The 57,671-nt window shown below is 65.1% G+C and carries 40 protein-coding genes, 1 tRNA gene and 11 pseudogenes (1 of these 52 running past the window's edge); 27 read left to right on the top strand and 25 right to left on the bottom strand.

Translation table 11 applies throughout. From position 1 onward, the window contains the following. Both glgB and G6N41_RS00245 read right to left on the bottom strand, forming a co-directional pair. On the bottom strand, positions 1–1,693 hold the 5' portion of the coding sequence (gene glgB, locus G6N41_RS00250) for a 1,4-alpha-glucan branching protein GlgB (protein ID WP_198966261.1). It extends 503 nt beyond the left edge of the window; only the first 1,693 of its 2,196 coding nucleotides appear in the window; the start codon lies at positions 1,691–1,693; the stop codon falls past the left edge of the window. Between the two features lie 6 nt (positions 1,694–1,699). Then, complete coding sequence (locus G6N41_RS00245) at positions 1,700–3,787, bottom strand: alpha-1,4-glucan--maltose-1-phosphate maltosyltransferase (protein ID WP_198966260.1); 2,088 nt, start codon at positions 3,785–3,787, stop codon at positions 1,700–1,702. A gap of 189 nt (positions 3,788–3,976) precedes the next feature. Between G6N41_RS00245 and G6N41_RS00240 the strand changes: the two genes are divergently transcribed. Next, positions 3,977–6,568: a glycosyltransferase family 1 protein gene (locus tag G6N41_RS00240; protein WP_198967658.1), complete on the top strand. Its 2,592-nt coding sequence runs from the start codon at positions 3,977–3,979 to the stop codon at positions 6,566–6,568. Here G6N41_RS00240 and G6N41_RS00235 read toward each other — a convergent pair. From G6N41_RS00235 to G6N41_RS00220, 4 genes and pseudogenes are all read right to left on the bottom strand, one after another. Then, entirely contained in the window at positions 6,565–8,586 is a 2,022-nt protein-coding gene (locus G6N41_RS00235; protein ID WP_198966259.1) for an ATP-dependent DNA helicase, read from the bottom strand. The genes G6N41_RS00240 and G6N41_RS00235 overlap by 4 nt on opposite strands. A 35-nt stretch (positions 8,587–8,621) precedes the next feature. After that, positions 8,622–9,974: pseudogene (locus G6N41_RS00230) on the bottom strand (nicotinate phosphoribosyltransferase). 86 nt (positions 9,975–10,060) lie between these two features. Next, on the bottom strand, positions 10,061–10,405 hold the full coding sequence (locus G6N41_RS00225; RefSeq protein ID WP_231608741.1) for a transposase: 345 nt from the start codon (positions 10,403–10,405) through the stop codon (positions 10,061–10,063). A gap of 208 nt (positions 10,406–10,613) precedes the next feature. Then, on the bottom strand, positions 10,614–10,991 hold the full coding sequence (locus G6N41_RS00220) for a hypothetical protein (RefSeq protein ID WP_198966258.1): 378 nt from the start codon (positions 10,989–10,991) through the stop codon (positions 10,614–10,616). 67 nt (positions 10,992–11,058) lie between these two features. On the opposite strand from G6N41_RS00220, the pseudogene G6N41_RS00215 reads away from it, so the two are divergent. Then, positions 11,059–11,930, top strand: a pseudogene (locus G6N41_RS00215) (IS5 family transposase). A 107-nt stretch (positions 11,931–12,037) separates the two neighbouring features. Here G6N41_RS00215 and G6N41_RS00210 read toward each other — a convergent pair. Beyond that, complete coding sequence (locus G6N41_RS00210; protein ID WP_198968062.1) at positions 12,038–12,253, bottom strand: hypothetical protein; 216 nt, start codon at positions 12,251–12,253, stop codon at positions 12,038–12,040. Between the two features lie 123 nt (positions 12,254–12,376). Between G6N41_RS00210 and clpS the strand changes: the two genes are divergently transcribed. From clpS to murI, 7 genes are all read left to right on the top strand, one after another. Next, positions 12,377–12,682, top strand: a complete 306-nt coding sequence (gene clpS / locus G6N41_RS00205; RefSeq protein ID WP_198966257.1) for an ATP-dependent Clp protease adapter ClpS — start codon at positions 12,377–12,379, stop codon at positions 12,680–12,682. Positions 12,683–12,706: 24 nt separating this feature from the next. After that, the gene (aosR, locus tag G6N41_RS00200) at positions 12,707–13,294 is read left to right on the top strand and encodes an oxidative stress transcriptional regulator AosR (protein WP_036456212.1); all 588 of its coding nucleotides are present in this window, start codon (positions 12,707–12,709) and stop codon (positions 13,292–13,294) included. Then, a complete protein-coding gene (locus G6N41_RS00195; protein ID WP_198966256.1) occupies positions 13,291–14,379 on the top strand; it encodes a P1 family peptidase in 1,089 nt (362 codons plus the stop codon). Before aosR ends, G6N41_RS00195 begins: the two co-directional genes overlap by 4 nt. Further along, positions 14,333–14,794, top strand: coding sequence for a Mov34/MPN/PAD-1 family protein (locus G6N41_RS00190; protein ID WP_099052658.1), 462 nt, complete (start codon positions 14,333–14,335; stop codon positions 14,792–14,794). The genes G6N41_RS00195 and G6N41_RS00190 overlap by 47 nt, the downstream gene beginning before the upstream one ends. Positions 14,795–14,815: 21 nt before the next feature. Next, positions 14,816–15,088 carry a MoaD/ThiS family protein gene (locus tag G6N41_RS00185; RefSeq protein ID WP_198966255.1) on the top strand — a complete coding sequence of 91 codons (273 nt, stop codon included), beginning with the start codon at positions 14,816–14,818 and terminating at the stop codon, positions 15,086–15,088. A gap of 138 nt (positions 15,089–15,226) precedes the next feature. Next, positions 15,227–15,937, top strand: coding sequence for a rhomboid family intramembrane serine protease (locus G6N41_RS00180; protein ID WP_198966254.1), 711 nt, complete (start codon positions 15,227–15,229; stop codon positions 15,935–15,937). After that, complete coding sequence (gene murI / locus G6N41_RS00175) at positions 15,934–16,749, top strand: glutamate racemase (RefSeq protein ID WP_011741600.1); 816 nt, start codon at positions 15,934–15,936, stop codon at positions 16,747–16,749. The genes G6N41_RS00180 and murI overlap by 4 nt, the downstream gene beginning before the upstream one ends. A gap of 42 nt (positions 16,750–16,791) precedes the next feature. On the opposite strand, the gene G6N41_RS00170 is transcribed toward murI, so the two are convergent. The 9 genes and pseudogenes from G6N41_RS00170 to G6N41_RS00130 all read right to left on the bottom strand — a co-directional run bounded on the left by G6N41_RS00170 (position 16,792) and on the right by G6N41_RS00130 (position 26,962). Then, positions 16,792–17,535 (bottom strand): Mce protein, encoded by a 744-nt coding sequence (locus G6N41_RS00170; protein ID WP_198966253.1) that lies wholly within the window; start codon positions 17,533–17,535, stop codon positions 16,792–16,794. Further along, on the bottom strand, positions 17,502–18,983 hold the full coding sequence (locus G6N41_RS00165; protein WP_198966252.1) for an MCE family protein: 1,482 nt from the start codon (positions 18,981–18,983) through the stop codon (positions 17,502–17,504). Before G6N41_RS00165 ends, G6N41_RS00170 begins: the two co-directional genes overlap by 34 nt. A gap of 1 nt (position 18,984) precedes the next feature. Continuing rightward, positions 18,985–20,130, bottom strand: a complete 1,146-nt coding sequence (locus G6N41_RS00160; protein WP_198966251.1) for an MCE family protein — start codon at positions 20,128–20,130, stop codon at positions 18,985–18,987. Continuing rightward, on the bottom strand, positions 20,127–21,458 hold the full coding sequence (locus G6N41_RS00155) for an MCE family protein (protein ID WP_198966250.1): 1,332 nt from the start codon (positions 21,456–21,458) through the stop codon (positions 20,127–20,129). Before G6N41_RS00155 ends, G6N41_RS00160 begins: the two co-directional genes overlap by 4 nt. Then, complete coding sequence (locus G6N41_RS00150; RefSeq protein ID WP_198966249.1) at positions 21,455–22,771, bottom strand: MCE family protein; 1,317 nt, start codon at positions 22,769–22,771, stop codon at positions 21,455–21,457. Before G6N41_RS00150 ends, G6N41_RS00155 begins: the two co-directional genes overlap by 4 nt. Further along, positions 22,768–23,799: pseudogene (locus G6N41_RS00145) on the bottom strand (MCE family protein). Before G6N41_RS00145 ends, G6N41_RS00150 begins: the two are co-directional and overlap by 4 nt. A 79-nt stretch (positions 23,800–23,878) precedes the next feature. Next, entirely contained in the window at positions 23,879–25,339 is a 1,461-nt protein-coding gene (locus tag G6N41_RS00140; protein ID WP_198966248.1) for an MCE family protein, read from the bottom strand. Between the two features lie 4 nt (positions 25,340–25,343). Beyond that, positions 25,344–26,162: pseudogene (locus G6N41_RS00135) on the bottom strand (ABC transporter permease). Between the two features lie 32 nt (positions 26,163–26,194). After that, entirely contained in the window at positions 26,195–26,962 is a 768-nt protein-coding gene (locus G6N41_RS00130; protein ID WP_012395639.1) for an MlaE family ABC transporter permease, read from the bottom strand. Positions 26,963–27,285: 323 nt separating this feature from the next. Between G6N41_RS00130 and G6N41_RS00125 the strand changes: the two genes are divergently transcribed. Beyond that, entirely contained in the window at positions 27,286–27,693 is a 408-nt protein-coding gene (locus tag G6N41_RS00125) for a toluene tolerance protein (protein WP_198966247.1), read from the top strand. A 28-nt stretch (positions 27,694–27,721) separates the two neighbouring features. Here G6N41_RS00125 and G6N41_RS00120 read toward each other — a convergent pair whose 3' ends face one another. Both G6N41_RS00120 and G6N41_RS00115 read right to left on the bottom strand, forming a co-directional pair. Then, on the bottom strand, positions 27,722–28,195 hold the full coding sequence (locus tag G6N41_RS00120) for a CAP domain-containing protein (RefSeq protein ID WP_407663855.1): 474 nt from the start codon (positions 28,193–28,195) through the stop codon (positions 27,722–27,724). A 391-nt stretch (positions 28,196–28,586) separates the two neighbouring features. Continuing rightward, positions 28,587–29,075, bottom strand: coding sequence for an Lrp/AsnC family transcriptional regulator (locus G6N41_RS00115; protein WP_012395638.1), 489 nt, complete (start codon positions 29,073–29,075; stop codon positions 28,587–28,589). A gap of 138 nt (positions 29,076–29,213) precedes the next feature. Here G6N41_RS00115 and G6N41_RS00110 point away from each other — a divergent pair, with 138 nt between their 5' ends. Next, positions 29,214–31,541, top strand: a complete 2,328-nt coding sequence (locus tag G6N41_RS00110) for a transketolase-like TK C-terminal-containing protein (RefSeq protein ID WP_198966245.1) — start codon at positions 29,214–29,216, stop codon at positions 31,539–31,541. A 311-nt stretch (positions 31,542–31,852) separates the two neighbouring features. Here the strand turns inward: G6N41_RS00110 and G6N41_RS00105 are convergent, their stop codons facing one another. Further along, positions 31,853–32,578 (bottom strand): hypothetical protein, encoded by a 726-nt coding sequence (locus tag G6N41_RS00105; protein ID WP_198966244.1) that lies wholly within the window; start codon positions 32,576–32,578, stop codon positions 31,853–31,855. A 377-nt stretch (positions 32,579–32,955) separates the two neighbouring features. Here G6N41_RS00105 and G6N41_RS00100 point away from each other — a divergent pair, with 377 nt between their 5' ends. The 4 genes from G6N41_RS00100 to rdgB all read left to right on the top strand — a co-directional run bounded on the left by G6N41_RS00100 (position 32,956) and on the right by rdgB (position 36,200). Next, the gene (locus tag G6N41_RS00100) at positions 32,956–33,729 is read left to right on the top strand and encodes a cyclic nucleotide-degrading phosphodiesterase (RefSeq protein WP_198966243.1); all 774 of its coding nucleotides are present in this window, start codon (positions 32,956–32,958) and stop codon (positions 33,727–33,729) included. A gap of 101 nt (positions 33,730–33,830) precedes the next feature. Further along, positions 33,831–34,610, top strand: a complete 780-nt coding sequence (rph, locus tag G6N41_RS00095) for a ribonuclease PH (protein ID WP_198966242.1) — start codon at positions 33,831–33,833, stop codon at positions 34,608–34,610. A gap of 280 nt (positions 34,611–34,890) precedes the next feature. Then, positions 34,891–35,433: a DUF4395 domain-containing protein gene (locus G6N41_RS00090; protein ID WP_198966241.1), complete on the top strand. Its 543-nt coding sequence runs from the start codon at positions 34,891–34,893 to the stop codon at positions 35,431–35,433. A 152-nt stretch (positions 35,434–35,585) separates the two neighbouring features. After that, positions 35,586–36,200, top strand: coding sequence for an RdgB/HAM1 family non-canonical purine NTP pyrophosphatase (gene rdgB, locus G6N41_RS00085; protein WP_198966240.1), 615 nt, complete (start codon positions 35,586–35,588; stop codon positions 36,198–36,200). A gap of 21 nt (positions 36,201–36,221) precedes the next feature. On the opposite strand, the gene G6N41_RS00080 is transcribed toward rdgB, so the two are convergent. Together G6N41_RS00080 and G6N41_RS00075 are read right to left on the bottom strand one after the other, a co-directional pair. After that, entirely contained in the window at positions 36,222–36,584 is a 363-nt protein-coding gene (locus tag G6N41_RS00080; RefSeq protein ID WP_020730080.1) for a DUF3817 domain-containing protein, read from the bottom strand. Continuing rightward, on the bottom strand, positions 36,581–36,973 hold the full coding sequence (locus G6N41_RS00075) for a lipoprotein (protein ID WP_020730081.1): 393 nt from the start codon (positions 36,971–36,973) through the stop codon (positions 36,581–36,583). The genes G6N41_RS00080 and G6N41_RS00075 overlap by 4 nt, the downstream gene beginning before the upstream one ends. Before the next feature lie 149 nt (positions 36,974–37,122). On the opposite strand from G6N41_RS00075, the gene G6N41_RS00070 reads away from it, so the two are divergent. From G6N41_RS00070 to G6N41_RS00055, 4 genes and pseudogenes are all read left to right on the top strand, one after another. Further along, a tRNA-Leu gene (locus G6N41_RS00070) sits at positions 37,123–37,206 on the top strand. A gap of 503 nt (positions 37,207–37,709) precedes the next feature. Beyond that, complete coding sequence (locus tag G6N41_RS00065; RefSeq protein ID WP_198966239.1) at positions 37,710–40,334, top strand: ABC transporter ATP-binding protein/permease; 2,625 nt, start codon at positions 37,710–37,712, stop codon at positions 40,332–40,334. Continuing rightward, positions 40,331–42,068: pseudogene (locus tag G6N41_RS00060) on the top strand (ABC transporter ATP-binding protein). The gene G6N41_RS00065 and the pseudogene G6N41_RS00060 overlap by 4 nt, the downstream one beginning before the upstream one ends. Positions 42,069–42,121: 53 nt before the next feature. Next, positions 42,122–43,187: pseudogene (locus G6N41_RS00055) on the top strand (phosphotransferase family protein). 2 nt (positions 43,188–43,189) lie between these two features. On the opposite strand, the gene G6N41_RS00050 reads toward G6N41_RS00055, so the two are convergent. Beyond that, on the bottom strand, positions 43,190–44,353 hold the full coding sequence (locus tag G6N41_RS00050; protein ID WP_198966237.1) for an acyl-CoA dehydrogenase family protein: 1,164 nt from the start codon (positions 44,351–44,353) through the stop codon (positions 43,190–43,192). A 116-nt stretch (positions 44,354–44,469) separates the two neighbouring features. On the opposite strand from G6N41_RS00050, the pseudogene fabG reads away from it, so the two are divergent. The 5 genes and pseudogenes from fabG (at position 44,470) to G6N41_RS00025 (ending at position 49,577) form a co-directional block, all read left to right on the top strand. Further along, positions 44,470–45,215: pseudogene (gene fabG, locus G6N41_RS00045) on the top strand (3-oxoacyl-ACP reductase FabG). Further along, a complete protein-coding gene (locus G6N41_RS00040; protein WP_198966236.1) occupies positions 45,212–46,435 on the top strand; it encodes an acetyl-CoA C-acetyltransferase in 1,224 nt (407 codons plus the stop codon). The pseudogene fabG and the gene G6N41_RS00040 overlap by 4 nt, the downstream one beginning before the upstream one ends. 78 nt (positions 46,436–46,513) lie before the next feature. After that, positions 46,514–47,664: pseudogene (locus G6N41_RS00035) on the top strand (CoA transferase). Then, positions 47,661–48,856, top strand: a pseudogene (locus tag G6N41_RS00030) (acyl-CoA dehydrogenase family protein). The pseudogenes G6N41_RS00035 and G6N41_RS00030 overlap by 4 nt, the downstream one beginning before the upstream one ends. 7 nt (positions 48,857–48,863) lie before the next feature. Further along, positions 48,864–49,577: a GntR family transcriptional regulator gene (locus G6N41_RS00025; protein WP_198966234.1), complete on the top strand. Its 714-nt coding sequence runs from the start codon at positions 48,864–48,866 to the stop codon at positions 49,575–49,577. A 201-nt stretch (positions 49,578–49,778) separates the two neighbouring features. Here the strand turns inward: G6N41_RS00025 and G6N41_RS00020 are convergent, their stop codons facing one another. From G6N41_RS00020 to G6N41_RS29370, 3 genes are all read right to left on the bottom strand, one after another. Beyond that, complete coding sequence (locus G6N41_RS00020; protein WP_231608476.1) at positions 49,779–50,327, bottom strand: hypothetical protein; 549 nt, start codon at positions 50,325–50,327, stop codon at positions 49,779–49,781. Positions 50,328–50,348: 21 nt separating this feature from the next. Further along, entirely contained in the window at positions 50,349–50,750 is a 402-nt protein-coding gene (locus G6N41_RS00015) for a hypothetical protein (RefSeq protein ID WP_198966238.1), read from the bottom strand. A 72-nt stretch (positions 50,751–50,822) separates the two neighbouring features. Continuing rightward, positions 50,823–50,951: a hypothetical protein gene (locus G6N41_RS29370; RefSeq protein ID WP_259594201.1), complete on the bottom strand. Its 129-nt coding sequence runs from the start codon at positions 50,949–50,951 to the stop codon at positions 50,823–50,825. A 360-nt stretch (positions 50,952–51,311) separates the two neighbouring features. Here G6N41_RS29370 and G6N41_RS29365 point away from each other — a divergent pair. The 3 genes and pseudogenes from G6N41_RS29365 to G6N41_RS00005 all read left to right on the top strand — a co-directional run. After that, positions 51,312–51,745, top strand: a pseudogene (locus tag G6N41_RS29365) (DUF1906 domain-containing protein); the annotation flags it as partial. A 40-nt stretch (positions 51,746–51,785) separates the two neighbouring features. After that, positions 51,786–52,181 carry a glycoside hydrolase domain-containing protein gene (locus G6N41_RS29355; protein WP_407663854.1) on the top strand — a complete coding sequence of 132 codons (396 nt, stop codon included), beginning with the start codon at positions 51,786–51,788 and terminating at the stop codon, positions 52,179–52,181. A 357-nt stretch (positions 52,182–52,538) separates the two neighbouring features. Next, positions 52,539–57,671: pseudogene (locus tag G6N41_RS00005) on the top strand (fatty acid synthase subunit beta domain-containing protein); the annotation flags it as partial.

The following is a 57,671-nucleotide window of genomic DNA, read 5'->3' as shown; positions in this document are numbered from 1 at the left end:
CCCATTGGTAGGCGAGCAGGCTCCGCAAGCCGGCGGCCTTGGTGTGATTGCTACCCGGCATCCGGCCCCATAACGTGCCTTTGCCGTGGACCACCTCATCGTGACTCAGCGGCAGCACGTAGTTCTCGCTGAACGCGTACAGCATCGAGAACGTCATCTCGTGATGGTGGTAGCTGCGATAGATGGGATCGCGGCTGACGTAGTCGAGCGTGTCGTGCATCCAGCCCATGTTCCATTTCATGGAGAAGCCCAGGCCGCCAATGCTGGTTGGTCGAGTCACCCCGGGCCACGAGGTGGACTCCTCGGCAATGGTGACGATGCCCGGCGCTGCCTTGTGCGCTGTGGCATTCATTTCCTGCAGGAACTGCACCGCCTCCAGGTTCTCTCGCCCGCCGTAGATGTTCGGTGTCCAGCCGTCCTGCGGGCGGGAGTAGTCCAGATACAGCATCGACGCCACCGCGTCCACTCGCAGGCCATCGATGTGGAACTGCTCGATCCAGTACAACGCGTTGGCCACCAGGAAGTTGCGCACCTCAGGCCGGCCGAAGTCGAAAACGTAAGTTCCCCAGTCTAGTTGCTCACCCCTTTTGGGGTCCGAGTGTTCGTAGAGCGGTGTCCCGTCGAACCGCCCTAGGGCCCATGCATCCTTGGGGAAGTGCGCGGGCACCCAGTCCACGATGACCCCGATGCCCGCTTGGTGCAGTGCATCGACCAGGGCCCGGAAGTCGTCGGGGGTGCCGAACCGGGATGTCGGCGCGTAGTAGGACGTGACCTGGTATCCCCACGACCCGGCGAACGGATGTTCTGCAACGGGGAGTAGCTCTACGTGAGTGAACTTATGTGCCACAACGTAATCCGTCAGCTCCGTGGCGAGCTGGCGATAGCTGAGGCCGGGTCGCCACGAACCTAGGTGGACCTCGTAGGTGCTCATCGGCTCGAATACCGGATTGCGTTGTGCACGCTCGTTCATCCAGACGCCGTCACCCCAGCTGTAGTCGCTTACGGTTACCCGCGATGCCGTCTGGGGCGGTACTTCGGTGCCGAAGGCGAACGGGTCGGCCCGCTCCGAGACCACACCGTCGGCTCCGTGTACCCGGAACTTGTAGAGCCCGTCGGCGGGGAAGTCGGGCCAGAATAATTCCCACACCCCCGAGGAACCCAACACCCGCATGGGAGCTTCACTGCCGCTCCATCCGTTGAAGTCGCCGATCAGGCTGACACCCTCGGCGTTGGGAGCCCACACGGCGAAGGACACCCCGTGGACCACGCCGTCGGCCGTGGTGAACAAGCGGGGGTGGGCGCCGAGCGCCTCCCAGAGTCGCTCATGGCGGCCTTCGGCGAACAGGTGCAGGTCCACCTCGCCCAGGGTGGGCAGGAAGCGGTACGCGTCGGCAACCGCGAACGGCTCCGAGTTCTCATAGCTGACTTGCAGTCGGTAGTCGATGAGGTCGACAAAGGGCAGCGCGACTGCGAACAAGCCAGACTCGATGTGCTGCATCGGAAACCGGTGGTCACCGACTATGGCGATCACTTCTGCCGCGTGCGGCCGAAACGCACGGATGACTGTGTGGTCGCCGTACTCGTGGGCGCCCAGGACGCCATGCGGATTGTGGTGTGAACCGGCGACTAGGCGCGCCAAGTCGTTGGGTTCGGGCGCCAGGTGCGTCCCGGCGAGTTGGTCGGTTCTGCTCACTGCCCCTCACCTCCTGCTTAGCAATGTGATTCGAGATTGTTCCGGTATAAGTGGCATGTTGATGATGTGGGCAACCGCTCGGCCCGGATCGATGCGAATGTAATTCGTTTGCCCCCACTGATATTCCTCGCCGGTTACTTCGTCACGTACCCAGAACCGGTCGTAGGGCTCCATCCCCAATGCGTGCATGTCCAACGACAGTGTGGCCACCTCGGGCGTGAAGGCATTCAGCGTCACGACCACCAGAACGCAGTCGCCGGTGGCCGGGTCGAACTTGCTGTAGGCCAGCAACGCGTCATTGTCGACATGGTGGAAGTAGATCGTGCGCAACTGCTGCAGTGCCGGATGCAGTCGCCGAATCGCGTTGAGCTGTGTGATGAACGGTTCCAGCGATCTGCCCTCGGCGAGAGCACCCGCGAAGTCACGAGGACGCAGTTCATACTTCTCCGAGTCCAGGTACTCCTCGCTGCCCTCGCGCACGGCGCGGTGCTCGAACAACTCATAGCCCGAGTACACGCCCCAAGCGGGACCCATGGTGGCGGCCAGCACCGCGCGGATGGTGAACATGCCTGGGCCATGGTGCTGCAGCACGGCGTGCAGGATGTCGGGGGTGTTGACGAAGAGGTTGGGCCGTCGGAAGTCGGCGAGCTTGGCTATGTCGTTGCCGAATTCGGTGAGCTCCCACTTGGCGGTCCGCCAGGTGAAATAGCTGTAGGACTGGGTGAAGCCGAGCTTGGCCAGTCCGTACTGACGGGCCGGCGGCGTGAACGCCTCGGACAGGAACAGGACGTCGGGGTCGACAGCCTTGATCTGGCCGATCAGCCAAGCCCAGAAATTGGGCGGCTTGGTGTGCGGGTTGTCAACTCGAAAGAACTTGACCCCATGGTCGATCCAATATTGCACCACCCGCAAGACTTCGGCGTAGAGCCCGGCAGGGTCGTTGTCGAAGTTGAGCGGATAGATGTCCTGGTACTTCTTCGGCGGATTCTCCGCGTAGGCGATGGTGCCGTCCGGCAACTCCGTGAACCAGTTGCGGTGTTCACGCGACCATGGGTGATCCGGAGCGCACTGCAGCGCGAGATCAAGGGCGACCTCCATGCCCAGATCGCGCGCCGTTGCCACGAACTCATCAAAGTCGTCGATGGTGCCCAGGTCCGGATGGACCGCGTCGTGACCACCCTCGTCGCTGCCGATCGCCCACGGAGATCCGACATCCCCGGGTACGGCGGTGGGGTTGTTATTGGGGCCCTTGCGGTGCACCTTGCCGATCGGGTGAATCGGCGGAAGGTAGACCACGTCGAATCCCATGCCCGCGATGCGGGGGAGTTGTGCCGTCGCGGTGGCGAAGGTCCCGTGCACCGGCTTGCCCTCGTCGTCCCAACCACCGGTCGAGCGGGGGAACATCTCATACCAGGCCCCGAAGCGCGCCACGGGCCGATCGACCCAGACTCCGAGCTGCTCGCCGCGGGTGACCAGATCCCGCAGCGGATACAGCTCGAGCACTTCGTCGATCTCGGGCGTCAGCGCCAGGGCCGAGCGAGTCACCGGATCGCCCGGGGCCCGCAATGCTGCCGCGGCCTCCATCAGCGGCCAGCGTTGTGCGCGCGGCACCCCGGTCGCGGCGCGCTCCAGCAGCGCCGCGCCGGCCAGCAGGTCGTTGGACAGCTCGCTCTCGCCCTGCCCGGCGTCGAGTTTGGCCACCAGCCCGTGCCGCCAGCTGTGAATCGGGTCACCCCAGCCGTCGACGCGAAACGTCCACAGCCCGACGCTGTCGGGGGTGAACTGACCGTGGAAGACGAAGGGCTCTTCGCCCATGGTCATCGGAAACAGCAACGGCTTGACCCGCTGCTGTTCGGCTGGCCTGGTGCTCAGCTCCGCTTCCGCGGCCGCAGCCGCCTGGATCCTTCGTACATCCGCGACTTGCGGATAGCGCGCTCCCAAATAGCGCACCACCAGCGTCGCGGCCACCGCCTCGTGACCTTCCCGCCATACCGACGCGCTGACCGGAATCACCTCACCGATCACCGCTTTGGCGGGGTATGTGCCACATGAGACGACGGGCTGGACGTTATCGATCTCGACACGACCGGGCACCGATCACTCCGTTCCTGGATCACCACCCCGGACGATTACCAGCAGATGTCGCCGGGGTTTCTTCGTGTGTCGCTGTCTGCTCGTCTCCTAGCGCCCCATACCCACCCTAGTGTCAGACCACACCGGAGGGGCCCAAGCAGTCGATCTCTAGCCGTGCGCACCTAGAAATCCTCAGTAATGTTTATTCGCGTGAAAGCCCTTCGCCGCTTTACCGTCCGCACGCATCTGCCCGACCGTCTGGCCGCGCTCTACCAGCTTTCGAAGAACCTGCGGTGGTCGTGGGAAAAGCCAACGCAAGACCTGTTCGCGAGCATCGATCCGGCGCTGTGGACCAGCTGTGGCCACGACCCGGTGGCGGTGCTGGGCGCGGTCAAGCCCGCGCGGCTCGATGAACTGGCGCTCGACGAAGAGTTCCTGGGGCGACTCGACGCGCTTGCCGCCGATCTCAACGACTATCTCAACCGTCCGCTGTGGTACCAGCAGCAGGAGGCCGACGGCGTTGCGATGCCCACCGGCATCGCCTACTTCTCGATGGAATTCGGCGTCGCCGAGGTGTTGCCCAACTACTCCGGCGGACTGGGGATTCTGGCTGGTGACCACCTCAAGGCCGCCTCCGATCTGGGGTTGCCGCTGATCGCGGTCGGTCTGTATTACCGTTCCGGCTACTTTCGGCAGTCGCTGACCGCAGACGGCTGGCAGCAGGAAACCTATCCATCGCTGGACCCGCAAGGCCTGCCGTTGCGCCTGCTCACCAACGCCAACGGTGACCCAGTGCTGGTCGAGCTGTCGTTGCCGGATTCGGCTCGGCTGCGGGCCCGGATCTGGGTGGCGCAGGTCGGTCGGGTTCCGCTGCTGCTGCTCGACTCCGATGTTCCAGAAAACGAACACGACCTACGCAGCGTCACCGACCGGCTCTACGGTGGCGATCAGGAACACCGCATCAAGCAGGAGATCCTGGCCGGCATCGGCGGGAATCGGGCCATTCGGGCATTCACCGCAATCCAGGGCCTGCCCGCCCCCGAGGTGTTCCACATGAACGAGGGGCACGCCGGATTCCTCGGCGCCGAGCGGATCCGTGAGCTGATCACCGACGCGGGACTGGACTTCGACACCGCGTTGACGGTGGTGCGCTCCAGCACGGTGTTCACCACGCACACGCCCGTACCCGCCGGTATCGACCGGTTCCCGGTGGAGATGGTGCATCGCTATTTCGCCGATGACGAGCCCACGTTGCTGCCCGGGGTGCCCACCGAGCGCATCCTTGCCCTGGGCGCAGAAGACGATCCCACCAAGTTCAACATGGCCCACATGGGCCTGCGCCTAGCGCAGCGCGCCAATGGCGTCTCGCTGTTGCACGGCAGGGTGAGCCGGGCCATGTTCAACGAGTTGTGGCCGGGATTCGATCATGACGACGTGCCGATCGGATCGATCACCAACGGTGTGCACGCGCGCACCTGGGCGGCCCCCCAGTGGCTGGAACTCGGTCGCGAACTGGCCGGCTCAGACTCGTTCAGCATGCCCGCCGTGTGGCTACGACTGAATCAGGTGGACCCCGGCCATCTGTGGTGGATCCGTTCCCAACTGCGATCGTTGCTGGTGCAGGACGTGCGGGCGCGGCTGCGGCAGTCCTGGCTGGAGCGAGGTGCATCCGAGGCCGAACTGGGTTGGATACCAACGGCATTCGATCCTGATGTGTTGACCGTAGGTTTTGCCCGCCGAGTCCCGACGTATAAGCGTCTGACGTTGATGTTGCGTGATTCGGATCGGTTGGAAAAGCTCTTGCTGGATCCGCAACGGCCGATACAGCTGATTGTTGCCGGAAAATCGCATCCGGCCGATGACGGCGGCAAGGCGCTGATCCAGCAAGTGGTGCGTTTTGCCGACCGGCCCGAGGTGCGGCACCGCATCGCTTTCCTGCCCAACTACGACATGTCGATGGCCCGATTCCTGTACTGGGGTTGCGACATTTGGCTGAACAATCCGCTGCGACCGCTGGAAGCCTGTGGCACTTCAGGAATGAAGAGTACGCTCAACGGTGGGCTGAATCTGTCCATTCGCGACGGCTGGTGGGACGAATGGTACGACGGCGAAAACGGTTGGGAAATACCGTCTGCGGATGGGGTGGCCGATCCGGAACGACGCGACGACCTGGAGGCCAGCGCACTCTACGACCTGCTGGAGCATTCGGTGGCGCCAAAGTTCTACGAGCGCGACGAACGGGGGGTGCCGCCGCGCTGGATCGATATGGTGCGCCACACCTTGCAGACACTTGGCCCGAAGGTGCTGGCGTCGCGGATGGTGCGCGACTACACGGAGCGGTATTACGCACCAGCGGCACAATCGCGGCGCAAGACCATCGCCACCGCCGAGGACGGCACCGAGTACCAGGCGGCCCGCGAGTTGGCCGCCTACCGCCGACGTGTGGAAGCGGCCTGGCCCAGCATCGAGATCACCGACGTCGACAGCACGGGGCTGCCCGACACCCCATTGCTGGGATCGAAGCTGACTCTTACCGCGATCGTGCAACTGGCCGGGCTGGCGCCCGATGAAGTGACGGTGCAAGCGGTGCTGGGCAGAGTCGACGCCGGCGATGTTCTGGTTGACCCGGTCACCGTCGAGATGTCTTATGCCGGTCACGCCGACGCGGGCAATCAGGTCTTCTCAACGACGACCCCACTGCCGATGGCGGGGGCGCTGGGATACACGGTGCGCGTGCTTCCGCGCCATCCGATGCTGGCCGCCAGCAACGAACTCGGGCTGGTCACCCTCGCTACCCGCTAGGTCTCGTCGAGTTCGGCCAATCGCTGCAGTGCCTGGCGAACCTGGGCGCCATTGGTGGTCTGCCAGAACGGGGGTAGCGAGTCGCGCAGATAGCTCCCATACCGGGCGGTCGCCATCCGCGAGTCCAGAACTGCGACCACGCCCCGGTCGGTGACGCGGCGTAACAGCCGTCCCGCCCCCTGCGCCAGCAGCAGCGCCGCGTGGTTGGCCGCCACGGCCATGAAACCATTGCCGCCCCGGGCCGCCACCGCCCGTTGCCGGGCACTGAGCAACGGGTCGTCCGGGCGCGGAAACGGGATGCGGTCGATCAGCACCAGGGACAACGATGGTCCGGGCACGTCGACGCCCTGCCACAGCGACAACGTGCCGAACAACGAGGTGGCGGCGTCGTCGGCGAACTGCTCGACTAGTGCGGAGGTGCTGTCGTCGCCCTGGCACAGCACCGGTGTCGAGAGCCGCTCCCGCATGGCTTCCGCTGCGGCGCGGGCCGCCCGCATCGAGGAGAACAGGCCCAGGGTGCGCCCACCGGCCGCGGTGATGAGCTTGGCGATTTCGGTCAGCTGCTCGGCCGCAGCCGCTCCCTCCCGGCCGGGCGGTGGGAGGTGGTCGGCCACATAGAGGATTCCTGACTTGGCGTGGTGGAACGGTGATCCGACGTCGAGGCCACGCCACGGCGTGCGTTGTTCGGCCGCTTCGCTTTTGGGGTCGGTCCCAGGTCCGGTCAGGCCCCAGGCCGTGGCCATGGCATCGAAGCTTCCGCCCACCGTCAGCGTTGCCGAGGTCAACACCGTCGTCGATCGGGAGAACACCGTGGCGGCCAGCAGCCCGGCCACCGACAGCGGTGCTACCCGCAGTACGGCCCGCGGCGAACCCCGGTTTTCCTCGTGTTCGAGCCAGACCACATCGGTGCGGTCGGGGATGGGCGGCGTGAATGAGGTCAGGATTCGTGACGCGGTATCGGAGATGTCGGCCAACGCCGCGGCTGATTCGGCGCGCGCTGATGCGGCCGCGGCGTCGCTGGTGCCGGAGATCGCCGAGCGGGCCGCGCCGGCGGCGTCGCGCAGCGCGGTCAGGTAGGTCGCCAACTCATCGTCGAGGTGGTCGATGCGGCCGGGCGTCCCGTCGTGGATGGCCGAGGCGAAGGTGGTCGATGCCGCATCCAACCGCTGGGTCAGCTCCGGACTCACCAGACGCGCGATGCGCCGCGCCGCCGCGCTGAGGGCGGCTGAGGTCAGTTCCGCGGTGGCCACCGAGGTCACCCGGTCGGTCAACTCGTGCGCCTCGTCGACGACCAGTAGTGAATGTTCCGGCAGCACTGTCGATTCCGCGACGGCATCGATGGCCAGCAACGCGTGGTTGGTGACGACGATGTCGGCGCCACCGGCGCGGCTGCGCGCACGTTCCGAGAAGCACTCGGATCCGTAGGGACAGCGGGCCACGCCGATGCATTCCCGCGCCGAGACGCTGACCTGGGACCAGGACCGTTCAGCGACCCCAGGCTTGAGGTCGTCGCGGTCACCGGTGTCGGTGGTGGACGCCCATTCGGTCAGTCGTGCCACGTCGCGGCCCAGTGCGGTGGCGGCCATCGGGTTGAAGAGTTCCTCTTGCGGCTGATCGTCGGCTTCCGGATCGCCGTTCGAGCCATCGCTGTGGATCTTGTTCAGACATAGATAGTTTCGTCGCCCCTTGAGCAGCGCGAACCGCGGTTGGCGGGGGAGTGCATCGGCGAGTGCGTCGGCCAGCCGGGGTAGGTCGCGATCGACGAGCTGGCGCTGCAGCGCAATTGTTGCGGTAGACACCACCACGGGTGCGTTGTCGTCGAGCGCGCGCACAATCGCCGGAATCAGGTACGCCAGCGATTTGCCGGTGCCGGTGCCGGCCTGAACAACCAAGTGCTCGCCGGACTGGAATGACCGCGCAACAGCGTCGGCCATCTCCACCTGGCCGGGACGTTCGCTGCCACCCACTGTGGCCACGGCAATCGCCAGCAGCTCGGGAACGGACGCAGACTCGGGCACGGGACGTGGTTGCTCCCTCGTGGTCAAGCCGGCTCTCAGGCCGAGATGGTCTGGGTCGGGATGGCGGGTTCGCCGGGTGCCAATTTCAGTCCCTCCCAAGGCAAGCTGCGTAGCCCAGACGCCACCAGCTTTCGGGCTGCGGCGAGAGTATCTGGATCGGTGGTGACCATCGGCTTTCCGTTGCGAACCAGCGGTGTCGTCAACACCCGGTGTAGCCCAGTGTTGGCCGGCGGTCGACCGGCCGGGTGCACGATCTCCTCGGTGACGGTTCCCGTCGGTCGCGCCAGCCGCAGCGCCTACTTGCGGCCACCGTGGGATTCCTTCTGGCTGCTGCGCTTCTGCACCGGAATGCCTTCGACCTCAACAAGTTTGTAAACCATGCTCGCCGTTGGTGCGCCCGAGCCGGTGACCAGCGAGGTGCCGACGCCGTAGCGATCGACCGGCTCCGCGCGCAGCGCGGCGATGGAAAACTCGTCCAGATCGCCCGAGACCATGATTTGGGTTTCGGTGGCCCCCAGGGCGTCGAGTTGCTGGCGCGCCTGCCGGGCGAGTACACCCAGCTCGCCGGAGTCGATGCGGACCGCGCCCAGAGCCGTACCCGCGGCGGCCACGGCGTTGACCACCCCGGTCGTCACGTCATAGGTATCGACGAGCAGCGTGGTGTCCGGCCCGAGCGCGTCGATCTGGGCCCGGAACGCGGCCAGCTCGGCCAAGGCCGGTGTGCGGTCCTGGTTGATATGCACCATGGTGAACGCGTGCGCGGCGGTGCCCTCGGCGGGGACGCCGTAGAGTTGCCGGGCTTCCAGATTGGAGGAGCCGGTGCACCCGGCAATGTATGCGGCTCGGGCGGCAGCGACCGCGGCGCACTCATGGGTGCGCCGCGAACCCATTTCGATCAAGGGGCGATCGCCGGCGGCACTGACCATCCGGGCCGCGGCCGAGGCGATCGCTGAGTCGTGATTCAAGATCGACAGCACCAGAGTCTCCAGCAGCACGCATTCGGCGAAGCTGCCGTGTACCGAGAGCACGGGGGACCCGGGGAAGTAAAGCTCGCCTTCGGCATAGCCGTCGATGTCGCCGCTGAACCGGAAGTCGCGCAGGTAAGCCACGGTGTCTGGATCCAGGAATTGGGCCAGCAACTCGCATGCTTGGTCGTCGAAGCCGAACCGGGGCAAGAGTTCCAGGAGGCGGCCGGTCCCGGCCACCACCCCATATCTGCGGCCGGCGGGCAGCCGACGGGCGAAGACCTCCCATGACGTCCGGCGCTCGGCGGTGCCGTCGCGCAGCGCGGCCGCCAGCATGGTCATCTCGTACTTGTCGGTCAGCAGCCCAGCCAGGACCGAGTGGTTCACACCGCCACCGTATCGGTTCGGTTGGGGAGTCGGTATCCACGGGAGGGGCCGTGATGCATCAAGTCAAGATGCCTGCGAAACCTGGTTCATGCATCAGGTAAGGAATGCCCGCGAAATCGGGGTCAGGTGGTGGTCTTGCTTTTGATGCGGATGCCGGCTTTGAGGGCGGGTAGAGCGGCGGGTATGGCGGTGAGGTAGAGCTGTTCGGTCTTGTCTTTGGCGAGTCTGAGCAGGGCGGCTTGCAGGTCGGCGATCTGGTGGGCGATCGCGGCGGGGTTGAGGCTGTTGCGGTAGGTGAGCAGCTCTGTTTGTTGGGCCGCTGAGAGGACTCCGGCGGCCAGCAGCCGGTCCAGGGGGGTCTGGGGCTTGTCGTAGAGCCGGCGGCGGTGACCGTCGCGGCTGCAGCCGTAGCTGATGGGTTTGATGGTGGGGTCAGGTAGTTGAGCCGGTCGTTGACCAGGTGCCACAGCCGGTTGAGCATGGCGCGTTCTTCGTCGGTGTCGTAGCGGTAGTAGAACCCGTAGCGACGCACGAGGTGGTTGTTTTTGGACTCGATGGTGGCCTGGTCGTTCTTCTTGTAGGGTCGTGAGCGGGTGAAGAAGATCTCCATGTCCGCGGCCCACTTGATGACCGCCTTATTGAGGAATTCGGTGCCGTTGTCGAAGTCCAAACCCGTTACCTTATAGGGATTTTAGTAATTCCGGTTTTGAGGGCGCCCAGGATGTGGGGGTGGGCGTTGTTGCGCACCGTGCGGGTGAACACCCAGCCGATGTGCATGTCGGTGAGGTTGACCGTGCGGGCGAACTCACCTTTCAGTGTCGGGCCGCAGTGCGCCACGGTGTCGCCTTCGAAGAACCCCGGAGATTCTTCGGCCTCATCGCCTGCTTTGCAGATGGTGATCGAGGACCGCAGCAGCGGGGAGGGTTTCGTCGTCGACACACCCGAGATCTGGTCGCGGGCCTTGGCGCCGCGCAGGTAGCGGTCGATCGTGGCGCTGCTCATCGCCAACAGCTCGGCACGCACCGCCGGGCCGTAACGGTCACGGCCGTCCACCAGTTCGCCGTGGCGTTCTAGGGCGTGTCTGCTTAATGTGAATGGTGTTTTGGCTGATGCTGTTTGGGTGATGCGGACGCATGCGATTTCTGATGATTTGTGGTCGCTGATCGTGGCGGTGTTGCCTGCGGGGCGGCGGCGTGGCCGGCCGTGGAACGATCATCGACGTACTCTGGAGGGCATTATCTGGCGTTACCGTACGGGATCTCCGTGGTGTGACCTGCCCGAGCACTTCGGTCCCTGGCAATCGGTGGCCGAGAGGCATCTACGCTGGTCGGTCGATGGCATCTACGCGCGGATCTTCGCGGCGATCGCCTCTGACCTCGACGCCGAGGACGCCGACCTGGGCGCACTGTTGTCGGTCGATTCGACCAGTGTGCGCGCCCACCGACACGCAGCCGGAGCGCGCCCGGGCGCCGCACAGGGGATCTGTCGAATTACAAGAAATATCTCGATGAGCCCGATGACCACGCCATTGGGCGTTCCCGCGGCGGGCTGACTACCAAGATCCACGCCTTGACCGACCAGCTGTGCAGTCCGGTCACCCTGGCACTGTCGGCCGGTCAAGCCGGTGATAATCCGATGCTTTGGCCATTGCTGGCCGCCCGGTGCAGCAACTCATACGCCCCGTTTCGCCTGCTGGCGGACAAGGCGTACTCCCATGACTCGACGCGGGCACAGCTGCGCCGGCTCAAGATCGCCCATACCATCCCCGAGCGCAGCGACCAGATCACCCGCCGCAAAGCTAAAGGCCGCAACAGAGGACGGCCTCCGGGGTTCTCAGGCCGAATCTACAAGCACCGCAACACCGTCGAGCGAAGCTTCAACCGGCACAAACACTGGCGCGCGGTCGCCACCCGCTACGACAAATACGCCCTGACCTACCTCGGCGGTGTCACCCTGGCCGCCATCATCACCTACCACCGCGTCCGCAATTAGCAGACAGGACCTAGAGCATCCAACTGAAGTGCCATGGAAGCGGCCAGGTACCGGCCGCACTGCCCGCCTGAGGCCGCCCACACCTTCTGCAACACCTTGAGCGCATCCTAGGAGTACTTCGGATTGCGTTGCCGGCGAGTCCGTTTGGCGACCTGCCGACCCGCTCCCGGCGGCGCGGCCGCCGCCCTCAACCGCCGCCGGGCGTTGTCACGCGACCAGCCGGTGACCGCCACCACCTGATCCAGAATCTGCCCCTTGTCCGCCTTCGGCGCCCCCACATACGCCCTGGCGAACTTCGCGGTGATCTCGGCCCGAGACGACATCGACAGCCCACTTCCCATGCCTGCCGAGGATCGACCGTTTCGCGGGCATTTTTACGTGATGCACCGAGGGCGCTTCACGGGCATTTCTCGTGATGCTTGCCGGGGTCTCGCTATCCTAGGGCTATGGTTGTAGCCTCAGCTCCTGCTAAGCCCGGCTCGGTCGGGCAGCAGGAGTCCGCGTCGAGAGAAGCCACGGCTAGCCCGTGGGTGACGATCGTGTGGGACGATCCGGTCAACCTGATGACATATGTGACCTATGTGTTCCAAAAGTTGTTCGGTTACAGCGAACCGCATGCCACCAAATTGATGTTGCAGGTACACAACGAAGGTAGGGCTGTGGTGTCAGCGGGTAGCCGAGAGGCCATGGAAGTCGACGTGTCCAAACTGCACGCCGCCGGTTTGTGGGCGACGATGCAGCAGGACCGGTGAGATTCGAGGGTATCCGGATCCACTGTGCGCAAATGGAAGCGCGTTGAAACCCGCAACGGTCCTCGGTTTCGGTCGTCCTTAGCTCCGCACGAAGCGACCCTGCTCAAAAACTTGGTCGGCGCGATGATCGGCTTGTTGGATGAGCGTGAATCCACCGCGCCGTCGGATGAACTCGAGGAGATCACCGGCATCCGGACCGGCCATGCGCAGCGCCCGGGCGATCCGACGCTGCGCCGGCTGCTGCCGGATTTCTACAAACCCGGCGAGACCGACCCAATGACCCTCGACAGCTCCGAGACACTCAATGCCGCGTTGCGCAGCTTGCATGAGCCCGACATCATCGACGCCAAACGCGCTACCGCGCAGCAGCTGTTGGACACGGTTCCGGAGAAGGGGGGCCGCTTCGAGCTGACGGAAGACGGCGCCAATGCCTGGGTCGCCGCGGTCAACGACCTGCGCTTGACGCTGGGAGTCCTGCTTGAAGTTGGCCCCCGCGGACCCGAGCGCTTGCCCGCCGACCATCCGCTGGTCGCCCACTACGACGTCTATCAGTGGCTGACCGTTTTGCAGGAATATCTGGTGCTGGTCCTGATGGGGAAGTCGGCTGGATGAGCTCCATCACCGACATCGGGGGCATCCGCGTCGGGCATTACCAAAGGCTGGATCCGGACGCGTCCCTCGGCGCCGGTTGGGCATCGGGTGTCACGGTGGTGCTGGCGCCGCCCGGCACTGTCGGTGCGGTCGACTGTCGCGGTGGCGCGCCCGGAACCCGTGAGACCGATCTACTGGACCCGGTCAACAGCGTGCGCTTCGTGGACGCGGTGCTATTGGCAGGTGGCAGCGCCTACGGTCTGGCGGCCGCTGACGGTGTCATGCGCTGGCTGGAGGAACATCAGCGCGGTGTGGCGATGGGCACCGGTGTGGTGCCGATCGTTCCGGGCGCAGTAATTTTCGATCTGCCCGTCGGCGGGTGGGGGCAACGTCCCACCGCCGAATTCGGCTACTTGGCCTGTGCCGCTGCGGTCAGCGATCAGGACCCGGGCGCCACTGCGTCGCTGGCGGTCGGGACAGTTGGCGCGGGCGTGGGGGCGCGCGCCGGCGTCCTCAAAGGTGGCGTGGGGACCGCGTCGGTCAAGCTGCCCTCCGGTGTGACAGTCGGTGCCGTGGTGGTGGTGAACTCCGTCGGCAATGTCGTGGATCCGGCCACCGGCCTGCCGTGGATGGCGGAACTTTCCGGCGAGTTCGGTCTCACCCGGCCACCGGCCGATCAGCTCGATGAGCTCGCCCGGCTGCCTTCTCCGCTGGATCCGCAAAACGCGCCCCAAGATCGGCCGCTGAACACCACCATTGCGGTGGTCGCCACGGATGCCGCGCTGAGTCCGGCGGGTTGCCAGCGGGTGGCGATCGCCGCCCAGGACGGGTTGGCCCGCACGATTCGTCCCGCGCACACACCGTTGGACGGGGACACCGTTTTCGCGCTGGCCACCTGTGCGGTGCAGGTACCCCATGATCCCGCCATTCCCGCCGCGTTGTCTCCCGAGACCGGGCTTCTCACCGCGGTGGGGGCCGCCGCGGCTGATTGCCTGGCCCAGGCGGTGCTGGTCGGTGTGATTGCCGCGGAGTCCGTTGCCGGAATACCGAGCTACCGCGATGTGTTGCCCGGAGCGTTGCAAACATCGGGAACAGAAAGCCGCTGAGGTGTTGGTGGTCCGTGCCGACCTGGTAGATGCGATCCTCGCCCATGCGCGCCGCGATCATCCCGACGAGGCGTGCGGAGTGCTGGCCGGGCCGCAGGGATCCGACCGTCCCCACCGGCACATTCCGATGACCAACGCCGAGCGCTCGCCGACCTTCTACCGTTTCGACTCGGGCGAACAGCTTGCGGTGTGGCAAGAGATGGAAGGCGCCGGCGAGGTGCCGGTTGTGATCTACCACTCGCATACGGCCACCGACGCCTACCCGAGCCGCACTGATATCGATCTGGCCGCCGAGCCGGAGGCGCATTATGTTCTGGTCTGCACGCGCGATCCCGACCGCGATGAATTGCGCAGCTATCGGATCATCGCTGGTGCTGTGACCGAAGAACCCGTCAATGTCGTCGAGCGGTACTGAACTGTCCCTGGAGAGGCCGTCATGAGCGTCACCGTGTCCATCCCGACCATCCTGCGACCGCAGACCGGTGGCCAAAAGCGCGTCACGGCCAGCGGTGACACCCTGGGGGCGGTCATCGACGACCTCGAAGCGAACTACTCGGGTATCGCTGAGCGGCTGATCGACAACGGCAAGTTGCACCGGTTCGTGAACATCTACGTCAATGACGAGGACGTGCGGTTCTCCGGCGGCTTGGGCACCGCGATCGCCGACGGTGACACGGTCACCATCCTGCCGGCCGTGGCAGGTGGATGAATCGCAGACCACGGTGCGATACGACTCGCTGCTGCTTCGCGGGCCTCGCCACCGGCGCGGTGCTGCAGGCGGCGCTCCGACGGTGGGTGGGAGTATCTGTCCACCTGGGTCTACGCAGGTAGCCTGGATGAGGCCGGAATGCTCTGCAAGGGCACTAAGCGACGAGGAGGAGCGGCGCGTATGGCTAGACATCCGCGCACGCCAGCGACGCAGCCCGAGGAGCGGCCGCGCTGGGTGACCGGCGGAGCGACAATTCTGACCTTTGTCGCACTGCTGTATCTCGTTGAATTGATCGACCAGCTGACTCGGCATTCCCTGGACCTCAACGGCATCAGACCGCTGCAAACCGATGGCCTCTGGGGGATCATCCTCGCGCCGCTGCTGCACGCCAACTGGGCGCACCTGATGGCCAACACGGTTCCGCTGCTGGTGCTGGGTTTTCTGATGACGCTGGCCGGGTTGGCCCGGTTCGTCTGGGCCACCGCGATCGTGTGGATCCTCGGCGGGTTTGGCACTTGGCTGATCGGCAACGTCGGCAGCAGCTGCGGGCCCACCGATCACATCGGTGCCTCGGGTCTGATCTTCGGCTGGCTGGCTTTTCTGTTGGTCTTCGGATTGTTCGTCCGCAAGGTGTGGGACATCATCATCGGTCTGGCGGTGTTGTTCTTCTACGGCGGCATCCTGCTCGGCGCGTTGCCGCGGCTGGGAGTGTGCGGTGCCGTCTCCTGGCAGGGCCATCTGTGCGGTGCGCTCGCCGGCGTCGTGGCGGTGTATTTCTTGTCCGCTCCGGAACGCAAGCCTCGGGAGCTGAAAAAGGCCGGTGAACGGCCGTCAAGCCCGAAAACATGAGCTCGCCGCTGGCGCCCGTCGGAATCTTTGATTCCGGCGTCGGCGGACTGACGGTCGCGCGGGCCATCATCGACCAACTGCCCGACGAAGACATCGTCTACGTGGGCGATACCGGCAACGGCCCGTACGGTCCGCTGACCATCCCCGAGGTTCGCGCACATGCGCTGGCCATCGGTGACGACCTGGTCGGCCGGGGCGTCAAGGCGCTGGTGATTGCCTGTAACACGGCATCGGCAGCGTGTCTGCGCGATGCCCGGGAGCGATACGACGTGCCCGTCGTCGAAGTGATCCTGCCGGCGGTACGCCGCGCAGTGGCCACCACCCGCAACGGTCGCATCGGGGTGATCGGCACCCGCGCGACCATCACCTCGCACGCCTACCAGGATGCGTTTGCCGCCGCGCGCGACACCGAGATCACGGCGGTGGCTTGCCCACGGTTCGTCGATTTCGTCGAGCGGGGCGTGACGAGCGGTCGTCAGGTGCTGGGGTTGGCGGAGGGCTATCTGGAGCCGCTACAGCGTTCCGGGGTCGACACCCTGGTACTCGGCTGCACGCACTATCCGTTGCTGTCCGGGTTGATACAACTGGTGATGGGGGACAACGTCACGCTGGTCTCCAGCGCCGAGGAGACCGCCAAGGAGGTCCTGCGGGTGCTGACCGAGCGGGACATACTGCGCCCGCACGATGCGCCGCCGGCCACTCGATTGTTCGAAGCCACCGGCGATCCGGAGGCGTTCATGGCGTTGGCGGCGCGCTTCCTCGGGCCGGCGCTAACCGGGGTGCAGCCGGTTCGCCCCTCGGGCATGCACTAGCTTCGCGGCATCACCCTGACGGAGCCGCACCCGTTGAGCGGGCTACGGCACGAACTCCACATTGGCCACCTTGGCCTCGTCGCCGACCTGCTGCACGGTAATGCGCATGCGCCACGCACGAGGCCGTTGTTCGGGCGCTGCGGTCGTCGTCGTCTTGACGCTCACCGCCACCAGGACCTGTGCCGCGTCGTCGGACTCCGACTCCAGTGCGGCGGCGGTGATCGTTCCCACGGATTTCGACTGGAAATGTTGAACGACCTGGATGAACGGCTTGGATCGGCGTTGGAAGTCGTCGTAGAAAGTGCCGGTGGCCGAGTTGAGGATGCGCTCGATATCGGCGTCGACATGCTCCCAGTCGATGGTGGTGAGGTTGATCGCGCCCTGTCTGGCGACCTGAACATAGAGCTTGCGCTGTTGGTCGGCCTGATGCGATCGGTAGGCGTGGAACCCGAACCAACTCGCCAACGCCGCCATGGCCACCACCGCGGCCAGCCCCACCACGATCGCCAGCCGAACCTTTGAAGGCGCTGGCTTGGGCGACTCCTGCTCGCCGTCGCTGGCTTGCGCGTCGTCTTCGCCCGCCTCGGGATCCGCGTCGGCGTCTTCCTGGTTCTCGTCCGCGGTCTCGTCCGCGGTCTCGTCTTGGTCTTCGTCGCGCGGCTGGGCCTCGGGCACGCCTGCTTGGCCGGATTCGCCTTCGGGCTCAACGACCTCGGTAGGCTCCGGTTGCTCCTCGAGAGTCGTGGAATCACTCACTTCTTCGGGGGCAGCAACATCGTCTGCCATGTTTGCTCCTCTGGGACGGTCTGGCCCAGATTAGCTTGCGTGTACAGGTGTCCGTCGGGGCCCATATAGGTGCCGGTTGTCGGGTCGTACTCGGCGGCGGCAATCGGGGCTGGCGGTGCCGGACCCGGCGGGGCGCTCTGTTCGAGCGGTGGCTCCGGGGGCAGTTGCGGAATCGGTTGCCCGGACAGCGTGGAGTTCGGATCCCCCTTCCAGTTGTAGCCGTCGTTGAGCGGCACGTAGACCTCGTTGCTCTCGCACAGCTTCGCCGTCGGCGCGCGCTTTCCTGGCACGGTCACGCAAGGCAGATTTCGTGCGCCGCGGACGTTGAAAGGCGCATCCTGTGGCACTCGGCAGTACAGGTCACCCGGCGCACGGTTCGGGTAGTCCTCGAAGGTGGGTACCCGCTGCTGCTGGGCCGGCAGGAAGCCGGTGGTGCACGGCGGCGGCAGGTTCAGGTTCAGGTTCAGGTTCAGGTTCAGGTTCAGGTTGAAGACCAGATAGTCGCCCTTGTAGTCCTGGATGGTGTTGCGCTTGGCGACGCCGACGGCCTGCGTTACGGCAGTTCCCTGAGGAAACAGCACCAGCAGTTGCTCGAGACTCGGGTGGTAGGCGACGGCAACCTCACCGACGCTGACCAGGTTGGCCAGCACGATCGGCAGTGTGGGGCGTAGTCGGTTGAACAGCGCGCGCACCTCATCGGCTGCCCCGGGACCCTGATCCAGCAACCCGGCCAACGACGAGTCCTGGCGCTGCAGCTGGTCGGTGATGCTGGCCAGATTCGACGCCCACGAGCGGATGGCGCCCGCGGTGTCGGTCTGGGTGTCCAACACCGGCTTGGACTGGTCGATCAACAGGGTCAGCTCGTCCAGGTTCGCGCGGGCGTAAATGGCCAGCTTGCTGCTCCCGGTGATCAACCGCCGAAGCTCGGGCCCCAGTCCGCCGACGGCGACGGCCGCCTCGTCGACAACCGTCTTCAGGTTCTCGCGGGGGATTGCCTGCAGGCCGCGGTTGGTTTCGTCCAGGATCGTGTTGATATCGGTTGGAACGCGGGTGCGGCTACGCGGGATCACGTCGCCGTCCTTCAACGACGGACCTTGGCCGCTACGCGGAAGCAGCTGAACGTACTGCTCGCCGACCGAGGACACGCTGTGCACCTCGGCCTCCACATCGGCGGGAATCTTGACATCGGAGTTCAGCGACAGGACCGCGGCCACACCCGTGTTGGTCAAGTGGACGCTCTTGACGGTGCCGACCTCGACGCCGCGATAGGTGACGTTGCCGCGCGGGTAGAGGCCGCCTGCCTCGGGCAGCTCGACGGTCACGCGGTACTGCCCGATGCCGACCATGGCCGGCACTCGCATGTACCCGAAGACCATGATCAACAGCGCGGTGGTGGCCACGATGGCGAAGATCGCCATCTGGATGAAGATCTGCCGAGTCAGACGCATGTCACGGCCCCTGGTCCCATCGGTACGGAACGATCAACGGGTTACCCACGGTGTAGGGGCTGGGCATCTGCCCGATGGTGCGGCCCCACTGCAGCTCGAGCTCGGTCAAGTCGCCTTCCCATCGCGTTCCGGTGAAGAATCCGGCGTCGATACGGCTCAACGTCATATCGATGATGAGGGTCAGGTTGGCGTAGTCGCCGCGCATCCAGTTGGTCAGCGTCTCCTTGGGAAATGGGTAGGTGGGTAGGAAGCTCAGCGCGCGCGTTAGCGCCGGACCCGCGTTGGCCAGTGACTCCAGCGTCGGCCCAAGATCTTTGAGCTCTTGCACAAGCGCGTCCTTGGTCTGGTTGACCGAGTCGGCGGCCAGCGCGCTGAACCTGCCCAGCTGGGTGAGTGCATCGGCCAGGTTCTCGCGCTCGTTCTTGAGCACGGCGAGTGCATCCGGAATCGTTCGCAACGCCTTGTCCAGTACCGGCCTTTGTGCGGCGAGCTGAGCCATCAGGTTGTTCAGGCTCTCGGCAGCGGCGATGATGTCGCCTTTTTGGTCGTCGAGGTGTCCGATGGCCTCGTCGAGCTGCTCGATCAGGCTGCGCAAGTCGTTCTCGCGTCCGGTGAAGGCGGTGCTCAGGGCTTCGGTGATGCCGTAGATGTCTCCGATCCCGCCGCCATTGAGCAGCATCGCCGTTGCGGCGAGTGCCTGTTCGGTGCTCGGATATGCCTTCGATGAGGACAACGGGATCAACGAGCCCTCGCGTAGGTTGCTCTCAGGCGGCACGTCGGTGGGCGGTGCCAGCTCGATATGCAGCGACCCCAGCAAGCTGGTCTGACCGAGTGTGGCGGTGGCATTTGCCGGCAGCTCGACATTGCCGTTGAGTTTCATTGTGACCAGCGCATGCCAGCCCTGGCGCTCGATCTTGGTGACGGTACCGACATTGACGTCACCCACCCGGACGCGCGAATTCGGCTCGATGTTGTCGACGTCGGGCATCTGAGCCTGGATGGTGAACGAGCCGGGTCCGCCGCCCTGAACACCTGGCAGCGGAAGCGAGTTCAGGCCGCGCCAGCCACTGCAGCCCGATAAGGCTACCGCTAGGGCGGCGATTCCCGCCGCGATGCGTATCCGCGTGGTCCACCTGGCCCACATCATGAGCCCACCCCTTGGGGCACCATGATCCCGCGAAGGCCGGCAGCCGGATCGGGTGTGGCGGGCGCTTCGGCCGGCAGCGGGGGGCCCACGGCGGCCGGCGGTGCTTGCGCCGGAGGCGCCGCGGCCGGCGGTGCTTGCTGCGGCGGAATGGCTTGCGGTGGAATGTAATCCGGACGTAGCCAGTCATCGCTGTAGGTCAGCTCATTGGGTCGCGCACTGGCGCCGACGAAGAGGTTCTGGCCAAAGGGCAGGAAGTTGTACTGACGGTTCTTGATTATCGGTGCCAGGTATTGCACGCATAGCTTCGCGGACTGTTCATAGCCCAGTCGCGATGCGGCCTGAATGGCGCCGCACAGGAAGGAAATCGGATTGGCGAAGTTGTTGAGCATCGGCACGGCACTCACCGCGCCCTGGGCCGGCTGCCAGATGTTCACATAGTTCTGCAAGGTGTTGGGCGCCACGTGCAGGAACTGTTTGACGTCGTCGAGGCTATCGTTCAAAGCCTGGCTGACCCCCGCCAGCTTGTCCGATGTGGTGCCCAGGGCTTCGCGATTGTCGGCCACAAATCGCTGCACCTCACCGACCGTGTCGCCCAGGTTGCGCACGGCGTTGGCGACCTCGTTCGGGTCGTTGGCCAGCAGGCCGGTCACCGTCGCCAGGTTCTGGTTCAGCTGGCGCATCAAGTTGGTGCTGTCCTGCAGCGCCGACACCAGAATCGCGAGATTCTTCACGGTAGAGAAGATGTCCGTGCTGTGGTCGCCGAGGGCCGAAAAGGCCTGAGACAACTTGATCACGGTGTCGCGGATGTTGGCGCCCTCGCCGCGGAGGTTGTCTGCCGCGGTATTGATCACCGACCCGAGGGGGCTGACGCCGCCGGGCTCGGTCGGCTGCAACTCCTTGGTCAGCTTCGCCAATTGCGCACGGACGTCGTCCCACTCGACCGGAACGGTGGTGCGCTGCCGTGGAATGACCGCGTTGTCGGCCATCGCGGGCCCGCCGGTGTAGGCGGGGGTGAGCTGAATCGCCCGTGAGGTCACCAGGGTCGGCGACAGGATCGCGGCTTTCGCGTCCGCCGGCACTTTGTACTTGCTGTCGTACCAGAATGAGACCTTGACCGACTCGGGCTGCGGTTCGATCGAGGTGATCTTGCCGACGGGCACACCAAGGATGCGAACTTCGTCCCCGGTGAAGACGCCGTTGCTGTTCTCGAAGTACGCGACGACATTGGTGCGATTCACCACTTCGGTGGTTCGCAGCAGCACCACCACTCCAGCGGCCAATAGTCCGACCAACAGCACGGCCAGCCAGGTCTTGGTGCGCCGGATCATCGTCCGGCCCCCGCGGTCTGGGGTGCTGAGACCTCGCCCGGCGCGGGCACCAATACCGATGACGGCGTTGGCTGCGGGATGGAAGCCAACTCGGGAGGCGCCGGCGCGGGCGGCCCCGGTGGTGGCCCGCCCGGGGGTGGGGCGGGCAGCGGCTCGCGGTAGGAATACCGCGGGTCATCGGGGTTGCCGGTGATCGCGTCGGGAAGCTTCAGATGTGGTTCGCCGCCTTGGCCCGTCCGCGGGAAGGGCAACGGCAGCGGCGGTGTGCCCGGCTGGCCGATCGGCGGGTCGGTGCGTTGCGACGGGAGCAGCACATTGGGATCCAGGCCGAGGTCGGAGAATGCCGCGTCGATGAATGGCTGCACGAATTGTCCCGGCGCCAGGTTGGCGACGTAGGTCTTGAAGAACGGACCGGAGGACACCGATTCACCCAGCGACATCGTGTAGTCGTCGAGCAGCTTGATCGCCTTCTGCAGCCGTTCCTTGCGGTTGTCCAGGATGGTCAGTACGCCGTTGAGTTTGTCGAGCGCGGGTCGCATCGTGGCCTCGTTCTCTGCGATCAACCCATGCAGTTGTTCACCGAGTGCGGCGATGTTGCCGGAGATGTGATCCAGGGCGGCGCGTTGGGTTGTCAGCTCGGCCAGCAGCGCGTTGGTGTTGGCGATCAGGCTGACGACTTGGTTGCTGCGCTCGGCCAGCACGGTCGTGGCCTTGTTGGCGTTGGTGAGCAGACCGCGCAGCTGCGCGTCGCGCTCGTCGAGGGTCTGCGAGAAGCGTGCCACTCCCTCGATCGCGACGCGTAGTTGTGGCGGGGTGTCGGAAAAGGTGTCCGCCAGTACCCGCAGCGAGTCCGATAGCTGGTTGGTGTTCAGGCCGCTGATCGTGGTGGTCAGGTCACCCAGCGCGTCGGGTAGTTGGTACGGCGACCGGGTGCGGTCGAGCGGAATCGTGCCCTGCAGCTGGCCGTCCCCGCGGGAGATGACCTCGAGCATCTTCGTGCCCAGCAGGCCCCGCGTCTTGATCGCCGCCTCGGTATGGTCGCCGAGGCGGATGTGCTTGTCGACAGTGAACTTGACCAGCACCCGCGGTCCGTCCAACTCGATGGACGAGACCTCACCCACCCGGAATCCCGAAACTTGCACGCGCACGCCGGTTGTCAGCCCACCCGCATCAGCGAAGTAGGCGGAGTACTGCTTGCCGGATTGGAAGAACGGCAGTTTATCGTACTGCAGCGATCCGACCACGATGCCGATGGTGATCGCCAATCCCACTGCACCGACGACGATCTGGTTGCGTTCAGCGAAGGATTTCACCGCGGTGCGCACCTCCCGGTGGGCTGACCGGCGACCTTGACGTACACCGGCTGGCCACCCCTGCCGTTGAGCTTGAGCACGACATCGCAGAGATAGAAACTGAAGAAGTCACCGTAGATGCCTTGGCGCGACAGCGCTTGATAGGCATCTGGCAGCGTGTTGATCAGATTGTCGAAGTATTCGTGGTCTGTCAAGACAATTGCCGATGCGCGATCCGTCTCCTGGACGGTCTTGGCCAGTGGCGGGCGTGCCTGCGACAACAGGTCCGCGATGCTCGAGGCGGCGGCATTGGTGTAAGTCACGCCCTTGGTGATGTCTTCCTTGCGGGCCTGCAGGCCTTCCATGAGTTCGGCGAGTGCGTCGACCGCTTTGGCGAATTACTTGTTTTGGTCGCCGAGCGAACCCAACACGACACTCAGATTGATGATGACATCCCCGATCAGCTGATCGCGATCGGCCAGCGTCGTCGTCAACGCGGCGGTCTGGGCAAGAAACGAGTTGATCGTCGCGCCTTCGCCCTGCAGCGCCCGAATCAACTGGCCGGACAGGGCATTGACCTGGTCGGGATCCAGCGCCTTCAGCAGCGGACGGAACCCGCCAATCAACGCATCCAAGTCCAGGGCGGGCGAGGTGTGTGTCATGGGAATCGTGTCACCGGGCTTGAGCTGTTTGGGGCTGCCGGCGCCTTCCTCGAGTGCCAGGTATCGGCCACCGATCAGGTCGTCATAGCGGATCACGGCCCGGCTGCCCTGGGTCAGCACCACCGAACTATCGGCCGTGAACTCGACCAGCGCCGTTGTATCGGGCTGAATCGCAACCTTTTTGACTTGTCCGACCTCGACACCGGCGATGCGCACGAAGTCGTTTTTCTCCAGTCCGGTCACATTGCTGAACTCGGCTTTGTAGGTGCTGGTTTTCTCGCCGAAGCGCAGCTGCCCGAAGACCGCGAACAAGCCGATGACGCCCAAGAAGCAGACCAGCAAGAAGGTGCCCAGTCGGATCGCATCACGGATGAGCCGGGCTCTCATGCGCGGTCACCTTCGTTGGCCCAGCGGTCGGCCGAAAGGTCGGTCGAGGGCCGGCTGAGGGGACGTCGGTACCAGGTGTTCACGGTGACGGAGCGACCTCCTGTGGCAGTGGAGCCGGCGGCAGCGGGGTGGGCTGTGCCTGCGCGGGCGCGGGGACCACGAAGGGCTCGGAGCCCGGCGTGGGTCCCGATTCCCTGGGGGCGCCCGGTGGCGGCGCCGGCGGTAGCCCCGGCCACAGCGGGGTACCGTCTGGCGCGTACAGCTCCGCGCCGTAGGGCGGCGCCCCCGGATAGGGGATCGGTCCTGGCGCAGGCCCACCGAAGAGGTTGCGGATGCTCGGTGGTTCGGGCGTTCCGCGGGTGACCGGGAAGTAGTTGGCCCAGCCCGGGAATCCGATGCCGGGGTTGGGGCGCCAGTCCATTCCCGTGCCAAAGCCGGTGTTGGTGACGAGGTTGCGCACCGGCCAGTTGTTGTCGACGATCGGCAACGAGCCGCAGCCCGGTTTGCCGCCAGGCCCGCCCTTGGCGCCGATGATGGGCAGGTTGTCTGGAAAACGGTAGGGGTCATCGCCGAGCGCCAGGGCCGCATCGAGTACCAGTGACCGCCCATTGCCGCCGGGTGCTTCGTAGCCCCCGTGGTCCAGCAAGTACTTTGCGCCCTCCAACAGACAGGTGTACTCCGGGCTGTACTTGTAGAGCAGGTTCGTCGTGGGCTCGAGTGCGTTGATGGCTTTGATCAGGTTCGCCTGATTGGGTGCCAGCAGGCTGATACCGGTGTTGGAGAGTCCGATGGTGGCCAGCAGCAATGCGTCCAACTGGGTGGAGTGGCTGGTGATGGTGGTGCTGGTCGTGCTCAGCGCGTTGAGCGTGTCCAGGATGTCCTGCGCCGCAACGCTGAAGGTGTCGTTGAAGTCTTTGACGGCCCGCAGGTCGGCGGTCACGGTTTCGTAGCGCGGATTCAGCTCGAGCAGGACCTGGTTGGCATCGGTGGTCGCTTGTCCGATGAGCAGACCTTGACCGCGTAGGCCCTCAGCAAGCGCGGAAAGCGCGGCATTGAGCTTGGCCGGGTCGATCTGATCCAGCACCGCTACCAGGTTCTGGAACACGGTGTTGGCCTCGCTGGTCACATTGCGCGACATGAGCACCTGGCCGGCCTTCAACCGTTGCGGGCTGGGGTCTTCGGGGTAGACCAAATCGACGAACTTGGCGCCCAACACGGTGGTGGCCCGAATCTCGGCTTGGACATTCGCCGGGATGTAGCGGATCTGGTCGGAATCGATCTCGAGCGTGAGGGCCACCGGTGTCGCGCCCTTTCCGCCGCCGACAATCGAAGCGACCGGCTCGACCTGCACGCCGCGCAATTTGACCTTGGCGTTGGTCTCCATCACCAGGCCGGAGCGCTCGGACGTCAACGTGACCGGAACGACCGACCGCAGCGAGCCCATGAAAAGTGCGTAGGTCACCCACATCGCCGCAACGAAGAGCAGCACCAGGATCAGCGTGTGCCACGCGGGGTGCAGGCCTTCCTTGCGGTCATCCATGGTGCTATCCCGCCAAGTTGAAATTGCCGGATTGCCCGTACACCGCCAGCGAGATCATCACCAGCACGAACGCCGAGAAGATCAGCGACGTGCGCACCGCGCGCCCGACGGCCTCGCCCACTCCCGCGGGCCCGCCCCTTGCGGTGTAGCCGTAATAGGTGTGCACGAGCATGATCACCAGCGACAGGGCGATGCATTGCACGAACGACCAGACCAGGTCGGTGGGGTTCAGGAACGTCCTGAAGTAGTGGTCATAGACACCGGTCGCCTGACTGTAGAGAACGGTCGTGCCGAATCGCGCGGCCCAGAACGACGCCAGCACTCCGACGCAATACAACGGGATCACCACCAGCAGTCCGGCGACCATCCGGCTGGCGGCCAGGAAGGCGATGGTGCGGATACCCATCACTTCGAGCGCGTCGATCTCGTCGTTGATCCGCATGGCGCCGAGCTGTGCCGTGGCGCCCGCGCCGATGGTGGCCGACAGCGCGATGGCGGTGGTTGCCGGTGCGATCAGCCGGACGTTGAAAAAGGCCGAAGCGAATCCGGTCAGGGCCTCCACGCCCAGTTCGGAGAAATCGCTGTACCCCTGCACCGCCACCAACGCCCCGGTGGTCACCGCGAGGAAGCCGACGATCGCGACCGTCCCGCCGATGACCATCAGAGCGCCCGCACCCAAACCCATCTGCGCGATGAGCCGGATCAACTCGACCCGGTAGTGGATCAGCATTTAGTGGATGGAGCGCAGCGTGCGGCCAAAGAACTTGGTTTGGGTCCCGATCTGATTCCATCCCGCGACCCAGCCGTCGAGCTTGTGCCGCACGCCGCGCCAGCGGCTGCCGGCGGCCACGGCCGTCACAGCGTCACCTTGATCGCCACCGCAGTCGCGACGATGTTGATTGCGAACAACGCCATGAATGTAAATACGACGGTCTCGTTCACAGCGTTACCGACACCGGCCGGCCCACCGCCGACGGAGATCCCCTTGTAGCAGGCGATCAAACCGGCCGATAGCCCGAACAGGGCCGCCTTGACCAGCGCGATCACCACGTCGGTGGTGCCGATGATCAGGGTCAGGCCGGCCGCGAACGCGCCTGGTGAGACGTGCTGGATGAAGACGCAGAAAAAGTAGGCGCCGGACAGTCCGACCAGAATCACGCTGGCCGACAGCGCCAGCGATACAGTGGTTGCGGCCAACACCCGCGGCACCACCAGCGCTTGAATCGGGTCGACGCCCATCACCCGAAGTGCGTCGAGCTCCTCGCGAATGGTTCGGGCTCCCAGATCAGCGCACATGGCGGTAGCGCCGGCCCCGGCGACCACCAAGACCGTCACAATCGGTCCGATCTGTCGCACCGAGCCGAGCGCGGCCCCGGTGCCCGAGAAGTCCGCGGCACCGATCTCGGTCAACAGGATGTTCTCGATGAAGGTCAACAACACCGTGTACGGGATGGTCAACATCAGCGTCGGCAGCAGTGACACCCGCGCCACAAACCAGGCCTGCGCAATGTATTCGCGCCACGCAAACGGAGGATGGACCATCGCCACGAACGTGTCGAGCGCCATCGAGTAGAAGCCGCCAAACGCCCGCAGCGGCTTGGCCACGGCAACAGGAGCAACCATCAGCGAGTGCCCGCCTGCCCGCTGACGACAGATATTGACTGCTGTCTTTCTTCGGTGAGTACCGTCCCTCCGAGAACACCGCAGCGATGTAAATGTGGCTGACGTTAACACTTGTGAACGTCAGAAAGCGATGGCCTTTGGACCTCATATTGGTGTTTTTCGTGTGGTTTGATCGAGGTGTCGCGGATAGCGCGAGTCCAGCGATGCAATCCGCGTGGCGAGGAAACGAGCATCCGATGCCCACACAGCCATCGACACCCCGATCGGGAGCCAGCCCGCAAAGCGGCCTTTCTGCCATGCGGTCCTGGCTCAAACGATCGGCCATGACCGGGTTGTTCGCGGTTCTGATTGGCGCAGCCGCGCCCTCGGCGTTGAGCTGGGCCACGCCACCACGAACGCCTGCCACACCCGGGCCGGCGGCGTCCTGCTCGTACCGCCTGGACCCGCCACGGCGTACCACCCTCGCGTCCGGGGTAGCCGCGGTCACCTCCAGCATCGTCGCGACCAGCTGTTCGGGCGACGCCCAGCCGGTGCGGGTGACTGCCTGCATTCGGGCCGACGGCGTGGGCACGCAATGCCACGCCGAAGCCGGTTGGACCGCGGCGGAGTTGAACTTTCGCCCGTGGCGCGCGGGGTTGACTTACATCGCGACGGGTAACGGCTGCGCCCTGGTGGGCAACCCCCCGGTACAGGTGTGCACGCAGCTGGGGCCGATCTCGGTTGGGCTGTGAACCCGCCAGGCCAGCCGGTTGGCGGCGCTCACGTGGGTGAACCGTAGACGGCCACCACCACGGTGCGGTCCAGGCTGTTCTCCGACCAAACCCCGATCGCGGTGTATTTGCAGTCGCGCATGATCGCGAGGTAGTCGGGGTTGTTGTACCACTGATTTATCAGCTCGACACCGCTGATTGCCAAGGCCGGGTTGATTGCCACCGTTTCGGCGACATAACCGCGAAATCCGGCGGCCGCCGCCCGGTCGCTCGGTGTCGACCCATCCGATCCGATATCTCCGTCTAGGGCACGATTTCCCAGCACATCGTTGGTATGCCACTGGGCGGCCAATTGCAGGCGCGGATCAATTCGCAACTCGCTGGTGCACCCGGCCTGGTGTTGGATGGTGTAGACGTTGGCCACTACACCGTCGTTGAGTCTCTTGTTGTCGGCGTGCGCCGCCGGAGCCGTCGACAATGCCGCGCTCAGCAGCGCCAGGCCGATCATTACCGGCAGCGGCATCTGCTTTCGCAGGTGTCCACCTGCCATCCGAGGACCTCCTGTCGCCCCGCTGCCTACGGCACCACCGGCGGGCAGTTCATCGGCGCACCAGCCTCCGGTCCGCCGACTAGCTCGGGACCGTACGCCAAGTATCGAAATGAGGGCAGTTCCGTTTGAGCTCAATGATTGGAGTTCTCGTTCAATTGTCTGATTGGTGCAAGAATGGCGCTTGCGGTGCAAGTGTTGCACAGTTTCAGCCGGAATCAGCAGCATGCGCCGGCAGATGTGCGGCGATGCGTGCCGGGCCATTGCCGGTGATGACGCGCGGCCGATGCGCCCGATGTTCAGTTGGTCCGGTGCAACAGCATCGAACAAGTCGAGGCCGTCTGCCGGATGCTCTGGTCGCCGACGTTCATTTGCCGGTCGACTGGGCGGAAGCCAGCAACGGGCTGAGCCGATAGTCGACCAGGCGCCTCATCACCAACCCCGTTGTGGTCTTCTCGACGCCGTCGATGTCAAGGATCTGGCCTGCTATGCGGTAAAGGTCCTCGGCGTTGCGGGCGACGATGTGGACCAGCAAGTCGGTGACACCGCTGAGCCCGTGGACTTCGAGAACCTCGGGCACACCCTCGAGTGCATTGCCGATCTCGCCCAATTTGCGTTGGGTGACGGTCACCATGATGAAGGCGGTCAGCGAATAGCCAAGCGCGGCAGGATCGATGCGGCGCTCGAAAGACTGAAGGACGCCGTCCGCTTCCAGCTTGGCCAACCGTGCGTGAATCGTGTTGCGGGCCAACCCCGTAGTGTGCGCCAGCGCGACTACGGCCGCGCGCGGATCCTTGATCAGGGCGTGCAGGATTTGCGTATCGATGTCATCGATGAGGTGATCCCGCTTGGGCATATTGCCCTCCTTGAGGCCGAAGTAACACATCCCATGTGAGCATATTGCTCAGATTTCATCGACCTACTTGCCGAAATCATATGAGACCGTTGCACTTGCTGATTCATCTGCACAAGCCAATCTCCTAGGTGGGGCACCATGAACTCGACCACCTCAGTCGATACCAGTCGTGGAATCGTCAGTGTCGACACACTCGAGGCCATCGCCGAGCGGGTGCTGTGGCTGTCGACGTCGATGGTCCATCACGCCAACCGGGTGCGGTCGGATAGCTCGGGATTGAAGGTCGGCGGCCATCAGGCCTCGAGCGCGTCAATGGTGACCATCATGACTTCACTGTGGTTTCAACAACTGCAGGCCGGGGATCGGGTGTCGGTCAAGCCCCACGCCTCACCGGTGTTGCACAGCATCAACTACCTGCTCGGCGCGCTGGACGAAGAACACATGACCACGCTGCGTGAGTTCGGTGGCCTGCAGTCCTATCCGAGCCGGTCCAAGGATCCGGATCCGGTGGACTACTCGACCGGGTCAGTCGGGATCGGGGCAACCGCCCCGATCTGGGGGGCCGTGGCGCGCCGTTACGTCAACGCCCAGTTGGATGCCGGCGGCAACGGTCGGCAGTACTCTCTGGTCGGCGACGCCGAACTCGACGAGGGTGCGGTATGGGAGGCCATACTGGATCCCGGGATCGCCGAACTCGGCGAAGTCGTCTGGATCGTCGACCTCAACCGCCAGTCCTTGGACCGAGTGGTACCCAACATCGCTGCGCACCGACTCGAGGCAATGTTCGACGTGGCAGGCTGGCAGGTCATAACAGTCAACTTTAGCCGACTTCTCCGGTCCCTGTTCAGCCGTCCCGGAGGGGAAGCGCTGCGTCGGCGCATCGTTGCGATGGAAAACGCGGAATACCAACGTCTGCTGCGCTGCGATGCCGAGCAGATCCGCCAGCGACTCCCCGGTGACGGTCCACTTTCCGGCGAAATCGCCGCGTTGATCGCCGACATCGATGACGCGACGCTCACGGCGGCGATCCGCAACTTGGGTGGTCACGACCTGGCAGCCCTGATCGAGGCATACCAACAGATCGATGACACCCGACCCACGGTCATCATCGCCTACACGATCAAGGGTTTCGGGCTACCCACAGAGGGCCATCCACAGAACCATTCCGCCCTGCTCAGCCATGACGAATACGCCGCTCTGGCAGCACGACTGGGAATGAACCCCAATAGCCCTTGGCTACGCTTCGCGCCTGACGGCCCGATGGGGCGGCTCTGCGCCGAGACCGCAGAGCGGCTACGGCGCGACCCGATTCCGGCCGCCAAATCCCCAACCGTCCCGAGTGACATCGGTCGTACTCCCAAAGGCACCGCAACGACCCAGGCCGCTCTCGGCCGTGTCCTGCTCGACCTGATCCGCGAGGCACCCGACGCGGCGAAGCGTGTCGTCACGGTCAGTCCTGACGTCAGCTCGACGACCAACCTGGCTGGATGGGTGAACAAGGTCGGGGTGTGGTCGGCGAGCGAGCGACACAACTGGTTCGCCGATGATGCCCAGACTCTGATGCACTGGAACGAACGTCCCAGCGGGCAACATATGGAACTCGGTATCGCCGAGACGAACCTGGTTGGCCTGATCGGCGAACTGGGCGCCACGTGGAGTCGTTGGGGACAAACTCTTTTCCCTATCGGGGTGCTCTACGACCCATTCGTCGAGAGGGCGCTCGAACCATGGTCTTTCGGGATCTACGCGGGCGGCCAGTCCATCCTCATCGGCACTCCGTCAGGGGTCAGCCTGGCCGCCGAAGGCGGTGCACACCAGTCCATCAAGACCCCATCGATCGGGCTCGAACAACCGGGCTGCATCAGCTATGAGCCAGCGTTCGCGATCGATGTCGAATGGACCCTGCTGGCCAGCCTCGCCCGGCTCGGAAGACCCGATGGAACGTCGGCCTACCTGAGGTTGTCGACTCGGCCTGTGGACCAGGCCCTGGCCGCCGTACCGGATGACCCCGCCGCCCGCGAGCGTCGTCGCCGCCAGGTGGTTGCGGGTGGCTATCCGTTGCGGCGCCCAGACGGCGCGAAAGTGACCATTGCGGCGATGGGTGCGGTGATCACCGAGGCCCTTGCCGCGGCCGACCGGCTCAATCGGGCCGGGGTGCCGGCCGACGTGCTCTGCATCACCAGCCCCGGCCTGCTGTTTCAAGCGTGGCAGGCGCGTCAGGGCAGGAGATCCGCCGATACCTGGATCCTGGATCAGCTCTTCCCCGCCGACCGTGCGACACCGATGGTCACCGTCCTCGACGGACACCCTCACACTCTTGCTTTCCTGACCAACATCCAGCAGGTCCGTTTGACCGCGTTGGGAGTATCCGGATTCGGCCAGGCCGGGGCCCTCGAGGACGTCTACCGCTACCACGGCATCGACACCGACAGCATTGTGCGAGCGGCCCTGGATGTGGCTACCTAAAACGAAACGTGGGATCGCATCGATGAATGAGCGCTGCTGACGTCGATTGCGGCTTCGAATGGTTTCGGTTCGCCCGATATACGGGCAGTCACCGGAGGCCCCGTCAAATTGGTGCGCGGGCGCGCGGTAAGGGCCAGACGGGCAACCTCAGGGGCGGCTGCTGGGCCGGTCGCGATGATCACTCATTGCCCACATTGCCCACATTGCCCACATTGCCCACATTGCCCACATTGCCCACATTGCCCACATTGGCCACCAGCAGAGCCGTCACGCTCTTGCGATATTCAAATGCGCTAGTGCACTCGTAGATCTCAAATGGGTTGGAATTCGGAGATCAGCCAACGGTCGCCGACCTTGTCGAGTTTCACTCGCACCGTCGATGCCATATCGGTGGGTGGGTCGTCGCCGATGACCGTGGTCTGATCCACGAAGACAAGCACCACGGCATGGCCCCAATCCGCCGATACGGTGGCGGCCGCGGGCACCCGAGCCACCGCCGAAATCCGTTGCTGTTTGGCGCCGGGGATGACCACGTCTTTGGTCAGCTGGGTGTAGGAGTCGCGGAAGGTTCCGGTGAGGTGGTCCTGGGCGGCGGTCAGGTCCTTTTCGACTGTCTCGGGTTTGTACGACAACATCGCCACCGTGCCTTCCCGGGCGGCCTGCAGCGCTTGGACCCCGGCGATCTGGGCGTAACGCATCGTGTCGTACTGCCAGCGGAGGACACCTGCGGTGATTGCCAGCAGCAGCGCGAGGCTCGGCAGCACGACCCAGGCCAACACGGCGGCCCAACTGGACTTGAGGTGGGGTCGGCGGCGTCGTGGCCGCGAGTCCTCCGGCTGGGAGGCGTCCTCGGTTTCGGCCGGGGCGTCCGCGTCGGACTCGCCATCCGATTCCGAGTCGGGTTCGGTGTCGGGCTCTGCATCGGAGTCGGAGTCAGCGCCGGCCGGGTTTGATTGCGCTTCGTCCGCGGGTTCGTCCGCGGGCAGCGGCTTGCCGGATACTTCGTCGCCCGATGTTTCGGCAGACCCCTTAGCCACGGCGGGTACTTCTTCTCGCCGAGCGGCACGCGTCGGCGTAACCGGGCGTGGAGGGTCCGTCGGGCACGGGCCTCGACATTGTTGAGGTCAATGGTGGCCACTCCATCGGCACAGTGTCCCTACCTTCCGGTGCGTGCGGCCACATTACCTTGGCACGCGAAGCCCTCTTAGGGAATTTCGCGGCGATGGGCCTCGGCTTTGGCTGCGAGCGGTCCGCTCCGTCAGGTCCCACATCGTCACGCCGACGCGACCGGTAGCCGCGCAGCGAAACGTCGCCGCGTTGGCAAGCTGAAAGTGCAGAACGGCATTCTCGGGAAGATTCTGATCAACGAATGCGGCGATGTTTTTCTCATCGAGGTAACGGGCATGGCACAGTAGTGTTCGTGCGAATAACGGTGCTCGGATGTTCCGGAAGTGTCGTAGGTCCGGACTCGGCGGCGTCGGGTTATCTGCTGAGGGCTCCGGACACTCCACCGATCGTCATCGACTTCGGTGGGGGAGTGCTGGGCGCGCTGCAGCGGCATCTGGATCCCGCATCCGTGCATGTGCTTTTGTCGCATCTGCACGCCGATCATTGCCTCGATATGCCGGGGTTGTTCGTGTGGCGGCGTTACCACCCGTCGCGCCCCAAAGGTAAGGCGTTGCTATACGGCCCGAGTGACACCTGGTCTCGTTTGGGCGCGGCGTCATCACCCTTCGGCGGAGAGATCGACGATTGCTCGGACATCTTCGATGTGCGCCATTGGGTCGACGGCGAACCGGTGACCCTTGGCGGCGTCACAGTGGTGCCGACGGTGGTCGCACATCCCACTGAGTCCTACGGCATGCGCTTTACCGATTCCACCGGCGCATCGCTGGCGTACAGCGGTGACACCGGAATGTGTGATCAGCTCATCGAGCTGGCTCGCGGCGTTGACGTTTTCTTGTGCGAGGCGTCCTGCACGCACTCGCCGGATCGCCCGCCGGACTTGCACCTGTCCGGGACTGAGGCCGGGAGAGCCGCGGCCCGCGCCGGTGTTCGCGAACTGTTGCTGACCCACATCCCGCCGTGGACGTCGCGTGAGGACGTGATCAGCGAGGCCAAAGCGGAATTTGATGGCCCCGTGCACGCGGTGGTGTGCGACGAGACTTTCGAAGTCAGCCTGGGCTGAACTGCTGCGTCGGGCTCGCGGGTGGCCCGGATCGTCAGCGCCGCCCGTGCGTGTCGGGCGCCCTCGGATTGGTCTCTGTCGGTCGAGCTAGGGTTGGCGTCGTGTCCAAACGAGAAGACGGCCGCCGCGACGACGAGCTTCGCCCAGTGGTTATCACCCGAGGGTTCACCGAAAACCCCGCGGGTTCGGTACTGATCGAATTCGGTCGCACCAAGGTGATGTGCACAGCCAGCGTCACCGAAGGCGTGCCGCGCTGGCGCAAGGGGTCCGGGCTGGGGTGGCTCACCGCGGAATACGCGATGCTGCCGTCGGCAACCCACACCCGCTCAGACCGGGAATCGGTGAAAGGGCGGGTCGGCGGACGCACCCAGGAGATCAGCCGGCTGGTCGGCCGGTCGCTGCGGGCATGCATCGACTTGGCGGCGCTGGGGGAGAACACCATCGCTGTCGACTGTGACGTGTTGCAGGCGGATGGCGGCACCCGCACCGCGGCCATCACCGGTGCCTACGTGGCACTGGCAGACGCGGTGAACTACTTGGCGGCGGCCGGCAAGCTGTCGGATCCGAGGCCGTTGTCCTGCGCCATCGCTGCGGTCAGCGTGGGTGTGGTCGATGGCCGGGTTCGGGTGGACCTGTCTTACGAGGAAGACTCCCGCGCCGAGGTCGACATGAATGTCGTTGCCACCGACACCGGGACGCTGGTTGAAGTGCAGGGCACCGGTGAGGGCGCGACGTTCCCGCGGTCGACCTTGGACAAGCTGCTGGACATGGCGCTGGGGGCATGCGACACGTTGTTTGCCGCCCAGCGTGATGCCTTGGCGCTGCCGTACCCGGGTGTATTGCCCGAAGGGCCGCCGCCGTCGAAAGCGTTCGGAAGCTGAGCCTGCCAACCTGGCCTCCCGGGCCATCGAATCCGCGTGGATTCGGGGTGGAAATTGGTCGGCGGTGGGCACGTCGCTGCCGCTGGCTCGCCTTGGCTTTCGCTGACTTTAGTTGACTCAAAGTGGCTGGTCAGCGTTCCGTGCCATGCCGTTATGGTAAACTCGCGACGTCAAATTGAGTTTTGCCAAAACCAATGTTCCGTCACGTTTCTAGGATCAATTAATGGTTAGTCGGCGAGTCCCACTCGAGCATGCCTTTCTCAATACCCCGTGGTAGGCAATGGGGCAGATGACGCATGGACTTGCGGAACCACGCATCAACGAAGTCGCGACGCGCGCGCGGGCGGGTTTGCTGAACATCATCTCGGCAATCACCATCGCGTTGCTTTTGCTGCGGCCGGAAACCGATCCGGTGATCATCGTTGGTCCGTTCGTGCTTTTTGACATGTTGGCCGCGGCGGCCACGGGACTAACGCCGTTGAGCCCAACCGGAATTCTGGGCACGGCGTTGACGATGGGTACTCGTCCGGTGTGGAAACCGACGCGGCCAAAACGCTTTGCGTGGTTGCTCGGTGCCGCCTTGGCGGCGACGTGTCTTGCCATGCGGCTGTTGGGTGCCTCGCCCGTGGCGATGGCGGTTGTTGTCGCGATCTGTTTTGTCCTGACCTGGTCGGAGGCCACGCTCGGATTTTGCGTGGGCTGCTATATGCACAAGTTGATTTGGGGTTGTGAGGATTGCGAGGTTCCTTACGTCAGGGGAATCGCGACACGACCGGAAATCAACCAGGAAAGTCCAGCAATAAACTTGGAAAGTCGCGCGTAGGTTCGCGACCCTGGCCGCGCGCTTGGCCAGCGCTGGGCAGCACCCAACTGACGCTGAGGATGCGATGACCCTCCGCGTCTGCAGCCGGCACCCGCGAGACGGGAGCGAGCCGAGATCGTTTCTGCAGAGGAGATGACCATGTTTCGGAGTGAGTGGTGACCAAGCTGCTGGTGGCCAGTCGCAACGCCAAGAAGCTGGCCGAACTTCGCCGGGTGCTCGATGCCGCCGGATTGTCGGGGGTGACCCTGGTGTCCCTCAATGACGTCGCGCCGTTTGATGAAGCGCCCGAAACCGGCGCGACATTCGAGGAAAACGCGCTGATCAAGGCGCGCGAAGCGTTCGCTGCGACCGGTCTGCCCAGCGTCGCCGACGACTCCGGTTTGACGGTGGCCGCGCTCAACGGGATGCCCGGCGTGCTCTCCGCCCGGTGGTCTGGCAACCACGGGGACGACGCCGGCAACACAGCGTTGTTGCTGGCCCAGTTGCGCGACGTACCCGAGCAGCGCCGCGGCGCCGCATTCGTCTCGGCGTGCGCACTGGTCTCGGGCTCGGGCGAAGTTGTGGTGCGTGGCGAGTGGCCCGGTGCCGTTGCGCACGAGCCGCGCGGCGCCGGCGGGTTCGGTTACGACCCGGTGTTCATCGCCGACGGCGCGAACCGCACCGCCGCCGAGCTAAGCCCGGTGGAAAAGGACGCGCTCTCTCATCGTGGGCGCGCGTTGACACTGTTGCTACCCGCACTGCGGGCCCTGGTGACAACCCAACCCTGACCCGGGGCGCCGCGCGGGGTCTTACACGGCGAAGCGCGTCTTGATGTCCTTGGTCTGAAAGTGCTCGACGATGATGCCCAACAGCGGGATCGTGCCGGCGAGCAGCACACCCACCGTCTTGCCGATCGGCCACCGGACCTTGACCGCCAGGTTTGCGGTGAACAGCAGGTAAGCGAAGTACACCCAGCCGTGGACTACGCCGATCCAGGTGGGCGGGTTGTCCACCTTGACGACGTAACGCACCACGATCTCGTAGCACAGCGCGATCAGCCAGATCCCGGTCGTCCACGCCATGATGCGATAGCCGACGAGGGCGCTACGGATCTTCTCGACCGGAAAGGTCGTTGTGGTCTGCCCCGCTTCGGGGGTTTCGGGTGTGGTCATGCGGTAGTCCTGTTCTGCTTTTCGGCATCATCTTCGGCCAGTGCGGCAAGGTAGGCGTTGTACTCGCGCAATGCGGGGTCATCGGGCGCAGCCGGATCGGGCGTGGTTCGCTGCGGCAGCAGTCCGGCGGGAATCTCCGTCACCGCTGCTGGGTCGCGCGGCTGCGGGGGCGTCTCCTCATAGCGCACGAACTTGCGGTAGGCGTAGACGCAGAACCAGGCGAACATGGGCCACTGCAGCGCGTAGCCGAGATTTTGGAAGCTGCCCGAGGTCGACTCGAATCGGGTCCACTGCCACCAGCCCAGCGCCAGGCAGCCGCTGGCCGCAATGATCACCAGGGCGATCAGCGCGGGCCGGCGCGCGCGGCGGCGGGGGGTGGTGGTGGACACCCCTCGACGGTACCGCGCGGGCCCGGTAGGGAGCTGATGCCGCCCGTCGCGATCAACGGCCCGACGGTCGAGTCCGCACCCGATGTCACGGTGCGTTCGGTACCGCTGACGTCTCGTGTGATGGCTGACTGGGTAATATCGCTAGGCGCGCGGGCGTGATGAAATTGGCAAACATGCCGGCTTTAGGTGCCGGTGCTCGAAAGAGCTTGAGGGTTCGAGTCCCTCCGCCCGCACCGATGTGGTTTCCCGGGCTGACGCCCGGTGGTGCCGGTCGCATGTGGCCGGCGCCGTTCTATCTCCTTCTGTACGTCCGGACCAGGGGTGGGCCGACGAGCGCGAAGACGTGGGGCTCTAAGGTAAGGTAACCCTTATTCTTTAAAGTAAGGCAACCCTTATTCGGTGGGGGTCCTAGGTCTAGGTGCGCATTCGATGAAAACCATGACGTCACGTATGGGCGGGGGAACGCCGCTCAACGCGATGGACGACACCATTCGAGTTGGTCGCGCGCCCGGGCCATCGCGGTCGGGTGCCGACGCGACGATCCCGGTGTCCGCGGCGCCGGCCGGACACGTGAGGTGATCGTGCTGCAACGGACCGTTGCCCATCGTCGGGTACCTACGGAGTTGGTGCGGCCGTCGTCGGCCGCGTTGATCCGCGGGCCGGTAGCGAAGATTGCGCCGGGTCGCCGGATCGGGAAAGTCGCGGTGGGGCGCACCGTCTCGAGAGAGGATCGCTGATGGCACGCGGGTTGCAAGGCGCAGTGTTGCGCGGTTTCGGCGCTCGTGATCACACCGCAACGGTGATCGAAACGGTGTACATCGCACCGCATTTCCTGCGGATCCGGATGGTCTCGCCGACGCTTTTCGAGGATGCTCAGGCCGAACCCGCGGCCTGGCTGAGGTTTTGGTTCCCGGACCCGAAGGGGTCCAACACCGAGTATCAGCGCGCTTACACCCTCTCCGAAGCCGATGCGGCTTCCGGCCGCTTCGCGGTCGACGTGGTGTTGCACGAACCGGCCGGCCCCGCCTCGCAGTGGGCCCGCTCCGTGCAACCCGGCGCCACGATCGCAGTGATGTCGCTGATGGGTAGCTCGTCGCGCTTCGACGTACCCAAGGAGCAACCCGCCGGCTATTTGCTGATCGGAGACTCGGCGTCGATCCCGGGGATGAACGGGATCGTCGGAACGGTTCCCGACGACGTACCAATCGAGATGTATCTCGAACAACACGACGACAACGACACGCGCATCCCCATCACGGCACATCCCCGATTGCGGGTGCATTGGGTTCGCCGCCGAGACGAGACATCGTTGGCCGAAGCAATCGAGACCAGGGACTGGTCGGACTGGTATGCGTGGGCGACGCCGGAGGCCACCGCCCTCAAACACGTTCGCAAGCGGCTGCGCGACGCATTCGGATTCCCCAAGTCCGTGGTGCACGCCCAGGCGTATTGGACCGCCGGCCGCGAGATGGGCACCTGCCGTGAAGGCGTGCCAGACGCCGCCGCAGGCGGTGCTTCGACTTGCCTCGATGACCAACCCGAAGTCGCGCTGGCGCAGGCCGAAACCCCGGAGCCGGTAGCCCAATCGCCGGTGGCGGCCACGCCGCGCGGCAGTTGGCGTGCCCAGGCCGCGGGCCGGTTGCTCGCGCCGCTACGTTTCGCCCTGATTCTGTCCGGGGTGCTGCAGGTGGTGGCCACCCTGGTGCAGCTGGCCCCGTTCGTGCTGCTGGTTGAGTTGGCCCGAATATTGTTGTCGGGGGTCCAAGAATCCCGGCTCTGGCACGTTGGGCTGGCCGCCGTTTCGCTGCTGGGCCTTGGGACGTTGCTTGGTGCCGCCCTCACGCTGTGGCTGCACGTGGTTGACGCCCGCTTTGCTCGCGGGTTGCGTGCGCGGCTGCTGGGCAAGATGTCTGGGCTGCCGTTGGGTTGGTTCACCGGGCGCGGGTCAGGTTCCATCAAGCAACTGGTGCAGGACGACACGCTGTCGCTGCACTATCTGGTTACGCATGCGATTCCGGACGCGGTCAACGCGGTGGTTGCCCCGGTGGCGGTGCTCGTCTACCTGTTCATCGTCGACTGGCGGGTTGCCCTGGTTCTGCTCATCCCGGTGCTGATGTATCTGGTGATGACGTCATCGCTTGCGGTCCAGTCCGGCTCGCGCATGGTTGCCTCGCAGCGCTGGGCCGAGCGGATGAACGATGAGGCCGGGGCCTATCTGGAGGGTCAGCCGGTGATTCGCGTCTTTGGCGGCGCCGCGGCATCGAGTTTCAAACGCCAGCTCGACGAGTACATCAAATTCCTGGTCACCTGGCAGCGTCCGCTGGTGGGCAAGAAGACCATGATGGACCTTGCGACCCGGCCTTCGACGTTCCTGTGGCTGATCGCCGTCATCGGCACGCTGCTGGTGATCAATCACCGAATGGATCCGGTAGATCTGCTGCCGTTCTTATTGCTGGGCACCAACTTCGGTGTCCGACTACTCGGCATCGCCTACGGAATCGGCGGCATCAGCGCCGGTGTGCTGGCCGCTCGCCGGCTGCAAATCACCCTCGATGAACCGGTACTGGAACAGCATACTGGGCTGGCCGAGGCCGACTCGGCGGCGATGGTGGTGTTCGACAAGGTCAGCTTCGGGTACCGGCCGGGAGTGCCGGTGATCCGGGACGTGTCGCTGCAGCTGCGTCCGGGCACCGTCACCGCGCTCGTCGGGCCTTCGGGCTCAGGCAAGTCCACCCTCGCCGCCCTGCTGGCTCGGTTCCATGATGTCGAGCAAGGTTCGATACGAGTTGGGGGACAAGATATTCGGTCGCTCACCGCCGATGAGCTCTACGAGTGGGTCGGGCTGGTGCTGCAGGAGACTCAGCTGGTGCACGGGACTGTTGCCGAGAACATCGCGCTAGCCGTTCCCGATGCACCGGCCGAGCAGATCCAGGCCGCGGCCGGCCAGGCCCTGATCCATGACCGCGTGCTGCGGTTGCGCGATGGCTACGACACCGTGCTGGGAGCCGGCGCCGCGTTGTCGGGCGGCGAACGGCAGCGTCTCACCATCGCCCGCGCCATCCTGGCCGATACACCGGTGCTCATCCTCGACGAGGCCACCGCGTATGCGGATCCCGAATCGGAATACCTGGTGCAGCAAGCACTTAATCGGCTGACCAAGGATCGCACCGTGCTGGTCATCGCGCACCGACTGCATACCATCACCGGAGCCGACCAGATCGTGGTCCTCGATCGTGGCCAGATCGCCGAGCGCGGTACCCACGGTGAACTGCTCGCCGCCGACGGGCGCTACCGACGGTTGTGGGAGACCGGTTGTGGCAATCAGGTGGAGCTGGCCGCGATCCAGGAGGGCGAACGATGATCCGCACCTGGATAGGGCTGGTGCCGGCGGACCGCCGCGGCAAGTTGATCCTGTGCGCCGCGGTTGGGGTGCTTTCGGTTGTGGTCCGCGCGATCGGCACGGTGCTGCTGGTTCCGCTCATTGGTGCCCTGTTCAGCAGCACCCCACAGCAGGCGTTGGTGTGGCTGGGCTGGCTGACCGCTGCGACGGTATCCGGGTGGGTGATCGATGCCATCGGCGCACGCATCGGTTTCGAGCTGGGTTTCGCTGTGCTCGACCATTCCCAGCACGGTGTAGCAGACCGGCTGCCCGGTGTGCGACTGGACTGGTTCACCGCAGACAACACGGCGACCGCCCGTCAAGCGATCGCCGCCAGCGGGCCCGAACTGGTGGGACTGGTGGTCTACCTGCTGACGCCGCTGGTCTCGGCGGTCCTGCTGCCACTGGCCATCGGGCTGGCGCTGCTTCCCATTTCCTGGCAGCTGGGATTGGCCGCGCTTGCCGGTGTGCCCCTGCTGCTGGGTGCGCTGTGGGCGTCGGGGCGATTTGCTCGACGTGCCGACAAGGTCGCCGACGAAGCCAATATTGCGCTCACTGAGCGCATTATCGAGTTCGCCCGAACCCAACAGGCGCTACGTGCCGCGCGTCGTGTCGAGCCTGCCCGCAGCCTGGTCGGATCCGCGCTTGCGCGCCAGCACGGCTCGTTGATGCGGTTGTTCGCCATGCAGGTCCCCGGCCAGCTGCTGTTCAGCATCGCCAGCCAGCTGGCGCTCATCGTGCTGGCCGGAGCGACCGCGGCGCTGACCGTGGGCGGCACGCTGACGGTTCCCGAGGCGATCGCCCTGATTGTCGTGATTGCCCGTTACCTGGAGCCCTTCACCGCCGTGAGCGAGCTCGCTCCCGCGCTGCAGAGTGTGCGCGCCATGCTCGATCGCATCCGGTCGGTGTTGACGGCACCGGCCGTGGCGGCCGGGACCGCCACGCTGCATGACGGCCCTGCGGCGGCGCGGATCGAATTCGACCACGTCGCATTCAGCTACGACGGCGCCACCGAGCCGGTGCTTGGCGGGGTCAGTTTCTGCCTGCAGCCGGGTACCACGACTGCGATCGTGGGCCCCTCGGGATCGGGAAAGAGCACGATCCTGGCGCTGATTGCGGGTCTGCACCAGCCGACCGGAGGCCGCATCCTGATTGACGGAGCCGACGCCGCGACGCTGGATGCGCACACCCGTCGCACGCTGTCGAGCGTGGTGTTCCAGCATCCCTACCTGTTTCATGGCTCGATCCGCGAGAACGTGCTGGCGGGAAACCCGGGTGCGGACCAGGATCAATTGGGCGGGCGATCCGCTTGGCGCGGGTTGACGAGCTGATCGACAGGCTGCCCGACGGCGCCGACACCGTTGTGGGCGAAGCCGGTTCCGCGCTGTCGGGCGGTGAACGCCAACGGGTCAGCATCGCGCGCGCCCTGCTCAAGGACGCCCCGATGCTGCTGGTCGACGAAGCAACCAGCGCGCTGGACACCGAGAACGAGGTCGCGGTGGTCGATGCACTCACGGCCGATCCGCAATCACGCACCCGGGTGATCGTCGCCCACCGACTGGCGAGCATCCGTCATGCCGACCGCGTGCTCTTCGTCGAGGACGGTCGAGTGGTCGAGGACGGATCGATCGATGAGCTGCTCGCCGCCCAGGGCGCTTCCATGAGTTCTGGCGACAGCAGCACGATGCCGCCGAATGGCGGATCCGCACCGGCTAGATCAGGTCGGCCGAAACTGATGCCGTATGACTTACAGTTGCTAGGTGGCCGCCTTGGTTTCCATCCCTCGCCACCCCACCGACGTAACCCCGCAGTGGCTGGCGGCGGTCCTTGGCGAACGCGGCACACCGGTCGGGGTATCGGGAGTCGATGTGGTCCCGATCGGCACCGGGCAGACCGGAGCCACCTATCGGCTGACCGTCACCTATGACCCGGATCCGGCGGGTCTGCCGGACACCTTTGTGATCAAATTGCCGGCTCAGGATGACACCGTGCGGGACCGAGTCGTCGTCGGTTATCGCAGCGAATGTGCGTTCTATTCTTCGGCTGCCGATCGGGTCCGGGTTCCGACCCCGCTGCTTTTACTGCGAGATCACAGAAGATGCAATGGATTTCGCGCTGCTGCTGGAGGATCAGGCGCCCGCGGTGCAGGGCGACCAGCTCACGGGCTGCGGCGAACGTGAGGCGCTGCTGGCCGTCGTTGCGCTGGCCGGGCTGCACGGGCCGAGCTGGTGTGATCCGGTTTGGCTGGACCAGCCCGGGATCGCATTCCCTTTCCCGGATGAACCTTTCGCCAACGGTCTTGGTGAGGTGGCGCGGATGAGTGCGGAGATCACCCTGGACAAGCTCGGTGATCGGCTCAGCGCCGCCGACCGCGAAACTTTGACCGAGACCATGAATCTGGTGACGCCGTGGTTGCTCGCCGAGCGGGACCGGTTTGCGCTGCTGCACGGCGACTACCGGCTCGACAATCTATTGTTCGACCCTGACCTGCGCCGCGTCGCCGTGGTCGACTGGCAAACCCTTGGTATCGGCCTTCCGGCTCGAGACCTTGGGTACTTCACGGCAACCAGCCTGAATTCCCAGGTGCGTTCGGACATCGAGGAAAGCCTGGTCGATGACTACCACCGAAACCTGTTGAGCTACGGCGTCACCGGATATGACTGGGAAACATGCTGGCGCGACTACCGACTGGGCATGCCGCACACGGTCCTCATCTCGGCCCTCGGATTTGCTTTCGCCACCGCCACCGAGCGTGGCGACGAGATGGTGTTGACCATGCTGGGGCGAGGTTGTCAGGCCATCCGGGATCTAGAGACGCTAGAGCTGATCGGCTGAGGTCATCGATTCGCGGCCTTGATCAGGTTGGACCCGATGATCAGTTGCTGAATCTCGCTGGTGCCCTCATACAGCCGCAGCAGACGGACATCGCGGTAGATGCGTTCGACCGGAACTCCGCGCATGTATCCACTGCCGCCGTGAATCTGCACCGCGAGATCGGCCACCTTACCGGCCATTTCGGTGCAGAATAGTTTCGCCGCCGACGGCGCGATCCGCCGATCCGCTCCGGAGACCCACATCCGTGCGGCGTCGCGCACCAATGCGCGGCCCGCCAGCACGCCGGTCTGCTGGTCGGCGAGCATCGCCTGGACCAGTTGAAAGCTGCCGATCGTCACACCGCCCTGGGTTGCGGTGGGTGCGTACGCCACGGACTCGTCGAGCGCACGTTGTGCGGCGCCCACCGCGATCGCGGCTATGTGTACCCGGCCGCGGGCCAACGAGGTCATTGCGGCTCGATAGCCGATGTCCTCGCTGCCGCCGACCAGCGCGGCGTCGTCAACCCGGACGTCGGTGAAGCTGACGTCAGCGGTCCACGCGCCTTCCTGGCCCATCTTGGCGTCCTTGGCGCCCACCTCGACACCGGCGCTCTGCGCGGGCACCAGGAACACGGCGATGCCCGGGCTCTTGTCGCTGGCGGGCCGAGTGCGCGCGAACACCACGAACAGGTCGGCGACGGGCGCATTGGTGATGAAACGCTTTTGCCCCGTAATCAGCCAATCATCGCCGTCGCGAACGGCTTTGGTGCGCAGGCCGGCGGGGCTGGATCCGGCTCCCGGTTCGGTCAGGGCAAAAGAGGCGACGACGTCGCCGGACGCGATGGGCTCCAACCAGCGCGCCTTCTGCTCATCGGTGCCGAACCCGACTAGCACTTGCCCGGCGATGCCGTTGTTGGTGCCGAACATCGACCGCACTGCCAGTGAGGTGTAGCCCAATTCCATGGCCAGCTCGACGTCCTGCACCAGATTCAGCCCAAGACCGCCCCACTGCGGCGGTATCGCGTATCCGAACAGTCCCATCTGTTTGGCCTGGTCACGTAGGTCTTCGGGAACCCGGTCCTCGTCGAGGATCTGCTGCTCACGCGGCAGCACAACCGAGCGAACGAAGTGGCGGGTCTGGGCCAGGATCTGCGCAAAGTCCTCGTCGGATACCTGGGGGGCGGTCATGGGCGGATGCTCCTTCTGGGGTGGGCGCCTGGGCACCGCTGTCACGGCAAGATCATATATGAAATATGTTTGACTGACCGAGAGCCTCCGAGGGCCAGAAGACGTAGGGAAGTGTGATGTCGGTGTCGTTGCTGAAAGGTCAGATCGCGGTAGTTACCGGTGGGGCCCAGGGCTTGGGCTTGGCGATCGCGGAGCGGTTCGTTTCGAGGGTGCTCGGGTAGTCCTTGGTGATGTGAACCTCGAGGCGACTGAGGCCGCGGCCAAGCAGTTCGGCGGCGGGGAGGTCGCGGTGGCGGTGCGGTGTGACGTGACCAAGGCCGACGAGGTCGAGACGCTGCTGCAGACCGCGCTGGAACGGTTCGGTGGCTTGGACATCATGGTCAACAACGCCGGCATCACTCGTGACGCGACGATGCGCAAAATGACCGAGGAGCAGTTCGATCAGGTCATCGATGTGCACCTGAAGGGCACCTGGAACGGCATCCGGCTGGCCGCGGCCATCATGCGTGAAAACAAGCGCGGCGCAATCGTCAATATGTCGTCGGTGTCGGGCAAGGTGGGGATGGTCGGCCAGACCAACTACTCCGCCGCCAAAGCCGGGATCGTCGGGATGACCAAGGCGGCCGCCAAAGAACTCGCCCACGTCGGTGTCCGGGTCAATGCCATCGCTCCGGGCTTGATCCGCTCGGCGATGACAGAAGCCATGCCGCAACGTATCTGGGACTAGAAGTTGGCTGAAGTGCCGATGGGGTGAGCCGGCGAACCCAGCGAAGTCGCTAGTGTTGCCTTGTTTTTGGCCTGCGATCTGTCCTCGTATATGACCGGCACCGTGCTGGACGTGACGGGAGGACGGTTCATATGAGTGCCGCTATGCGCCAGGCTGTCATCTGCGAACCCGTCCGCACACCGATCGGTCGCTACGGCGGAATGTTCAAGTCACACAGCGCTGTTGATCTGGGCGTCGTCGCGCTGCGCGGACTGCTTGATCGCACCGGCCTGGCGCCCGCTGCGGTCGGGGATGTGATCCTCGGGCACTGCTACCCCAGCAGCGAGGCCCCGGCCATCGGACGGGTGGTGGCGCTGGATGCCGGCCTGCCGGTGACGGTTCCCGGTATGCAGGTCGATCGGCGCTGCGGATCCGGGCTACAAGCGGTGATTCAGGCCTGCCAGCAAGTCAGCAGCGGCGATAGCGACCTCGTCGTTGCCGGAGGCTGCGAAAGCATGAGCAATGTCACTTTCTATTCCACCGATATGCGCTGGGGCGGTGCCCGCGGCGGAATACGCGTGCACGACGCACTGGCTCGCGGCCGCGTCACCGCGGGGGGAAGAAACTACCCGGTGCCGGGCGGGATGCTGGAGAACGCCGAGAATCTACGGCGTCAGTGCGGTATTTCGCGTTTGGAGCAAGACGAGCTGGCGGTGACATCGCATCAGCGTGCGGTCGCAGCCCAGAAGGATGGAATTTTCGCCGAGGAGACCATTGCCGTTCCGGTGCGAACGCGCCAAGGCGAGGAATTGATCGACACCGACGAACATCCACGCGCCGACACCTCGGTGGAGGCCCTGAGCGGGCTCAAACCCATTCTGCACCAAGATGATCCCGAAGCGAAGGTGACGGCGGGCAATGCCAGCGGGCAAAACGACGCCGCATCGATGTGCGTGTTGACCACACCGGAGAAGGCCGACGAGTACGGGCTGAGACCTTTGGTGCGTTTGGTGTCCTGGGGCCTGGCCGGGGTGGCGCCCGACGTCATGGGCATCGGTCCGGTACCAGCCACCGAGGCCGCGCTCGCCAAGGCGGCTCTGCGCTTGGCCGACATCGATCTGATCGAACTCAACGAGGCGTTTGCCGCCCAAGCGCTCGCGGTGATGCGGGAATGGAACTTCGGCGCCGCCGACCGCGACCGAACCAACGTGCACGGGTCGGGTATTTCGCTGGGCCACCCGGTGGGCGCGACCGGTGCCAGAATGCTGGCCACCCTGGCTCGTGAACTCACTCGCCGTCAGGCGCGCTACGGGCTGGAGACGATGTGTATCGGTGGCGGCCAGGGCCTGGCGGCGATCTTCGAGCGGGTCGGGTAGCCATGCCTGCCGGACTTGCCGCTGAGCGGCATTAGCGTTGTAGAGGTATTCAGCTTCGTCGCGGCGCCGCTGTGCGGCATGACGCTGAGCCAGCTGGGTGCGCAGGTTATCCGCGTCGACCCGATCGGCGGTGCCTCCGATATCCGCCGCTGGCCCTGGCGGCCAGCGGCACATCGATCTACTGGACCGGGCTGAACAAGGGCAAGCGTTCGGCCACCATCGATCTGCGCTCGGCAGCAGGACAGCGGCTGGTCCAGCGCCTCGTCCTGGAAGGCGACGGAGTCGTGGTGACCAATGCCAGCCTGCACTGGCTCAGCCACGAAGTATTGGCCGCCACGCGTTCTGACGTCATCCATCTGCAGTTGCTGGGACGGCGAGACGGCGGTACCGGGGTGGACTACACCGTCAACGCGGCGACCGGATTCCCGCTCGTCACCGGTCCGGCCGACCATGCCGGCCCGATCAACCATGTGCTGCCCGCGTGGGACGTTAGTTGTGGGCTCTACGCCGCGCTCGCCGTGGTTGCCGCGCTGTGCCGCCGCGACCAGACCGGGGCGGGAGCTCAGATCAGTTTGGCGTTGGAGGACGTGGCGCTGGCCACGGCGGGAAACCTGGGCCTGCTGACCGAGCCGCAGGTCAACGGTACCCAGCGTGAGCGGCTGGGTAACTCCATCTACGGCCAGTACGGCCAGGACTTCGCCAGCCGCGACGGGACATCGTTCATGGTCATCACGCTGACCCGTCGGCACTTTCGCGATCTGGTCGACGTGACCGGCACCGGTCCGGCGGTAACGGCGCTGGCCGAGGCGCTGGGGGTGGACTTCGATGCCGAAGGCGATCGATACCGATACCGCAGCGTGCTCAACGGTCTGTTCGCCGCCTGGTTCGCCGATCACACGGCCGAGCAGATCGGCGCGGCATTGTCAGCCACGACTGTGCTCTTCGAGCGGTACCGAACTTTCGCGGAGGTGGCAGCCGATCCGAAAGTGACTGCCAACCCGTTGTTTTCTCAACTGAGCCAGCCCGGTGTGGGGGACTACCTTGCTCCGGGCCTGCCGACCGCTTTCGACGGGTGTCACCCCGCAGGTGCGCCCTCCCCGGCGCTCGGAGAACACACCGCCGACGTGTTGACCGAGTACCTGGGTTTGACGACGGCAGATATCGCCCGTTTGGCCAGCGCCAAGACGATCGGCGGTCCAGACGGCCAGCAAGATAAGGAGTACGCGTGACCAAACTCGCTCAGACACTGGGCCTAACCGAACTACAGGCCGAGATTGTCGCGACGGTACGGCAATTCGTCGACAAGGAAGTGATTCCCAACGCGTCCGAGCTGGAACGCAAGGATGCCTATCCGCACGAGATTGTCGAGCAGATTCGTTCCATCGGCCTTTTCGGCCTGATGATTCCGGAGCAGTACGGCGGGCTGGGCGAGTCGCTGCTGACCTACGCGTTGTGCGTGGAGGAGCTGGCCCGTGGCTGGATGAGCGTGTCAGGTGTGCTCAACACCCACTTCATCGTGGCCTACATGCTGCGTCAGCATGGCACCGAGGAGCAGCGGCAACGCTTTCTGCCGCGGATGACCACCGGGGAGTCCCGCGGTGCGTTCTCGATGTCAGAGCCCGAACTGGGCTCCGATGTTGCCGCGATCCGCACCCGGGCCACGCGCGGCGCGGACGGCAACTACACCATTGACGGGCAGAAGATGTGGCTGACCAACGGTGGCAGTTCGACATTGGTAGCGGTGCTGGTGCGAACCGACGAAGGCGCTGCCCAGCCGCACCGCAACCTGACCGCATTTCTGGTCGAGAAGCCAACCGGGTTCGGGGAAGTGTTGCCGGGCCTGACAATTCCGGAAAAATCGACAAGCTGGGCTACAAAGGCATCGATACCACCGAACTCATATTCGATGGCTATCGGGCAACCGCTGACGACATCCTCGGTGGCACCCCGGGACAGGGTTTCTTTCAGATGATGGACGGAATCGAGGTCGGCCGGGTGAACGTATCGGCGCGAGCCTGCGGGGTTGGCCTGCGCGCCTTCGAGCTGGCGGTTCGCTACGCGCAGCAACGCCACACCTTCGGCAAGCCGATCGCCGAGCACCAGGCCATTTCATTCCAGTTGGCCGAGATGGCGACCAAGGTCGAGGCGGCACACCTGATGATGGTCCACGCGGCACGGCTGAAGGACTCCGGTGAGCGCAATGACGTCGCGGCTGGAATGGCTAAATATCTTGCCAGCGAATATTGTTCGGAAGTCACCCAGCAGAGCTTCCGCATCCACGGCGGCTACGGATACTCAAAGGAGTACGAGATCGAGCGGCTGATGCGTGATGCACCATTCCTGCTCATCGGCGAGCGCACCAGCGAAATTCAGAAGTCCATCATCAGCAAGCGGCTACTGCACGAGTACCGAGAGGGCTAGTAGGGCGATGACTGATCCGGAATTCGCGGCGCGGCCACAACTTCCCGACGACGTTGCGCGATACGTCCGCAAGAGGATATACGAAGGCAACTACGCCGCGGGCAAATACATACGGCTGGACCAGTTAGCGGCCGAGTTGGGGATTAGTGTCACACCGGTGCGTGAGGCGCTGTTCGCACTTCGCGCCGAAGGCCTGGTTGCCCAACAGCCGCATCGCGGCTTCGTGGTGTTGCCGCTGACCAAGCGCGACCTTGCCGATGTCGCATATGTGCAGGCTCACGTTGGCGGCGAGCTGGCGGCGCGGGCCGCGATCAACATCGGCGCCGCGCAGCTAGCTGAACTGCAGCAGATACAAGCGCAGCTCGAGGAAGCCTACGCCGCTGACGACGACGAGCGGACGGTCCGGTTGAACCACGAGTTCCACCGCGCCATCAATCTTGCTGCGGATTCTCCGCGGCTCTCCCAACTGATGTCACAGATCACCCGCTACCAACCCGAATCGGTGTTCCCCGGCATCGAGCACTGGCCCGCCCGGGCGGTCAAAGACCATCGGAGGGTGTTGGTGGCGCTGAAGAAACACGATGACAAGGCTGCCCGAACCGCGATGTCAGAACACCTCGCCTCCAGCGCAGTTCCGTTGATCGACCATCTCATCGCCCGGGGAGTGGTTGCGGAGTCGGCGCCTTCCGGGTCCGCGGCCGAGCGGGCCCGAGGGGGCTAGCGGTGCTGGCTCGGCCCCGTGGGCCGGACGGGAGGGTCACCCTTCGCGCGCCAGGCCTGCCGGTTGCTGCCCCGGTGTGGTGTTTGCTGGGTCCGGTCGAATATCCGCACCCAGTTTGGTGCGATCTGCGTGATGCATCGAGTCAAGATGCCTGCGAAACCTGGTTCATGCATCAGGTAAGGAATGCCCGCGAAATCGGGGTCAGGTGGTGGTCTTGCTTTTGATGCGGATGCCGGCTTTGAGGGCGGGTAGAGCGGCGGGTATGGCGGCGAGGTAGAGCTGTTCGGTCTTGTCTTTGGCGAGTCTGAGCAGGGCGGCTTGCAGGTCGGCGATCTGGTGGGCGATCGCGGCGGGGTTGAGGCTGTTGCGGTAGGTGAGCAGCTCTGTTTGTTGGGCCGCTGAGAGGACTCCGGCGGCCAGCAGCCGGTCCAGGGGGGTCTGGGGCTTGTCGTAGAGCCGGCGGCGGTGACCGTCGCGGCTGCAGCCGTAGCTGATGGGTTTGATGGTGGGGGTCAGGTAGTTGAGCCGGTCGTTGACCAGGTGCCACAGCCGGTTGAGCACGGCGCGTTCTTCGTCGGTGTCGTAGCGGTAGTAGAACCCGTAGCGACGCACGAGGTGGTTGTTTTTGGACTCGATGGTGGCCTGGTCGTTCTTCTTGTAGGGTCGTGAGCGGGTGAAGAAGATCTCCATGTCCGCGGCCCACTTGATGACCGCCTTATTGAGGAATTCGGTGCCGTTGTCGAAGTCCAAACCCGTTACCTTATAGGGATTTTAGTAATTCCGGTTTTGAGGGCGCCCAGGATGTGGGTGGGCGTTGTTGCGCACCGTGCGGGTGAACACCCAGCCGATGTGCATGTCGGTGAGGTTGACCGTGCGGGCGAACTCACCTTTCAGTGTCGGGCCGCAGTGCGCCACGGTGTCGCCTTCGAAGAACCCCGGAGATTCTTCGGCCTCATCGCCTGCTTTGCAGATGGTGATCGAGGACCGCAGCAGCGGGGAGGGTTTCGTCGTCGACACACCCGAGATCTGGTCGCGGGCCTTGGCGCCGCGCAGGTAGCGGTCGATCGTGGCGCTGCTCATCGCCAACAGCTCGGCACGCACCGCCGGGCCGTAACGGTCACGGCCGTCCACCAGTTCGCCGTGGCGTTCTAGAGCATCCAACTGAAGTGCCATGGAAGCGGCCAGGTACCGGCCGCACTGCCCGCCTGAGGCCGCCCACACCTTCTGCAACACCTTGAGCGCATCCTAGGAGTACTTCGGATTGCGTTGCCGGCGAGTCCGTTTGGCGACCTGCCGACCCGCTCCCGGCGGCGCGGCCGCCGCCCTCAACCGCCGCCGGGCGTTGTCACGCGACCAGCCGGTGACCGCCACCACCTGATCCAGAATCTGCCCTTGTCCGCCTTCGGCGCCCCACATACGCCCTGGCGAACTTCGCGGTGATCTCGGCCCGAGACGACATCGACAGCCCACTTCCCATGCCTGCTGAGGATCGACCGTTTCGCGGGCATTTTTACGTGATCCACCGAGGACGCTTCACGGCATTTCTCGTGATGCTTGCCGGCATCTTGACTTGATGCATCACGCGATGCCCGGCGGCGCCGGTGCTGGTGCGGTCGGGCGCGCTGGTGTGAATCGGCCCCGCGGGCTCGCGATGGCGAGGATGCGGCGATGTGATGCAGATGTGATGGTTGTGGCCAACGTGTCATGTGTTGCTTGTGAAGTAATCTGGGGCATGTGTCGGTTTCGCGGCGTCAGGTGCTCAAATTCGCGGCGGCGACGCCCGGGCTGGTAGACCTGGGGGCTGCTGCCGCGTCGTTGCGCGCTGCGCCGGTGTCGGCGGCGTCGCTGGGCACCCTGCTGGACTATGCCGCGGGCGTCATTCCGGCCAGTCAGATCAGGGCCGCCGGCGCGGTCGGGTCGATCCGATATGTCTCCGACCGTCGGCCCGGCGGAGCCTGGATGCTCGGTAAGCCGATCCAAATCGGTGAGGCGCGCGATCTGGTCGGTAATGGGCTCAAGGTCGTCTCCTGTTATCAGTACGGGAAGGGAGCACCTCGGACTGGCTGGGTGGTGCTGCCGCGGGCGTACAGCACGCCAGGCGCGGCGTGGAGCTGCACACGGCGGCCGGCGGCCCGCCAAGTGCCCCCATCTATGCCTCAGTCGACGACAACCCGTCTTACGAGCAGTACAAGAACCAGATAGTTCCGTATCTGCGGGCCTGGGAGTCGGATCGGCCATCAGCGCACCGGTGTGTACGCCAACTCGAAGACGATCGACTGGGCGGTGCGCGACGGCCTGGGCTCCTACTTCTGGCAGCACAACTGGGGCTCGCCGAAGGGATACACGCACCCGGCCGCCAATTTGCACCAGGTCGAGATCGACAAGCGCAAAGTTGGCGGAGTCGGCGTGGACATCAACGAGATCCTCAAGCCCCAGTTTGGGCGGCCTGACCTTCGGCCTGGCCACCCCTTGGGGCCATCACTCCAGCAAACACTTGTTCGCTCGCTGGGCAGCGCTGTCCGCGCCGATGCCCGCGCGCTGAAACGGCTGAGACGATGTCGCACGGTGGCCTTGGCGCTAACTTTTAACATAACGATTTGGTAACAATACTGCCTTGATCAGCGCAGTTATAGCTACTCAGGCGTAACCACCTGCATGCAGGACGTTTGTTCGGCATGCCTGTGCCGTCGGTTAAACGCGGTGTTACCCATGACACGGTTACCCGTGCGTAGAACTCGCCAGTAACTTATTGGCGTCAAAAGAGTGGACGGATCCTTATGACACTCTTATATGGCCGATGCAGTCCGTCGCGCCGCCCGATCCATGGGCCGGCCCGCCGACAACACACCGGTTACAGGATTTTTCGGCTGCGATTCGACGCGGAATCGAGCAACCCCCGCAGGGAGTCCGGGCGGCCGAACGAGCTGAGATGTACAGACGCACAAACAGGAGATGTTGAACGTGACGATCCACGAGCACGACCGGGTGTCAGCTGACCGCGACGAGACTGGCCCGCACAGCACCCATGCTCTGGTCGATCGTCTGACCACGGGTGAGCCATTCGCGGTGGCATTCGGGGGACAGGGCAGCGCCTGGCTCGAGACTCTCGAGGAACTGGTTTCGGCGGCCGGAATCGAATCAGAACTGGCCGCCCTGGTGGGCGAGGTCGAGCTGCTGCTCGAGCCGGTGTCCAAGGAACTGGTTGTGGTCCGCCCGATCGGTTTCGAGCCGCTGCAGTGGGTACGTGCGCTGGCTGCTGAGGATCCAGTCCCGTCCGACAAGCACCTGACATCGTCGGCGGTGTCGTTGCCGGGCGTGCTGCTCACCCAGGTCGCAGCCGTCCGCGCCTTGGCGCGCCAGGGTATGGACCTGATTGCGACCCCTCCGGTGGTGTCGGTGGGGCACTCGCAGGGCGTGCTGGCGGTGGAGGCACTCAACGCCGGTGGGGTGCGCGACGTGGAGCTGTTGGCCCTGGCTCAGCTGATCGGTGCGGCGGGAACGCTGGTGGCCCGGCGACGTGGGATATCTGTCCTCGGTGATCGCCCGCCGATGGTTGCGGTCACCAACGCCGACCCCGAGCGCATCCAGCAGCTGCTGGAGGACTTCGCCCAGGACGTGCGCACCGTGCTTCCGCCCGTGCTGTCCATCCGCAACGGTCGGCGTTCGCTCGTCATCACCGGCACCCCCGAGCAGTTGTCTCGCTTCGAGCTGTATTGCCGCCAGATATCGGAGAAAGAAGAAGCCGAGCGCAAGACCAAGATCCGCGGCGGCGATGTCTTCGCGCCCGTGTTCGATCCGGTAAAGGTCGAGGTGGGCTTCCACACTCCGCGGCTGGCGGACGGAATTGACATTGTGGGCGGCTGGGCCGAAAAGGTTGGCCTCGACGTCGCCCTGGCCCGCCAGCTGGCCGAGGCGATCCTGGTTGACACGGTGGACTGGGTCAGCGACATCAACCGGGTCCACGAGGCCGGCGCACGCTGGATCCTGGACCTAGGGCCCGGTGATATCCTGACCCGGCTGACCGCGCCGGTGATCCGGGGCTTGGGCATCGGCATCGTGCCCGCGGCAACGCGCGGCGGCCAGCGCAACCTCTTCACCGTCGGAGCCACGCCCGAGGTTGCCAGGGCCTGGTCGAGTTATGCCCCGACCGCTGTTCGTCTCCCCGACGGCAGGGTGAAGCTCTCGACGAAGTTCACTCGGCTGACCGGTCGGTCGCCGATCCTGCTCGCGGGCATGACGCCCACCACCGTGGACGCCAAGATCGTCGCCGCGGCGGCCAACGCTGGGCACTGGGCCGAGCTGGCCGGCGGCGGGCAGGTCACCGAGGAGATCTTCGCCGACCGCATCAACGAGATGTCCGGTCTGCTCGAGCCGGGGCGCACCTATCAGTTCAATGCATTGTTCCTCGATCCCTACCTGTGGAAGCTCCAGCTCGGTGGCAAGCGGCTGGTGCAAAAGGCGCGCCAGTCCGGCGCGGCAATCGATGGTGTGGTGATCAGCGCGGGCATCCCGGACCTCGAAGAAGCCGTCGAGCTGATCGACGAACTCAACGACATCGGAATCAGCCACGTGGTGTTCAAGCCCGGCACCATCGAGCAGATCCGCTCGGTGATCCGCATTGCCACCGAGGTGCCCACCAAGCCGGTTATCATGCACGTCGAAGGTGGGCGCGCCGGTGGCCACCATTCCTGGGAAGACCTCGACGACCTGTTGCTGGCGACCTATTCGGAGTTGCGGTCGCGCGCCAACATCACCGTCTGCGTCGGCGGTGGCATCGGTACCCCGGAGCGCGCGGCCGAGTACCTGTCCGGGCGCTGGGCGCAGGCCTATGGCTTCCCGCTGATGCCGATCGACGGGATCCTGGTCGGCACCGCCGCCATGGCCGCACTGGAGGCCACCACCTCGCCGTCGGTCAAGAAGATGCTGGTCGAAACCCAGGGCACCGGCGAGTGGATCGGCGCCGGAAAAGCTCAGGGCGGCATGGCTTCCAGCCGTAGCCAGCTCGGTGCGGACATCCACGAGATCGACAACAGCGCGTCGCGTTGCGGGCAGCTGCTCGACGAGGTGGCCGGAGACGCGGATGCGGTCGCCGAGCGTCGCGACGAGATCATCGCCGCGATGGCCAAGACCGCCAAGCCTTACTTCGGCGACATCGCCGACATGACATATCTGCAGTGGCTGCAGCGCTACGTCGAACTGGCTATCGGCGAAGGCAATTCGACTGCCGACACCGCCGCGCCGGGCAGCCCGTGGCTGGCCGACACCTGGCGAGACCGGTTCCAGCAGATGCTGCAGCGCGCCGAAGCGCGTTTGCACCCACAGGATTTCGGTCCCATCGAGACCGCATTCGCCGATCCGGCGCTGCTGGAGAATCCGACGCAGACCATCGCCGCGCTGCTGGCCCGTTACCCGGACGCCGAGACCGTCCAGCTGCACCCGGCGGACGTGCCGTTCTTTGTGACGCTGTGCAAGACCCTTGGCAAGCCGGTCAACTTTGTGCCCGTCATCGACAAGGACGTTCGGCGCTGGTGGCGCAGTGACTCGCTGTGGCAGGCCCATGACGCCCGCTACGACGCTGACCAGGTGTGCATCATTCCCGGCCCCGCGGCGGTCGCCGGTATCACCCGGATGGACGAGCCGGTCGGTGAGCTGCTGGACCGCTTCGAGCGGGCCGCCATCGATGAGGTGCTCGGTAGCGACGGTGACGCGAAGGCGGTCACATCGCGCCGGTTGGGCCGTCCCGATGTGACCGGGCCGCTCGCCGTTGTGCTGGATGCCCCGGACGTTTTGTGGGCCGGGCGTACCGCGACGAATCCGGTCCACCGGATCGCCGACCCGAGCGAGTGGCAGGTCCACGACGGACCCGAAAGTCCCCGCGCCACGCACGTCCACTGGCGCTCGGCTGCAAGTCCAGGGCAGCGACGTGGTATTGAGTGTGCCGGTTTCGGCCACCTGGATCGACATCCGGTTCACCCTGCCCGCCAACACCGTTGACGGCGGCATCCCGGTGGTCTCCACCGACGACGCCACCACCGCGATGCGCTCGGTGCTGGCGATCGCGGCCGTGTGGACGGGCCGGAGTCATTGCCCCGGTAACCGATGGAACGGCGACGGTGACCGTCGACTGGGACCCGAGAAGGTGGCCGACCACACCGGGGTCACGGCCACTTTCGGTGAGCCGCTGGCACCTAGCCTCACAACCGTTCCGGACGCACTGGTCGGGCAGTGCTGGCCGGCGGTTTTCGCAGCGATCGGTTCCGCGGTGACCGACAGCGGTGTGCCGGTGGTGGAGGGGCTGCTCAGCCTGGTCCACCTCGACCATGCGGCTCGCGTGGTCGGCGATTTGCCCAAGATTCCTGCCCAATTGACCGTTACGGCAACGGCTTCCAATGCCACCGACACCGACATGGGTCGTGTGGTGCCGGTCTCGGTGACAGTTGCCGGGCCCGACGGTGCGACGATCGCCACTCTCGAAGAGCGGTTCGCGATCCTGGGCCGTACCGGAACCGCTGAACTCAGCGACCCGGTTCGGGCCGGTGGCACGGTATCGGAGAACGCCACCGACACCCCGCGGCGCCGTCGCCGCGACGTCACCCTCACGGCGCCCGTGGATATGCGTCCGTTTGCGGTGGTGTCCGGCGACCACAATCCCATCCACACCGATCGTTCCGCGGCGTTGCTGGCGGGCTTGAATCGCCCATCGTGCACGGCATGTGGTTGTCGGCCGCAGCGCAGCACACCGTGACCGCCACCGACGGGAAAGCTCGCCCGCCGGCCCGCCTGGTCGGGTGGACCGCGCGTTTCCTGGGCATGGTGCGCCCCGGTGACGATGTGGACTTCCGTGTCGAGCGCGTTGGAATCGACCAGGGCGCAGAGGTTCTGGAAGTGTCAGCGCGCATCGGTTCGGATCTGGTGATGTCGGCGTCCGCACGACTGGCCGCGCCGAAGACCGTCTATGCATTCCCGGGTCAGGGTATTCAGCACAAAGGCATGGGCATGGAGGTCCGAGCACGCCCAAGGCGGCCCGTAAGGTGTGGGACACCGCGGACAGGTTCACCCGCGACACGCTGGGTTTCTCGGTGCTGCACGGGTTCGGGACAATCCGACCAGCCTCATCGCCAGCGGTGTGCACTACCATCACCCCGACGGGGTGTTGTACCTGACGCAGTTCACCCAGGTTGCGATGGCCACCGTGGCGGCCGCGCAGGTGGCCGAAATGCGTGAGCAGGGTGCCTTTGTTGAGGGCGCGATCGCCTGTGGACACTCGGTGGGTGAGTACACCGCACTGGCCTGCGTGACGGGTATCTACGAACTAGAAGCCCTGTTGGAGATGGTGTTCCACCGCGGCTCGAAGATGCACGACATCGTGCCTCGTGACGAGCTGGGGCGGTCCAACTACCGGCTGGCGGCCATCCGGCCGTCGCAGATCGACCTCGATGACAACGACGTTCCGGCCTTCGTCGCCGAGATCGCCGAGAGCACCGGTGAGTTCCTGGAGATCGTGAACTTCAACCTGCGCGGGTCGCAATACGCGATCGCGGGCACGGTGCGGGCTGGAGGCGCTGGAGGCTGAAGTGGAGCGGCGCCGTGAACTCAGCGGCGGACGACGCTCGTTCATCCTGGTGCCCGGCATCGACGTTCCGTTCCACTCGCGGGTGCTGCGGGTTGGTGTCGCGGAGTTCCGCCGTTCGCTGGACCGCGTGATGCCGCGCGACGCCGATCCGGACCTGATCATCGGGCGCTACATCCCCAACCTGGTGCCGCGGCTGTTCAACCTGGACCGTGACTTCATCCAGGAGATCCGGGATCTGGTGCCGGCCGAGCCGCTCGACGAGATCCTGGCCGACTACGACACCTGGATTCGGGAGCGCCCGCGAGAGCTGGCGCTCACCGTCTTCATCGAGCTGCTGGCATGGCAGTTCGCCAGTCCGGTGCGCTGGATTGAGACCCAGGATCTGCTCTTCATCGAGGAGGCCGGCGGGCCTCGGCGTGGAGCGGTTCGTCGAGATCGGCGTGAAGACCTCGCCGACCGTGGCGGGTCTGGCTACCAACACGCTAAAGCTGCCCGAATACGCCCACAGCACAGTGGAAGTG

The sequence above is a fragment of the Mycobacterium shottsii genome (genome assembly GCF_010728525.1).
Taxonomy (GTDB): Bacteria; Actinomycetota; Actinomycetes; order Mycobacteriales; family Mycobacteriaceae; genus Mycobacterium; species Mycobacterium marinum.
Note: the sequence above shows the minus strand (reverse complement) of the source record. Positions and strands in the feature narration are given on the sequence as shown.

Bases quoted from the DNA above. Each gene is read 5' to 3' on its own strand.
- G6N41_RS00195 (WP_198966256.1), top strand. From the start codon at position 13,291: ATGAGCTCCATCACCGACATCGGGGGCATCCGCGTCGGGCATTACCAA.
- G6N41_RS00050 (WP_198966237.1), bottom strand. From the start codon at position 44,353: ATGACCGCCCCCCAGGTATCCGACGAGGACTTTGCGCAGATCCTGGCC.
- G6N41_RS00125 (WP_198966247.1), top strand. From the start codon at position 27,286: ATGACCGGGTTGTTCGCGGTTCTGATTGGCGCAGCCGCGCCCTCGGCG.
- murI (WP_011741600.1), top strand. From the start codon at position 15,934: ATGAGCTCGCCGCTGGCGCCCGTCGGAATCTTTGATTCCGGCGTCGGC.
- G6N41_RS00180 (WP_198966254.1), top strand. From the start codon at position 15,227: ATGCTCTGCAAGGGCACTAAGCGACGAGGAGGAGCGGCGCGTATGGCT.
- G6N41_RS00065 (WP_198966239.1), top strand. From the start codon at position 37,710: ATGGCACGCGGGTTGCAAGGCGCAGTGTTGCGCGGTTTCGGCGCTCGT.
- G6N41_RS00170 (WP_198966253.1), bottom strand. From the start codon at position 17,535: ATGGCAGACGATGTTGCTGCCCCCGAAGAAGTGAGTGATTCCACGACT.
- G6N41_RS00080 (WP_020730080.1), bottom strand. From the start codon at position 36,584: ATGACCACACCCGAAACCCCCGAAGCGGGGCAGACCACAACGACCTTT.
- G6N41_RS00160 (WP_198966251.1), bottom strand. From the start codon at position 20,130: ATGATGTGGGCCAGGTGGACCACGCGGATACGCATCGCGGCGGGAATC.
- G6N41_RS00190 (WP_099052658.1), top strand. From the start codon at position 14,333: ATGTGTTGCCCGGAGCGTTGCAAACATCGGGAACAGAAAGCCGCTGAG.
- G6N41_RS00165 (WP_198966252.1), bottom strand. From the start codon at position 18,983: ATGCGTCTGACTCGGCAGATCTTCATCCAGATGGCGATCTTCGCCATC.
- G6N41_RS00210 (WP_198968062.1), bottom strand. From the start codon at position 12,253: ATGTCGTCTCGGGCCGAGATCACCGCGAAGTTCGCCAGGGCGTATGTG.
- G6N41_RS00130 (WP_012395639.1), bottom strand. From the start codon at position 26,962: ATGGTTGCTCCTGTTGCCGTGGCCAAGCCGCTGCGGGCGTTTGGCGGC.
- G6N41_RS00115 (WP_012395638.1), bottom strand. From the start codon at position 29,075: ATGCCCAAGCGGGATCACCTCATCGATGACATCGATACGCAAATCCTG.
- G6N41_RS00040 (WP_198966236.1), top strand. From the start codon at position 45,212: ATGAGTGCCGCTATGCGCCAGGCTGTCATCTGCGAACCCGTCCGCACA.
- G6N41_RS00015 (WP_198966238.1), bottom strand. From the start codon at position 50,750: ATGGCACTTCAGTTGGATGCTCTAGAACGCCACGGCGAACTGGTGGAC.
- G6N41_RS00155 (WP_198966250.1), bottom strand. From the start codon at position 21,458: ATGATCCGGCGCACCAAGACCTGGCTGGCCGTGCTGTTGGTCGGACTA.
- G6N41_RS00185 (WP_198966255.1), top strand. From the start codon at position 14,816: ATGAGCGTCACCGTGTCCATCCCGACCATCCTGCGACCGCAGACCGGT.
- G6N41_RS00120 (WP_407663855.1), bottom strand. From the start codon at position 28,195: ATGCCGCTGCCGGTAATGATCGGCCTGGCGCTGCTGAGCGCGGCATTG.
- clpS (WP_198966257.1), top strand. From the start codon at position 12,377: ATGGTTGTAGCCTCAGCTCCTGCTAAGCCCGGCTCGGTCGGGCAGCAG.
- G6N41_RS00140 (WP_198966248.1), bottom strand. From the start codon at position 25,339: ATGGATGACCGCAAGGAAGGCCTGCACCCCGCGTGGCACACGCTGATC.
- G6N41_RS00025 (WP_198966234.1), top strand. From the start codon at position 48,864: ATGACTGATCCGGAATTCGCGGCGCGGCCACAACTTCCCGACGACGTT.
- G6N41_RS00110 (WP_198966245.1), top strand. From the start codon at position 29,214: ATGAACTCGACCACCTCAGTCGATACCAGTCGTGGAATCGTCAGTGTC.
- G6N41_RS00090 (WP_198966241.1), top strand. From the start codon at position 34,891: ATGGGGCAGATGACGCATGGACTTGCGGAACCACGCATCAACGAAGTC.